General features: G+C 70.1%; 46 protein-coding genes. 19 read left to right on the top strand and 27 right to left on the bottom strand.

Features of this window, described 5'->3' with window-relative positions; genetic code table 11:
- Nucleotides 1–146: 146 nt before the first annotated feature.
- Both ACIF83_RS45390 and ACIF83_RS45385 read right to left on the bottom strand, forming a co-directional pair.
- Nucleotides 147–626 (bottom strand): MarR family winged helix-turn-helix transcriptional regulator, encoded by a 480-nt coding sequence (locus ACIF83_RS45390; protein WP_393467145.1) that lies wholly within the window; start codon nucleotides 624–626, stop codon nucleotides 147–149.
- A 54-nt stretch (nucleotides 627–680) separates the two neighbouring features.
- Complete coding sequence (locus tag ACIF83_RS45385) at nucleotides 681–1,151, bottom strand: hypothetical protein (RefSeq protein WP_393467143.1); 471 nt, start codon at nucleotides 1,149–1,151, stop codon at nucleotides 681–683.
- A 111-nt stretch (nucleotides 1,152–1,262) separates the two neighbouring features.
- Between ACIF83_RS45385 and ACIF83_RS45380 the strand changes: the two genes are divergently transcribed.
- From ACIF83_RS45380 to ACIF83_RS45370, 3 genes are read left to right on the top strand one after another with little or no spacing between them, the layout of a single operon-like run.
- Nucleotides 1,263–1,601, top strand: coding sequence for a YnfA family protein (locus tag ACIF83_RS45380; RefSeq protein WP_393467140.1), 339 nt, complete (start codon nucleotides 1,263–1,265; stop codon nucleotides 1,599–1,601).
- Nucleotides 1,602–1,654: 53 nt separating this feature from the next.
- Nucleotides 1,655–2,428, top strand: a complete 774-nt coding sequence (locus tag ACIF83_RS45375; protein ID WP_393467138.1) for an SDR family NAD(P)-dependent oxidoreductase — start codon at nucleotides 1,655–1,657, stop codon at nucleotides 2,426–2,428.
- A complete protein-coding gene (locus ACIF83_RS45370) occupies nucleotides 2,332–2,574 on the top strand; it encodes a hypothetical protein (RefSeq protein ID WP_393469716.1) in 243 nt (80 codons plus the stop codon). The genes ACIF83_RS45375 and ACIF83_RS45370 overlap by 97 nt, the downstream gene beginning before the upstream one ends.
- Nucleotides 2,575–2,590: 16 nt before the next feature.
- Here the strand turns inward: ACIF83_RS45370 and ACIF83_RS45365 are convergent, their stop codons facing one another.
- Nucleotides 2,591–3,784: an RtcB family protein gene (locus ACIF83_RS45365; protein WP_393467133.1), complete on the bottom strand. Its 1,194-nt coding sequence runs from the start codon at nucleotides 3,782–3,784 to the stop codon at nucleotides 2,591–2,593.
- A 215-nt stretch (nucleotides 3,785–3,999) separates the two neighbouring features.
- On the opposite strand from ACIF83_RS45365, the gene ACIF83_RS45360 reads away from it, so the two are divergent.
- From ACIF83_RS45360 to ACIF83_RS45350, 3 genes are all read left to right on the top strand, one after another.
- A complete protein-coding gene (locus ACIF83_RS45360; RefSeq protein ID WP_399736476.1) occupies nucleotides 4,000–4,839 on the top strand; it encodes a DUF3558 domain-containing protein in 840 nt (279 codons plus the stop codon).
- A gap of 126 nt (nucleotides 4,840–4,965) precedes the next feature.
- Nucleotides 4,966–5,847 (top strand): DUF3558 family protein, encoded by an 882-nt coding sequence (locus tag ACIF83_RS45355; protein WP_399736473.1) that lies wholly within the window; start codon nucleotides 4,966–4,968, stop codon nucleotides 5,845–5,847.
- Nucleotides 5,848–5,947: 100 nt separating this feature from the next.
- Nucleotides 5,948–7,276, top strand: a complete 1,329-nt coding sequence (locus tag ACIF83_RS45350; protein ID WP_399736470.1) for a DUF2637 domain-containing protein — start codon at nucleotides 5,948–5,950, stop codon at nucleotides 7,274–7,276.
- Between the two features lie 78 nt (nucleotides 7,277–7,354).
- Here ACIF83_RS45350 and ACIF83_RS45345 read toward each other — a convergent pair whose 3' ends face one another.
- Nucleotides 7,355–8,365 carry a trypsin-like serine peptidase gene (locus ACIF83_RS45345; protein WP_399736467.1) on the bottom strand — a complete coding sequence of 337 codons (1,011 nt, stop codon included), beginning with the start codon at nucleotides 8,363–8,365 and terminating at the stop codon, nucleotides 7,355–7,357.
- 417 nt (nucleotides 8,366–8,782) lie between these two features.
- Here ACIF83_RS45345 and ACIF83_RS45340 point away from each other — a divergent pair, with 417 nt between their 5' ends.
- From ACIF83_RS45340 to ACIF83_RS45325, 4 genes are all read left to right on the top strand, one after another.
- Nucleotides 8,783–10,063, top strand: a complete 1,281-nt coding sequence (locus ACIF83_RS45340; protein WP_393467120.1) for a hypothetical protein — start codon at nucleotides 8,783–8,785, stop codon at nucleotides 10,061–10,063.
- Between the two features lie 179 nt (nucleotides 10,064–10,242).
- Complete coding sequence (locus ACIF83_RS45335) at nucleotides 10,243–10,764, top strand: SigE family RNA polymerase sigma factor (RefSeq protein ID WP_393467118.1); 522 nt, start codon at nucleotides 10,243–10,245, stop codon at nucleotides 10,762–10,764.
- Complete coding sequence (locus ACIF83_RS45330) at nucleotides 10,761–11,453, top strand: hypothetical protein (protein WP_399736463.1); 693 nt, start codon at nucleotides 10,761–10,763, stop codon at nucleotides 11,451–11,453. Before ACIF83_RS45335 ends, ACIF83_RS45330 begins: the two co-directional genes overlap by 4 nt.
- A 62-nt stretch (nucleotides 11,454–11,515) precedes the next feature.
- On the top strand, nucleotides 11,516–12,142 hold the full coding sequence (locus tag ACIF83_RS45325) for a hypothetical protein (RefSeq protein WP_399736460.1): 627 nt from the start codon (nucleotides 11,516–11,518) through the stop codon (nucleotides 12,140–12,142).
- Between the two features lie 54 nt (nucleotides 12,143–12,196).
- On the opposite strand, the gene lysS is transcribed toward ACIF83_RS45325, so the two are convergent.
- Nucleotides 12,197–13,936 (bottom strand): lysine--tRNA ligase, encoded by a 1,740-nt coding sequence (lysS, locus tag ACIF83_RS45320; protein ID WP_393467111.1) that lies wholly within the window; start codon nucleotides 13,934–13,936, stop codon nucleotides 12,197–12,199.
- A 128-nt stretch (nucleotides 13,937–14,064) separates the two neighbouring features.
- Between lysS and argS the strand changes: the two genes are divergently transcribed.
- Nucleotides 14,065–15,828, top strand: coding sequence for an arginine--tRNA ligase (gene argS / locus ACIF83_RS45315; protein WP_399736457.1), 1,764 nt, complete (start codon nucleotides 14,065–14,067; stop codon nucleotides 15,826–15,828).
- A gap of 47 nt (nucleotides 15,829–15,875) precedes the next feature.
- Here argS and ACIF83_RS45310 read toward each other — a convergent pair whose 3' ends face one another.
- The 3 genes from ACIF83_RS45310 to ACIF83_RS45300 all read right to left on the bottom strand — a co-directional run bounded on the left by ACIF83_RS45310 (nucleotide 15,876) and on the right by ACIF83_RS45300 (nucleotide 20,812).
- Nucleotides 15,876–17,342, bottom strand: coding sequence for a protein kinase (locus ACIF83_RS45310; RefSeq protein WP_399736454.1), 1,467 nt, complete (start codon nucleotides 17,340–17,342; stop codon nucleotides 15,876–15,878).
- 56 nt (nucleotides 17,343–17,398) lie between these two features.
- Nucleotides 17,399–19,294 carry a P-loop ATPase, Sll1717 family gene (locus ACIF83_RS45305; protein WP_399736451.1) on the bottom strand — a complete coding sequence of 632 codons (1,896 nt, stop codon included), beginning with the start codon at nucleotides 19,292–19,294 and terminating at the stop codon, nucleotides 17,399–17,401.
- A gap of 156 nt (nucleotides 19,295–19,450) precedes the next feature.
- Nucleotides 19,451–20,812 (bottom strand): helix-turn-helix domain-containing protein, encoded by a 1,362-nt coding sequence (locus ACIF83_RS45300; protein WP_399736448.1) that lies wholly within the window; start codon nucleotides 20,810–20,812, stop codon nucleotides 19,451–19,453.
- Nucleotides 20,813–21,006: 194 nt separating this feature from the next.
- Between ACIF83_RS45300 and ACIF83_RS45295 the strand changes: the two genes are divergently transcribed.
- The 3 genes from ACIF83_RS45295 (at nucleotide 21,007) to ACIF83_RS45285 (ending at nucleotide 22,815) form a co-directional block, all read left to right on the top strand.
- Complete coding sequence (locus ACIF83_RS45295) at nucleotides 21,007–21,681, top strand: hypothetical protein (RefSeq protein ID WP_393467097.1); 675 nt, start codon at nucleotides 21,007–21,009, stop codon at nucleotides 21,679–21,681.
- 100 nt (nucleotides 21,682–21,781) lie between these two features.
- Nucleotides 21,782–21,970: a DUF397 domain-containing protein gene (locus tag ACIF83_RS45290; protein ID WP_399736443.1), complete on the top strand. Its 189-nt coding sequence runs from the start codon at nucleotides 21,782–21,784 to the stop codon at nucleotides 21,968–21,970.
- A gap of 32 nt (nucleotides 21,971–22,002) precedes the next feature.
- Complete coding sequence (locus ACIF83_RS45285) at nucleotides 22,003–22,815, top strand: DUF4253 domain-containing protein (protein WP_399736441.1); 813 nt, start codon at nucleotides 22,003–22,005, stop codon at nucleotides 22,813–22,815.
- Between the two features lie 16 nt (nucleotides 22,816–22,831).
- On the opposite strand, the gene ACIF83_RS45280 is transcribed toward ACIF83_RS45285, so the two are convergent.
- Together ACIF83_RS45280 and ACIF83_RS45275 are read right to left on the bottom strand one after the other, a co-directional pair.
- Nucleotides 22,832–24,034, bottom strand: a complete 1,203-nt coding sequence (locus ACIF83_RS45280) for a PLP-dependent aminotransferase family protein (protein ID WP_399736438.1) — start codon at nucleotides 24,032–24,034, stop codon at nucleotides 22,832–22,834.
- A gap of 113 nt (nucleotides 24,035–24,147) precedes the next feature.
- Nucleotides 24,148–25,506 carry a helix-turn-helix domain-containing protein gene (locus ACIF83_RS45275; RefSeq protein ID WP_399736435.1) on the bottom strand — a complete coding sequence of 453 codons (1,359 nt, stop codon included), beginning with the start codon at nucleotides 25,504–25,506 and terminating at the stop codon, nucleotides 24,148–24,150.
- Nucleotides 25,507–25,689: 183 nt separating this feature from the next.
- On the opposite strand from ACIF83_RS45275, the gene ACIF83_RS45270 reads away from it, so the two are divergent.
- Complete coding sequence (locus ACIF83_RS45270; RefSeq protein WP_399736432.1) at nucleotides 25,690–26,439, top strand: DUF4232 domain-containing protein; 750 nt, start codon at nucleotides 25,690–25,692, stop codon at nucleotides 26,437–26,439.
- A gap of 79 nt (nucleotides 26,440–26,518) precedes the next feature.
- On the opposite strand, the gene ACIF83_RS45265 is transcribed toward ACIF83_RS45270, so the two are convergent.
- From ACIF83_RS45265 to ACIF83_RS45255, 3 genes are all read right to left on the bottom strand, one after another.
- Nucleotides 26,519–26,872, bottom strand: coding sequence for a DUF805 domain-containing protein (locus ACIF83_RS45265; RefSeq protein WP_393467079.1), 354 nt, complete (start codon nucleotides 26,870–26,872; stop codon nucleotides 26,519–26,521).
- A gap of 264 nt (nucleotides 26,873–27,136) precedes the next feature.
- Nucleotides 27,137–28,129, bottom strand: a complete 993-nt coding sequence (hemB, locus tag ACIF83_RS45260; RefSeq protein WP_393467076.1) for a porphobilinogen synthase — start codon at nucleotides 28,127–28,129, stop codon at nucleotides 27,137–27,139.
- Between the two features lie 66 nt (nucleotides 28,130–28,195).
- Entirely contained in the window at nucleotides 28,196–29,317 is a 1,122-nt protein-coding gene (locus tag ACIF83_RS45255) for an endonuclease/exonuclease/phosphatase family protein (protein ID WP_399736428.1), read from the bottom strand.
- A 290-nt stretch (nucleotides 29,318–29,607) separates the two neighbouring features.
- Here ACIF83_RS45255 and ACIF83_RS45250 point away from each other — a divergent pair, with 290 nt between their 5' ends.
- A complete protein-coding gene (locus ACIF83_RS45250) occupies nucleotides 29,608–30,600 on the top strand; it encodes a phospholipase D-like domain-containing protein (protein ID WP_399736425.1) in 993 nt (330 codons plus the stop codon).
- 55 nt (nucleotides 30,601–30,655) lie between these two features.
- On the opposite strand, the gene ACIF83_RS45245 is transcribed toward ACIF83_RS45250, so the two are convergent.
- The 5 genes from ACIF83_RS45245 to ACIF83_RS45225 all read right to left on the bottom strand — a co-directional run bounded on the left by ACIF83_RS45245 (nucleotide 30,656) and on the right by ACIF83_RS45225 (nucleotide 36,352).
- Nucleotides 30,656–32,365, bottom strand: a complete 1,710-nt coding sequence (locus tag ACIF83_RS45245; protein WP_393467067.1) for a uroporphyrinogen-III synthase — start codon at nucleotides 32,363–32,365, stop codon at nucleotides 30,656–30,658.
- Complete coding sequence (gene hemC / locus ACIF83_RS45240) at nucleotides 32,362–33,357, bottom strand: hydroxymethylbilane synthase (protein WP_399736422.1); 996 nt, start codon at nucleotides 33,355–33,357, stop codon at nucleotides 32,362–32,364. The genes ACIF83_RS45245 and hemC overlap by 4 nt, the downstream gene beginning before the upstream one ends.
- Complete coding sequence (locus ACIF83_RS45235; protein ID WP_399736420.1) at nucleotides 33,354–35,054, bottom strand: glutamyl-tRNA reductase; 1,701 nt, start codon at nucleotides 35,052–35,054, stop codon at nucleotides 33,354–33,356. Before ACIF83_RS45235 ends, hemC begins: the two co-directional genes overlap by 4 nt.
- Entirely contained in the window at nucleotides 35,051–35,824 is a 774-nt protein-coding gene (locus ACIF83_RS45230) for a redox-sensing transcriptional repressor Rex (protein WP_393467058.1), read from the bottom strand. Before ACIF83_RS45230 ends, ACIF83_RS45235 begins: the two co-directional genes overlap by 4 nt.
- Nucleotides 35,825–36,070: 246 nt before the next feature.
- Nucleotides 36,071–36,352 (bottom strand): glutaredoxin family protein, encoded by a 282-nt coding sequence (locus ACIF83_RS45225; protein WP_393467055.1) that lies wholly within the window; start codon nucleotides 36,350–36,352, stop codon nucleotides 36,071–36,073.
- A 94-nt stretch (nucleotides 36,353–36,446) separates the two neighbouring features.
- Here ACIF83_RS45225 and ACIF83_RS45220 point away from each other — a divergent pair, with 94 nt between their 5' ends.
- From ACIF83_RS45220 to ACIF83_RS45210, 3 genes are all read left to right on the top strand, one after another.
- The gene (locus ACIF83_RS45220) at nucleotides 36,447–37,376 is read left to right on the top strand and encodes an HAD family hydrolase (RefSeq protein WP_399736415.1); all 930 of its coding nucleotides are present in this window, start codon (nucleotides 36,447–36,449) and stop codon (nucleotides 37,374–37,376) included.
- Between the two features lie 465 nt (nucleotides 37,377–37,841).
- Complete coding sequence (locus ACIF83_RS45215) at nucleotides 37,842–38,624, top strand: ECF subfamily RNA polymerase sigma factor, BldN family (protein ID WP_145884938.1); 783 nt, start codon at nucleotides 37,842–37,844, stop codon at nucleotides 38,622–38,624.
- A gap of 246 nt (nucleotides 38,625–38,870) precedes the next feature.
- On the top strand, nucleotides 38,871–40,100 hold the full coding sequence (locus ACIF83_RS45210; RefSeq protein WP_393467049.1) for a DUF5667 domain-containing protein: 1,230 nt from the start codon (nucleotides 38,871–38,873) through the stop codon (nucleotides 40,098–40,100).
- A gap of 65 nt (nucleotides 40,101–40,165) precedes the next feature.
- Here the strand turns inward: ACIF83_RS45210 and ACIF83_RS45205 are convergent, their stop codons facing one another.
- From ACIF83_RS45205 to ACIF83_RS45165, 9 genes are all read right to left on the bottom strand, one after another.
- Nucleotides 40,166–41,221 carry a lysophospholipid acyltransferase family protein gene (locus ACIF83_RS45205; RefSeq protein WP_393467046.1) on the bottom strand — a complete coding sequence of 352 codons (1,056 nt, stop codon included), beginning with the start codon at nucleotides 41,219–41,221 and terminating at the stop codon, nucleotides 40,166–40,168.
- Nucleotides 41,222–41,235: 14 nt separating this feature from the next.
- Nucleotides 41,236–42,297 (bottom strand): NAD-dependent epimerase/dehydratase family protein, encoded by a 1,062-nt coding sequence (locus ACIF83_RS45200; protein WP_393467043.1) that lies wholly within the window; start codon nucleotides 42,295–42,297, stop codon nucleotides 41,236–41,238.
- A 206-nt stretch (nucleotides 42,298–42,503) separates the two neighbouring features.
- The gene (locus ACIF83_RS45195; RefSeq protein WP_003948845.1) at nucleotides 42,504–42,602 is read right to left on the bottom strand and encodes a 30S ribosomal protein bS22; all 99 of its coding nucleotides are present in this window, start codon (nucleotides 42,600–42,602) and stop codon (nucleotides 42,504–42,506) included.
- Nucleotides 42,603–42,734: 132 nt separating this feature from the next.
- A complete protein-coding gene (locus tag ACIF83_RS45190; protein ID WP_159045100.1) occupies nucleotides 42,735–42,947 on the bottom strand; it encodes a helix-turn-helix domain-containing protein in 213 nt (70 codons plus the stop codon).
- Between the two features lie 129 nt (nucleotides 42,948–43,076).
- Nucleotides 43,077–43,892, bottom strand: a complete 816-nt coding sequence (locus tag ACIF83_RS45185; RefSeq protein WP_393467041.1) for a phosphatase — start codon at nucleotides 43,890–43,892, stop codon at nucleotides 43,077–43,079.
- 154 nt (nucleotides 43,893–44,046) lie between these two features.
- The gene (locus ACIF83_RS45180; protein ID WP_393467039.1) at nucleotides 44,047–45,219 is read right to left on the bottom strand and encodes an acetoin utilization protein AcuC; all 1,173 of its coding nucleotides are present in this window, start codon (nucleotides 45,217–45,219) and stop codon (nucleotides 44,047–44,049) included.
- Entirely contained in the window at nucleotides 45,170–46,378 is a 1,209-nt protein-coding gene (locus ACIF83_RS45175) for an MFS transporter (protein ID WP_393467036.1), read from the bottom strand. Before ACIF83_RS45175 ends, ACIF83_RS45180 begins: the two co-directional genes overlap by 50 nt.
- 83 nt (nucleotides 46,379–46,461) lie before the next feature.
- On the bottom strand, nucleotides 46,462–47,193 hold the full coding sequence (locus tag ACIF83_RS45170; RefSeq protein WP_399736406.1) for a VC0807 family protein: 732 nt from the start codon (nucleotides 47,191–47,193) through the stop codon (nucleotides 46,462–46,464).
- Between the two features lie 93 nt (nucleotides 47,194–47,286).
- The gene (locus ACIF83_RS45165) at nucleotides 47,287–47,931 is read right to left on the bottom strand and encodes an HAD family hydrolase (RefSeq protein ID WP_393467032.1); all 645 of its coding nucleotides are present in this window, start codon (nucleotides 47,929–47,931) and stop codon (nucleotides 47,287–47,289) included.
- Between the last annotated feature and the right edge of the window lie 110 nt (nucleotides 47,932–48,041).

Raw genomic sequence — 48,041 nt, 5'->3', positions numbered from 1 at the left:
CCTGCACACCTACAACCACCACCGCTGCCACACCGCACTCGGCGGCCACCCACCGATCAGCCGCGTGAACAACGCTTCAGGTCAATACACCTAGGTCCTGTCGTCGAACTCCCGTCGCGCGCCAGACGGGAGTTCGACGACAGGGCCTAGCCGCGCCCCTCCCGCAGCCGGGCGATCTGCTCCCCGCTGAACTCCACCGTGCGCTCCATGTGCCGGACGATCACGGCCAGCTCGGCGTCGTCCAGCTCGTCGAAGATCCGCGACCAGTCACCGGCCAGCGAGTCCCACATGCGCCCGAACTCGGCGATCTTCTCCGGCACGGTCGCCACCAGCACCCGCCGCCGGTCCGTGTCGTCCCGCTGCCGTACGACGTACCCCGCCCGCTCCAGCCGGTCCACCAGCCGGGTCGCCGACCCGGTCGTCAGCCCCGTCAGCTCCGCGACCCGGCCCGTGGTGACCGGCTCCGCCTCCAGCGTGAGCAGGTTCAGGCACTGCAGGTCGGTGGGGTGCAGCCCGATCCGGTCGGCGACGGCCTGGTTGAACAGGGCGTACGACGCCATGTACCGCCGGGACACCACGGACAGCTCCGCCAGCAGCCTGGACCGCCCGGTCCCGTTCCCGGCCATGCCGCACTCCCCTTCGTCTGCGTGGTGCAGAGATCGTACGACGGTCCGGACACCTCAGAAGGCGTACGCGTCCCCGGTATCGAGGACGAGGACCTTCAGCTGGTCGTTCGAGCGGTCCCGGTCGACCGCACCGCCGTTCCACGCGGTGTCCACCTCCAGCGTGAACTCCGACGGCGCCCCCGCGAGCTGCACGGCCACCCTGAGCTGCTCCCCGGTCTCGCCCTCGGCCAGCTCACCGGTGTCGCACACCACCGTCCGCGCGTCCGTCCGCGCGCACCCGTCCGGCAGCAGCTGCCGCTCGGCGAGCGGCACCGACCAGCGCAGCTGCACACTCGCACCCGACACGGCCGAGGGCCCGTCGTTGTGCGGACTGACCCGGACCTCCACCCGGTCCCCGTTCATGACGGCGCTCCCGTGGAAGGACAGATCGGCCTCGGGCTCGGTCGCGGCCCCGGCCGGCCCGGCCATACCCGCTGCCACCATCACGGCACCGCACGTACCCAGCACCCATGCCCTCATCCGCATGCCACCTCGCCTCCGACCTCGTCCGGTGTGCCGTACGGATGTATGCCACGCGAGCCGGTCGTCAGGCGCCCTCCATCAGGTGACACCGCACCCACGTGCGAAGCTGCCCTCATGTCGATCCTCCGCTCCGCCGCGCTCTTCGTCGTCGCCGCGCTGTTCGAGATCGGCGGCGCCTGGCTGGTCTGGCAGGGTGTGCGCGAACACCGCGGCTGGCTGTGGATGACCGGTGGGGTCCTCGCGCTGGGCGCCTACGGTTTCGTCGCCACCTTCCAGCCGGACGCGCATTTCGGCCGCATCCTGGCCGCGTACGGCGGGATCTTCGTGGCCGGCTCGATCCTGTGGGGCGTGGTCGCCGACGGCTTCCGGCCCGACCGCTGGGACATCACCGGAGCCCTCGTCTGCCTCGTCGGCATGGCCGTGATCATGTGGGCCCCGAGGAACGGCGTCTGAGGCTCGAATACGCTGGACGGAGCGCCGACCCTTCTCTCTTCCAGGAGCAGCCCATGGCCCCCGCCCCGTCCGCAGCCTCCCGCATCGCCGTCGTCACGGGTGCGAGCAGCGGCATCGGCGCCGCCACGGCCCGGCAGCTCGCCGAGGCGGGCTACCGCGTCGTCCTCACGGCCCGCCGCGTGGACCGCATCGAGGCGCTGGCGAAAGAGATCAACGCGGCCGGTCACTCGGCCACGGCGTACCAGCTGGACGTGACGGACCGCGCGGCGGTCGACGAGTTCGCCACGGCCTTCCAGACGATCGGTGTGCTGGTCAACAACGCCGGTGGGGCCCTGGGCGCGGACCCGGTGGCCACCGGCGACCCGGCCGACTGGCGCACGATGTACGAGACGAACGTCCTCGGCACCCTGAACCTCACACAGGCCCTGCTCCCCAAGCTGGAGGCGAGCGGCGACGGCGTGGTGGTCGTGGTGTCCTCCACGGCGGGCCACGGCACCTACGAGGGCGGCGGAGGCTACGTGGCCGCCAAGCACGGCGCGCACGTCCTCGCCGAGACCCTGCGCCTGGAGATCGTCGGCCTGCCGGTCCGGGTGATCGAGATCGCCCCCGGCATGGTCAAGACGGACGAGTTCGCGCTGACCCGCTTCGGCGGCGACACGGAGAAGGCGGCCAAGGTCTACCAGGGCGTGGCCGAGCCCCTCACCGCCGACGACGTGGCCGAGACGATCACCTGGGCGGTCACCCGCCCCAGCCACGTCAACGTGGACCTCCTGGTCCTGCGCCCCCGCGCCCAGGCCTCCAACACCAAGGTGCACCGGGAGCAGTGATGTCGGACGAAGACTCGCTCGAGAAGCGCCGCCTGGCCCAGGAGACGAAGAACGAACGGCAGGTCTGGTACTTCCTGGCCTACTTCCTCTTCGGCATCCACTTCGTGGCATTCGTGATGATCTACGCCGTGCGCCACGCGAAGTGACGCACGGCAGCCGTCCTCAGCCCTTCACGCAGACGACCTGCTTCAGCTTCGCCACGACCTCCACGAGGTCCCGCTGCTGGTCGATGACCTGGTCGATCGACTTGTAGGCGCCCGGGATCTCGTCCACGACGCCGGAGTCCTTACGGCACTCCACGCCCCGGGTCTGATCCTCCAGGTCCTTGGTCGAGAAGCGCCGCTTGGCCGCGTTGCGGCTCATCCGCCGACCCGCGCCGTGCGAGGCGGAGTTGAAGGCCTTCTCGTTACCGAGGCCCTTGACGATGTAGGAGCCCGTGCCCATCGAGCCCGGGATGATCCCGTAGTCGCCGGAGCCGGCCCGGATCGCGCCCTTGCGGGTGACCAGCAGGTCCATGCCCTCGTACCGCTCCTCCGCCACATAGTTGTGGTGGCAGGAGATCTCCTGCTCGAAGGTCGGCTTGGCCTTCTTGAACTCCTTGCGGATCACGTCCTTCAGGAGCGCCATCATGAGCATGCGGTTGTACTTGGCGTACTCCTGCGCCCAGAACAGGTCGTGCCGGTAGGCCGCCATCTGCGGGGTGTCCGCGACGAAGACGGCGAGGTCGCGGTCGACCAGGCCCTGGTTGTGCGGGAGCCTCTGGGCGACGCCGATGTGGTGCTCGGCGAGTTCCTTGCCGATGTTCCGGGAACCGGAGTGCAGCATCAGCCATACGGCGCCGGTGGTGTCCGTGCAGACCTCGATGAAGTGGTTGCCCGAACCCAGGGTGCCCATCTGCTTGGTGGCCCGCTCCTCACGGAAGTGCACCGCCTCGGCGACGCCGTAAAAGCGCTTCCAGAAGTCGTCCCACCCGGACGTCGCCAGCCCGTGGAACTGCCCCGGGTCCGCGGCGTCGTCATGCATCCCCCGCCCCACCGGAATCGCCTGCTCGATCTTCGACCGCAGCCGCGACAGATCCCCCGGCAGGTCGTTGACGGTCAGCGACGTCTTCACCGCCGACATCCCGCAGCCGATGTCCACACCCACCGCGGCAGGGCACACCGCGCCCTGCATGGCGATGACCGACCCGACCGTCGCACCCTTTCCGAAGTGCACGTCCGGCATCACGGCCAGGCCCTTGATCCAGGGCAGGGTGGCGACGTTCTGGAGCTGGCGCAGGGCCACGTCCTCCACCGTCGCGGGGTCCGTCCACATCCGGATCGGTACCTTCGCACCCGGCATCTCCACGTACGACATGACGTTCCTCATTCCCCCGACGAAACAACAAATGGCTTAAAAGCATCAAAACGCAAAAGCGGCGCCAAGGTCTATGAAAAAGGACATGGGACCGGCGTCCACGGCAGTGCGTGCGATACACATTGTGTCCAGGGAGCGCCCCGCGGCGGCAAGCCATTAACCAGCGGGGACACTGGATCACCGAGCGAGTGCACACCGTCGAGAGGAGACCGACCGTGCAGCGGAAGGCGTACGTAACCGGCACAGCCGCCCTCCTCGCGGCGTTGCTGGCCGGCTGCACGAGCGGCTCCGGCGGCGACAGCCCGACGGACAACGCCAACCCCGGCGACGCCGGTACGGCGACGGTCGCGGCCCAGCCCGGCAAGTACCGCACCCTCCCCGAGCCGTGCGGCGTGATCGACCACGACACCCTCGACTCGCTGCTGCCCGGCATCAAGCAGCTCACCGACCCCGAGCAGCGCGACAGGGCGTACCAGGGCGACGCCACGCTCACCTACAACACCGACCGCAAGGTCGGCTGCCACTGGAAGGTCGAGTCCGCCGACGCCACCGACCGTCTCTCCGTCGACTTCGAGCGCGTGGTGTCGTACGACAACGCGGTCAGCGACGACGACCAGGCGCAGAAGCTGTTCCAGGAGAAGGAGACGGCCGCCGACCTGCCCGAGCCGAGCTCCCCCACCCCCACCTCCTCCGCCGGCACGGCCACCGCCACCGCCACCGCCACGGATGCGGCCACGCCCACTCCCACGGCCACCGCGAGCGACGACGCGTCCCCCTCCGCCACGGAGACCTCCCCGGACGCCACTCCGACCGATCTCCAGCCCCGCGTGCTGACCGATCTCGGCGACGAGGCGTACCTGGACGACCAGCTGGGCAGCTCCGGTTCGACCGCCGAACCCCGGACGGTGACTGTGGTGTTCCGCACGTCCAACGTCGTCGTCACCATCGAGTACGAGGAGCAGCCGACGGCCACCGGAACGGTCCCGGACAGCAAGGAAATGCAGGACAGGGCCCGTGATCTGGCCTCCCAACTGGCCGACGCGCTCAACAGCTGACCCCCGCCGAGGCCCCTCCCGCCGCCACCCGCAAAGCGCGCGAACGGAAACCGCACAGCTCCTTCACCGCGTACGGTGGCCCCGCAGGAACCCGCACGAACACCGAGCGTCACGAGTGAAGGAACCATGCAGCGAGCAGCCCAGCGAGACGACCGCGCCCGAGACCAGCGAGCCAAGCGCCTGCGCCGCGCTCTTGTCTGCGCGGCAGCCGTTCCCGCGGTCCTGATCACCGCCGCCTGCTCCTCGGACAGCGGCGACTCCAAGGACAAGGGCGGCGCCGACGCCCAGCAGACCGCGAGCAGCGGCTCCACGCAGCAGCCCTCGGCGAGTGCCTCGCCGACCGTGCAGGCGGCCGCGTACCAGAAGCTTCCCGAGCCGTGCGCGGTGCTGTCGAAGAACACCTTGGGCGATCTGGTGCCGAAGGGGGCCAAGTCGGGCAAGGAGGGCACCTCCGACGACACCGCCACCCGCTCCTCCTGCTCCTGGAGCAGCCTGGACAACAACGGCACCAAGGGCTCCCAGTTCCGCTGGCTCAACGTCTCCCTGCTGCGCTTCGACTCGGACGCGAGCCGCGGCTCCGGCGACAAGCAGGCGCACACGTACTACGCCCAGCAGGTCAGCGACGCGCAGAGCGTCTCCGGCGCGAAGAACGCCAAGTCGGAGCCGGTCGCGGGGGCGGGCACCGAAGCGACGGCGGTGCGCTACGACCTGAAGAAGAAGGAGGGCGCCTTCAAGCAGCAGACGGTGGTCGCCCGGGTCGAGAACGTGGTCATCACGCTCGACTACAACGGCGCCGGTCTCGCGGGTGAGAAGACGCCGGACGCGAACGAGCTGACCAAGGCGGCGGAGAAGGCCGTCAAGGAGGCGATCGCGGCGGTCTCGGCCGCCAACGGTGAAGGTTCCAAGGGCAGTTCCTCCACGAAGCCCTCTTCCTCGCCCTCCAAGTCGGCGTCCAAGTCATCCTCCTCCAGCGCATCTCCGTCCAAGTCGGCCACCGCGAAGAACTGACCGGTCTCACGTTCGTCGCACACGTATGCCACTCTGTTGCGCGCAACAACACGCAAGGGGAGGGGAGTAACGAGTGGCCGCGCCAATGCAGCTGACTCGGATGCACCGCATACTCATCGGCGTGGTCGTTTCCGGTGCGTTGATCATCGCCGGCATCGGCTTCGCCGGTTCGTACGCGGCCGTCCGTGAGCTGGCCATCAAAAAGGGCTTCGGGAACTTCTCCTACGTCTTCCCGGTCGGTATCGACGCGGGCATCTGTGTCCTCCTCGCCCTTGACCTGCTGCTGACCTGGATCCGCATCCCGTTCCCGCTGCTGCGCCAGACGGCCTGGCTGCTGACGGCGGCGACCATCGCCTTCAACGGCGCCGCCGCCTGGCCGGACCCGCTGGGCGTGGGCATGCACGCGGTGATCCCGATCCTGTTCGTGGTCGCCGTCGAGGCGGCCCGGCACGCGATCGGCCGCATCGCCGACATCACGGCCGACAAGCACATGGAGGGTGTCCGCCTCACCCGCTGGCTCCTCTCCCCGGTCCCGACCTTCCTCCTCTGGCGCCGCATGAAGCTGTGGGAGCTGCGCTCCTACGACCAGGTCATCAAGCTGGAGCAGGAACGCCTCGTCTACCAGGCGAGGCTGCACGCCCGCTTCGGCCGGGCATGGCGCCGCAAGGCCCCGGTGGAGTCCCTGATGCCCCTGCGCCTGGCCCGCTACGGCGTACCCCTGGCGGAAACGGCCCCGGCGGGCCTCGCGGCGGCGGGCATCGAGCCGGCGCTGCTGCCTCCGGCCCCGCAACCCCAGCTGGCCGCGGCCGGTGCGCAGCCGGCGGGCAACCTGCAGCCCGCGCCCGACGCCGTGGCTGCGGTCGGTCGTGCCGCTGGGGCGGCGCAGGCGGGCGACGGGGGTACCTCCCAGGCCGTTCAGGCACTGGGGGAAGCGCCTGTCGGCGAGCAGCGCCCTCTGCTCCCCCACCAGCGCACCGCGGAACCGGAGAACGTCCCGGACGAAGAGAGCCCCTGGTTCCAGACCCCGCGCGAGGTCGACTACCACGGCGGCTACGACCCCGCCTACAACCCGCCCCCGGACCCCCAGTACGTTCCCGAGGAACAGTACGAGGAGTGGTACGAGGAGCAGCCCCAGGAGCAGTTCCAGCAGCCCAACCCGTCGGAGGAGACCGGCAGCTTCCCCATCCCGGTGGGCCCGAACCGCACCCGCGAACTGGGCGAGGGCGGCGGCCCGCCGGAACCCGACGAGGAGGCCTTCTACCAGGTCTTCCGCCAGTCGATAGACGGCAGCTACCCCACCGCCGGCCAGTTCCGCGGCGACGTGGAGGCGACGTTCGGCATCGCCATGCCTCAGCGCGATGCCGAACGGATGGTCAACCGCTTCACCAACCGCCACACGGCGGAACTGCAGGACGACCACATCGCGTGACGCGTACGAGGAGGGGGCACCCGGTGTGATCAGAATCGATCCGCCGCAGTCCCCTCCCCGTCCGAGCTTGCCGCGGCATCACTGCGACAGCACTCCGGGCCGGGCGGGCGGGGTGCCGGCCACGGCCGCGTCGTACAGACGCCGGATGTCGGATCCGAAGTACGGGCTGTAGGAGATGTCGGCGGTAGGCCCACCCGTCTTCCAGCCGCCTACGCTCCCGACCACATCGCCCCTCCCGGTGTGCGTGTTGAAGTTCGCCAGGAACGGGCCGCCACTGGTGCCCGACCGGTAGTCGTCGCAGGCGATCCGCAGGTACGAGCCGGGCGTGCCGTCGGTCGGCGTGAACTTCCTCGTGGAGTTGGTGCAGGTCAGAGGTTGCGGGTCCGTGCCCGGATAGCCGATCAGCCTGACTCGGGGAAACGCGTAACCGCGCCCGGTGACAAGGGCGTTGCCGCCCACGACGTCCTGCACCCGCTTGCCGTCGCTGCGCGCTCCGAGCCGTGCGAACGCCACGTCCCACGGCGCGCCCTTCGTGTGCCCGCGGTCGTAGTAGCGCTTGTCGATCCAGACCTGGCTGCGCCCTCTGGAGTCGGTGTCGACCGGGAAGATCCCATGCGGTCGCGGCCTGGCCGCAGTCCACTGCGGCACGAACGCCAAGGAACCGGTCCCGGCCCTGGCGTCCAGGCAATGGCCCGCGGTCAGCACGATGTTGTGGTGCGCGCTGTTGATCACACTCGCGGTGCAGAAGTAGGAGCCGCTGCCCCTCTGCACATACATCCGCCCGATCATCGGCAGCCCACCGAAGTGCGAGCTCCCCGGGCCGACCCCGGCGCGCTGTGACTGGGACCTTCCCGTGTTCGGCGACGTGGCATCCGCCGACGCCGGGCGCCCGTCGTCCGGAAGCGGCTTCGCCTCGGCCATGCGCTTGTCGGTCCAGAACCGCTGCGCCGCCGCGGCGGTCCAGCGGGGCGCCGCCGCCTGCGCGGAAGGCGACGGGTCCGCGGCACTGGCCGTGCCTACGACACCCGACGTCGAGACCAGGAAGGCGATCGCTCCGGCGGCTCCGCGTAAAACTATATGGCTCTTCATTCGGTGCACTCCCTCAGTGGGCGATCGGACAGGAGGAGCCGACGATAGGGGGCCGCCACCCAAGAGTCGAACCATTTACCTTTACTGTCCCTTCACCTCGAAGCGGAATTCTTCACCAGAAGGTTTCAATATAAATCTTTTCACCGAAGAGGAATCCGATCCCCCACTTCGACGACTTCGACCCGGCGCCCCAATGGCGCTCTGACCTGCCATAAAGGGGATCGACAGCGTACATTCGGCTGAAATTTTATGAATCACCTATTCCGCTTTTCATCCCCTTAGTGCATCCGGATCCACGAAATCCACACGCGGAGGCCGGCTCGAAGTATTTACCTTGACGCACGATCGGATCTGGGTTTCGATGACGACCGACCGCATGGTCACACGGGGAAATTCAGTCTTATCAGGGGGATTCTCATGCACGCTTCGCGTACCAAATTCCTGGCGCTGGCCACCGCGTCGGCGTTAGGTGCTCTGCTCGCCGTCACCGTGACGCCGGCGGCCGAGGCCAACGACGGACAGCGAGCCACCACCACCGACGCCGCGCTCCTCGCGCACGCCAAGAAGGTCGCACCACTGAACGCCGTCGCCAACGCCCTCGGCGAGCAGGGCCGTGGGGCGTTCGCCGACACCTACAGCGACCTGCACGTCGACGAGAACGGCGGCTCCGTCACCCTCCTCGCCACCGACAGCACCCGGGCCGCGAAGCTGATCGCCGCCGCCAAGCACGCCCACCCGGCGATCAACACCGCGCTGATACGCGTACAGCACGCCGATTTCAGCAGGAAGGTGCTGGACCGGGAGATCGACAAGATATTCCCGCTGGGCGCCGTCAAGGACGCCTCGAAGGCGGTGTACTACGGCGCGCTGCCCAAGGCCGACGGCTCCGGCATCACCGTCGAGGTCAAGCCGAGCGCACTGCGGCAAGTCAGGGCTGCTCAGGGCGCCCGGCTGGACGGCATCCCCGTCACCTACGTGCCCGGCAAGGTCAAGACGGCGGCCTCCTGGCGCTGGAACGACACCCGTCCGCAGATCGGCGGCGACGTCCTCATCGGCAACTCCCGCAAGTCCGGCTATGTCTCGCAGTGCACCGCCGGCATCGCCGCCGAGAACTCGCACGGACGCGACTACCTCATCACCGCCGCCCACTGCTTCCCCAACGGCTCGGGTGTCTACGGCGAGGGCGGCCGGACCCCCGGCCACTGGACCTACTCCAAGGGCAAGTACTTCGGCAAGGTCACCAGCACCAAGGACGGGTGGGACGCCCAGGCCATCGACAGCGGCCTGTACAACGGCAAGGGCTTCAACTCGGACGAGGCCGACAAGCCCTCCGGCAAGTGGTACGCCGTCAACAACTACGCCTACTCCTACAACGGACAGAACGTCTGCCAGGACGGCGCCCGCTCGTACTACAACGGCAAGGGTGTCCCCTGCAACATCGAGACCGTCAGTGACGACTACCGGTACTCCATCAAGTGGGAGGACGGTTCCACCCACAACGTGCGGGGTGTCCACGGCCACGGGTCCTACACCTGCACCCAGGGCGACTCCGGTGGCCTCGTCTTCACGATCAACGACAGCCGCCGCCGCCAGGCGCGCGGAATCGTCTCCGCCAACAACGGTACGCAGGAGCTGTACTGGACGGAGGCCCCTGACATCCTCCGCAACTTCGGCCTGAAGCTGAACCCTCACCAGTAACCCGGCACCGCCGCGAGGGGCACCACGGAGCTACCACCCGGAGCCCGTGGTGCCCCTCGCGCGTGCGTACGGCTTCCCGTGCGGACCGCCCACGACCGCCCGGTCGAATTCATCGGCCGCAAGGCCCCAACCGGACGGGGGAGTTGTTCGTGATACCGGGTGAGGGGATCGGAGGGAATGTGGCCGAATGGTCGAGCCTGCTGTCCGAGCTGGCGCAGGAGCGCGGCGCGGAGCTGAACCGGTACGGCTTCCTGCTGTGCGGCGATCGCGCGGAGGCCGCCGACCTGGTTCAGGAGGCACTGGTACGGGTCTTCTCCCGGCCCCGCCGTGCGTGGGAACTGGGGGAGGCGGAGGCATACGTGCGTCGCACGATGCTCAACCGCTACCTGGACCTGCACCGGCGCCGAACCCGTTGGATCCGCGCCCTTCCACGGCTCGTGTCGTCGGAGCCGGTCGCCGACCACAGCACGGACGTCCTGCACCGGGTCGACCTCATGGATGCCATGCACGGACTGTCGCCGAGGCAGCGGGCGTGCGTGGTGCTCCGTTACTACGAGGACATGTCCACCGCGGGCATCGCGGCGCAGCTCGGCTGCGGTGAGGGGACGGTCAAGCGTCATCTGAGCGACGCGCTGGCCAGGCTGGGCGCCCAGTTGCGGCCACCCACCCAGCACGTCGCGGAGGAAAGGCTGGAGACATGAAGCCCGAGGACGTGCGCGAACAGTTGCTGGCCGCAGCGCAGCACACACCGATGCCGGAGATCGACACCGAGCGGGTCCGGACCCGGGTGCGCCGGCGCAGAGCCGCCCGGTACACCGCCGTGGCCGGGGCGGGCTTGGCCGTGGCCGCCGCGGTGGTGCTGAACACGCTGCCGTCCGCCTCGACACCGGAGATCAAGGCACCGGCGGACGCGGTACACCGGCAGCCCCCGGCGACGAGCGGCGAAGCTCCAGGGCTCCCTCATTACACCTGCGGCGCGAGAGTCCCGGCGAGTTCCGACCGGGGAGCCGTGACCGTGCGCGTCTCCAGTGTGCGCAAGGCTCCGGACGGATCCCCGCGGGTCAGCTACACGGTGACCGCGACCGCCCCCGCTGTCCTGTCCGGTGAGCCGCGGATCCTCGTCCTGAAGGACGGCCGGGTCGTGGCCGGTCAGGATCCCTCCGGACCGGCATCCGAGAACACCGCGCACCAGGCGACCATCACCCCCGACCGTCCGCACCGCGCCCGGCTCGCGCCCGTGCCGGGCCGTCCCTGCGCGGGAGCCAACTGGAGCTCGGTGTGGAGGGGCGGCTACGAAGTGGCCGTCGTCCTCGCCGCCCAGCGCGCCGGGACCCCCGGCGCCCAGGCCCCCGATGCATCGATCGTCGCCCGTGCCCCCCTGGCCGGATGAATGCTCCTCACCACTCTCGACACCTCACCACCTCACGACCTCACGACCTCACGGAGGAACCCATGCGCCGCGCCCTGCTGCCCGCCGTCCCCGTCCTGCTGCTCGCCCTCGCCGGATGCGGGGGGAATTCCGACGCGGTGACCGGTCATCCGGCCCACCCCGCCCCGACCACCACGACCCCGCCGCTGAAACAACAGGACCGCTCCCTGCCCTGCGACAGCACCATCGCACCTCCAGTCCGCGTCAGCGGCCCCGCTGAATCCATGCAGCTGAACGTCACGTCCCTGCGGCGCCAAGGCTCCACGCTGCGGACCACCTACAAGATCACCTCCCACGACCGGACAGAGGCACTCAGCCTGCCGATCGTCGATGTCCCGCCCACGGCCCTCCTGCTCAAGCACGGCGTCATCGCCGGCCGTCAGAAGCCCGCCGCCGACACTGGTCCGGTCAACGGGTCGGCCCTCCTGTACCCCGTCGGTAAGCGCCCCTACGTCAAGACCCTGGCGCTCGACAGCCTCTGCCCCGGCACCACATGGTCCGACGTGGACAGGCACCCCGGCGACTACCAGGTCGTCGTCGTCATGTCGGTCCAGACGGATGGACCGCCCTCCGACAAGCAGCCGGCAGACGGTGTACAGAAGTTGCCGCTCCTCGAAGCCACCCGCGACATCTCCACGAAGAGCCAGTGAACACAGGAGGGGGCGCCCGGTGACACCGGGCGCCCCCTCCTCCTATGACGCGGTCTACTCCCCGAGCAGGGCCCGCACCCGCTCCTGCCCCACCGCCAGCAGCAGCGTGGGCAGCCGAGGCCCGGTGTCCCGGCCCACCAGCAGGTGGTAGAGCAGCGCGAAGAACGACCGCTGAGCCGTCTTGATCTCCGCCGGCAGCTCCTTGGGCGTGGCGTCGGCCGAGAACCCGGCCTGCACCTTGGGCACGCCGTACACCAGGTGGGTCAGCCCGTCGAGCGACCAGTGCTCGGCGAGCCCGTCGAGCAGCAGCCGTACCGACTGCTGGGACGCCTCGTCGAGGGACTTCAGCAGCTCGGCGTCCGGCTCGTCCCGGACGATCGTGCGCTGGTCGGCGGGGACGTGGGTGTTGATCCACGCCTCGGCCCTGTCGTACCGCGGCCGCGCCTCGTCCAGCGAGGACAGCGGCTGCTCCGGGTCCAGCTCGGAGAGGATCCGCAGCGCCTGGTCCTCGTGCCCGGCGGTGATGTCGGCGACGGAGGCGAGCGTGCGGTACGGCAGCGGACGCGGCGTCTTCACCAGCTCACCGGCGGCCGTACCCACGGCCCGCGTGTACGCGGCGACATCGGCCGGCAGCGCGGACCCGTCCGCGACCTTGCCCGCCAGCTTGTCCCACTCGTCGTAGAGCCGCTGGATCTCCTGGTCGAAGGCGATCTTGAAGGACTGGTTGGGCCGGCGGCGGGCGTACAGCCAGCGCAGGAGCTGCGGCTCCATGATCTTCAGAGCGTCCGCGGGGGTGGGCACGCCACCCCGCGAGGACGACATCTTCGCCATGCCGGAGATGCCGACGAACGCGTACATCGGACCGATGGGCTGCTTGCCGCCGAAGATCCCGACGATCTGGCCGCCCACCTGGAACGAGGACCCCGGAGACGAGTGGTCGACACCGCTCGGCTCGAAGACGACACCCTCGAAGGCCCACCGCATCGGCCAGTCGACCTTCCAGACCAGCTTGCCGCGGTTGAACTCGCTCAGCCGGACGGTCTCGGAGAACCCGCAGGCCGTGCAGGTGTACGCCAGCTCGGTGCTCTCGTCGTCGTACGAGGTGACGGTCGTCAGGTCCTTCTCGCAGTTGCCGCAGTACGGCTTGTACGGGAAGTACCCGGCGGAGCCGGAGCTGCCGTCGTCCTCGGACGCGGCGCCCGAGCCCTCCTCGGCCTCCAGCTCGGCCTCGTCGACGGCCTTCTGCTGCTTCTTGGCAGGAGCCTTCTTCGTCCGGTACTGGGCGAGGATCGCGTCGATGTCGCCGCGGTGCTTCATGGCGTGCAGGATCTGCTCGCGGTAGACACCGGAGGTGTACTGCGCGGTCTGGCTGATGCCGTCGAACTCGACGCCCAGCTCGGCGAGCGACTCGATCATCGCGGCCTTGAAGTGCTCGGCCCAGTTCGGGTGGGCGGAGCCCTTCGGGGCCGGGACGGAGGTCAGCGGCTTGCCGATGTGCTCGGCCCACGACTCGTCGACCCCCGCGACGCCCGCCGGCACCTTCCGGTACCGGTCGTAGTCGTCCCAGGAGATCAGGTGGCGGACCTGGTGCCCGCGGCGGCGGACCTCGTCGGCGACCAGGTGCGGGGTCATGACCTCGCGCAGGTTGCCCAGGTGGATCGGACCGGACGGGGAGAGACCGGACGCGACGACCACAGGTTTGCCCGGGGCCCGACGCTCCGACTCCTCGATGACCTCATCCGCGAAACGGGAGACCCAGTCGGTGGTCTCGGTGCTCTGAGCCACGATCGGCACGTCCTTCTTTCTGAACGGGGTGACACCCCATTCTCACAGACGGGCTTGCGTCGGCGAAAACGGCTTTACCTCCCATGGGATACTGGCTGGGTCTATCCATCCCCACGAGGAGAACGGCACCCATTCCTATGGCCTCGGTCACGTCCCTCAGCGATTCCGTCCAGCAGCAGCTCGCGTCCGCCCTCTCGGCTTCCCTGCCGGAGGCCGCCGGCGCGGACCCGCTGCTGCGACGTAGCGACCGGGCCGACTTCCAGGCCAACGGGATCCTGGCGCTCGCCAAGAAGGCGAAGGCGAACCCGCGGGAGCTGGCCACGCAGGTCGTCTCCCAGGTTGTCGCCGGTGACGTGATCAAGGAGATCGAGGTCTCCGGCCCCGGCTTCCTGAACATCACGATCACGGACCGGGCGATCACCGAGAACCTGGCCGCGCGGTACACGGACGAGACGGGCCGCCTCGGCGTGCCGCTCGCCGCGCAGCCGGGCACGACGGTGATCGACTACGCGCAGCCGAACGTGGCGAAGGAGATGCACGTCGGCCACCTGCGGTCGGCGGTCATCGGCGACTCGGTCGTCCAGCTCCTGGAGTTCACCGGCGAGAACGTGGTCCGGCGGCACCACATCGGCGACTGGGGCACCCAGTTCGGCATGCTCATCCAGTACCTGGACGAGCACCCGCACGAGCTGGACCACAAGAGCGCCGAGGTGACCGGCGAGGAGGCGATGTCGAACCTCGACCGCCTCTACAAGGCCGCGCGGAAGAAGTTCGACGCCGACGAGGAGTTCAAGACCCGTGCCCGGCGCCGGGTGGTGGACCTCCAGGCGGGCGACCCGAAGACCCTCGCCATGTGGCAGAAGTTCGTGGACGAGTCGAAGATCTACTTCTTCTCCGTCTTCGAGAAGCTGGACATGGAGATCCAGGACCCCGACATCGTCGGCGAGTCCGGCTACAACGACATGCTGGCCGAGACCTGCAGCCTGCTCGAAGAGTCCGGCGTGGCGGTCCGCTCCGAGGGCGCCCTCTGTGTCTTCTTCGACGACATCAAGGGCCCGGACGGCAACCTGGTCCCGCTGATCGTCCAGAAGTCCGACGGCGGCTACGGCTACGCGGCCACCGACCTCTCGGCGATCCGCGACCGCGTCTTCAACCTCAAGGCGAACACCCTCCTGTACGTGGTGGACGCCCGCCAGGCCCTGCACTTCAGGATGGTCTTCGAGACCGCCCGCCGGGCCGGCTGGCTCAACGACGACGTCACGGCGTTCCAGCTGGCCTTCGGTACGGTCCTCGGCAAGGACGGCAAGCCGTTCAAGACGCGTGAGGGCGAGACGGTCCGCCTGGTCGACCTCCTCGACGAGGCGATCGACCGCGCCTCGGCCGTGGTCCGGGAGAAGGCCCAGGACCTGTCCGAGGAGGAGATCGCCGAGCGGGGCGCCCAGGTGGGCATCGGCGCGGTGAAGTACGCGGACCTGTCGACCTCGGCCAACCGGGACTACAAGTTCGACCTGGACCAGATGGTCTCGCTGAACGGCGACACGTCCGTCTACCTCCAGTACGCGTACGCCCGTATCCAGTCCATCCTCCGCAAGGCCGGCGAGGTCCGCCCGGCGGCCCACCCGGAGCTGGCTCTGGCCGACGCCGAGCGCGCCCTCGGCCTGCACGCCGACTCCTTCGCGGAGACGGTGGCCGAGGCCGCGAAGGAGTACGCCCCGCACAAGCTGGCCGCGTACCTGTACCAGCTGGCGTCCCTGTACACGACCTTCTACGACAAGTGCCCGGTCCTGAAGGCCGAGACGCCGGAGCAGGTGGAGAACCGCCTCTTCCTGTGCGACGTCACGGCCCGCACGCTGCAGCAGGGCATGGCGCTGCTGGGGATCAGGACGCCTGAGAAGCTCTGACCGGTTCGTGAGCCCGCCTCCGGGGTCGGCACCCCCGGAGGTGGCCTCTACGCGATGTGCTCGTCCTGCAGTTCCGCCGTGTGGCGGTTGATGAAGCGGTTGACCATGCGAGCGGCCTGGTCAGGCGGGAGCGTGATGCCGTACGTCGCCTTCACACCGTCCCTGAACCGGTCGAAGGTGGGGTAGCTGCCGTCAATCGACTGCCTGAAGACCAGGTAGTAGTCCTCCTCGGACCGCTGGGGCTCCTCCGTGGACAGCAACACGGCGAACCTCTCGATCTCGGCGTCGATGTCCTCGCGGCGCCGGGCGAGAATTTCCAGCTCGCGCCTGCGTTCCTCGACCGTGCGTTTGGCCTCGCGCATCACCTGGGCCCTGAGCTCCTCGCCCGCCCGGATAAGCGTGGCCTTCTTCTCCTCGGCCTCACTGAGCAGCGCCTCGGCCTTCTTGACGGCGTTGATGCGCACCTTGCTGGCCTCGCGAAAGGCCTCCGAGACCTGGTTCTTTGCCTCCGCCTGCGCCTTGGCGAGCAGTTCCTCGGCCTCCTCCCTGTTCCGCTCCGCCCGCTGGAAGAGTTCCCACGCCCGCTTCAGAATCCGCCCCGACACCGAGTGGCTGTGCCCCAGTTGTGTGATGGCCAGGATGTTTCCGCCGGGCTCTGTAGCCGCGTGGTCGGCGAGGAGGGTGCTCAGGGTCTCGTAGACGGCCGCTGCGTCCGCCGGGCGGTCATCCGGGCGTTTGGCGAGGAGGTTCAGGATGAGGTCGTTCAGGGGGGCCGGGAGGCCGCCCTCGACCCGCGACGCAGGTGGCTCCGGGGCGACCTCGATCTGCTTGCGGAGCACCGCCCACTGGGTGCTCCCCGTGAACGGCGGCCGACCCGTCACCACGTGATACAGGAAACACCCCAGCGAATACAGGTCACTGCGGTGGTCGATCGTCTTGTCGCCCTCGACCTGTTCCGGGGACATGTACGACGGTGAGCCCACCGGTGTGCCTGTGACGGTCAGGTCGCGTGCCCCGATGGTCTCTCCCATGAATTTCGCGACCCCGAAGTCGAGAACCTTCACCACGCCGTCCGGCGTGAGCAGCGCGTTGGCAGGCTTGATGTCCCGGTGGACCACGCCGTGGCGGTGCGCGGCATGCAGCGCCTCCGCTATCTGCGCGGCCCAGCCCACGGCGAGCGGCCAGTCCGGCGTCGATTTCTTGAGCCGCTGGTGGAGGGGCACTCCCTCCACCAGCTCCATGACGAGGAACAGGGTGGGACGCCCGTCGACCGACGCCTCGCCCCAGTCGTGCATGGTCACGATGTTCCGGTGGGTCAGCCGCCCGGCCAGCTGCACCTCACGCTGGAACCGGGCCTGCGTCTCCGCTTCGTCCATCCCGTGCTGCGGATGCACGACTTTCACCGCGACATCCCGCCGCATCCGCTCGTCCTCGGCGGCCCACACCCGGCCCATCCCGCCGGACCCCAGCAGCCCGGTGATCCGGAACCGCCCGGCAAGCACCTCGTTCAGCACCGGTTCTCTCTCCCGACGGCAATCTGTCCCGGAACTCCCTTATGAGTATCCCGCCTTCAGTAGCCCAACGAGTCCCCCGAGCTTCCGTACGACCCGCCCGCGGACCTCCGCAGCCGCCGCTCCTCCTCCTCGACGCGGCGGACGACGTCGCCGATGCCGGTGGCCTCCTCCAGTCCGCCGGCGCCGAGTTGGGCGGCCAGGGTGGTGAAGTAGTAGGCAGTGGTGCGGAGATACTCGTCCACGTCGATGCCCATGGAGGCGGCGGATCTCGGAGGTATGCGGCTGACGCCGTCCAGGATGCGGTTGACCTGGCTCGTGATCTCGTCCCGCACGTCCGGTGTGAGCGCCACCGCCCGCCCGACCTGGGCGACGATCGAGTGGCAGGAGCGCGCGAGCTGCATGAGCAGCCGGTCGTCGCGGTTGAGGGAGGACGTCCCGGACGCACCGGGGCTGAAGTTGCCCGACGCGATCCGCGCCTCCACGCGCTGCGGCTCGAAGCACCGCAGGTCGATGGCGCGGGTCGCGCCGAGCGCCGCCCGGAAGCAGGGGTGGACCTGGAACTCGGTCTCGTGCGGCTGGACCGGCAGACCGTCGTCCCCGGCGTACACCACACCGCTGCCACGCCGCACCCCGAGGAAGCCGACGCCGTACAGCACGTCGACGACTCCGGAGAGCGTGAGCACGTCGGCGTACGCGGGGAACTCGTGGTGGAGCGTGGGGGCAGCGGCCTCGAAGCGGTGGGCGAGGCCGGCGCGGGTGACGACGTACCCCGTGTTCTGGAAGAGCGGGAAGAGGTTGCGCAGGAAGGGATGCGCGACCAGGTACTCCGAGGCCAGGTCCTTGAGCTTCCACTCGGAGAACTGCCGGCCGGCCTGCTCCACGTCCGCCTCGGTGATCCGGTCCCGCTCCTGCCCAAGCCAGGCCTTCTCCACACAAGCGTTGAGGAACTGGATGGCATCGCGGGGGCGTGGCAGGCACCGCCCGAAAAGGTATGCCGTGATCTCCTCCCCGCCCACCGTCTGCGGGAACAGCTCCTTCCACAGTTGCTCCCCGCTCAGCCCCGGCCCGGCGGAGGCCTGTGCCCGGGCCAGCGCGAGATCCCGCAGCGCCTGTTCCGTCCAGGCGATCCTCAGTTCGTCGCCGTGGAACTTGTCGCCTTCCCCGAAGGAAAGGGAGTCATAGATGTCCGCACGCAGGAACAGCAGGAACCGCACGGAACGCCCGTAGAGGCTCGCCGCGTACTTCGCCGCGAGCAGCAGCCCGATCACCATGGAGTTGCTGTCCGGCTCGGCCGACCACACCTGTTCCAGCTGGTCGACCATGAGCAACAGTGGAGGGTGTACGACACCGTCGCACCCCAGGTCGGCGAAAGCCCGCGCGACCCCTTGCTCGACGACCTCCAACTGCCGTGCGGCCCGGGCCCCTTCGGACGGCGACTGGGCGAGATTCACACTCGCCTTGGCCCCGAACGCCTCCAGGGACAGAGAACCCTGCAATCCGCGCGCGCCCTGCGCCAGGCGCTCCACCAGTCGGCCGCCGCCGTCCGGTCCCTCGCCGTTCTGCTTGAGGAACCGCCCGAGGGCTTTCACCGAGTCGGGTTTCTTGCCGTGTGCGTCCTTGGCGTGCGTCACCAGGTGCCGGGCCGCGTGTACGGCGAACACGTACCGCCAGATCAGCGCCTTGGCCGAGTCACCCGGCAGCCCCTGCAACTCGAACCGCCGGATCTCCTCGCCCGCGGCCTCGTCGGGAGTGACGAGCACCTTGCCGCCGCCGTGCCCGGCGTTCGACATCAACCACATGCAGATGGCGCTCTTCCCGGACCCCTTGCGGCCGATGATCAGCATCTTGCGCCCACTGAGCGCAGCCCTGTAGGCGGGGTTCGGCAGAAACCCGCCGCGCAGCAACAGCCCTTCGGTCACATCCCGTTCGGCGTCCTCGCGTCCGAAGTGCACGCGCGCGAGTAACGGTTCGTTGTCCACCCGGTCCCCCCAAGGCGTCGTTCCTCAGGGACACCGTACCGAGCCAGGCCCGGCCGGCAGAGGGCGAACCCACACCGCACGAGTTCTCAGCACAGGCGGGCAACAGGCTCTGGTGAGACGCCTGCCCCGCTAGCCCGCGTCAGGCTCGCTGTAGGGCTCCCACTGGCCGACGCCGACGGCGTTGTACCAGTAGGCCTTGTCGCCGCGCATGCCCACCGTGCGGAACGGTTTTCCGTGGTCGTCGATCCGGGCCGTGCCCTGCTGGTCTCCGCTGCTCCAGGTCAGTTCGAGGTACCAGCCGACGTCCTGGGCGGCGGTGCTCGCGTCGATGTTCAGCACTTCCGGGTCGTCGACGGACACCTTGTACGGGAAGTTCGTCGCGCGCGTCTCGATGTTGCCCTCGTGGCCGGGTACCGGCTTCGCGTTCGGCGCCGGTGCGTCGAGGTCGACGGCGAACGAGGCGGGCGCCAGGTCTCCGCCGCAGCCGCTGCCCATCATGTAGGCGTTCCCCTTCGGTGCCGCGCGGGTGCTGGTGGTGCGGACGCGGAGCGCGTGCAGCACGACGGGCCGGCTGCTGCTGCCCTGCACGGTGACCTGGAGCCGCAGGTGCCCGGCCGGTGCGGCGCCCTGGGAGGCCGCCCAGCCATCGGTGGCCTGACCGGCCGGCGGCGGAGCCACCCGGTCCGGCGGGCGCTGGAGGAGGAACCACTGGTCGCAGGGGCTGTCCCAGTTGTTCGTCAGGACGTTCACGTGGAACGGCGGTGCGGTGTCGCCGGCTGTGCCGCCGCTCTCCGAAGGCTTGCCGGCTTCCGTCGGCGTCCCGGGCGAGCGACTGGCATCGGCTGATGAGGACGGCGATGTGGTGGACGCCGGGGCGAACGTCCCGGCCGTTGCACGGTCGGACGCGGTCGCCGCGTCACGTGCGGCACCGGACTGCCCGGCCGCACGCGCCGCGGTCCTCTCCCCGCTGTCGGAGGCCGATCCGAACTGCATGGCCGCAGCGGCCACGGCAGCCGTGACGGCGACTGCGCTCACGACGGCAGCGGCCACGACGGCGGACCGCCGCCTGCGGGGCCGTACGGCCGGGGCTGCGGTCGATGGCGGTTCGGCCGACGCCTCCGATGTGGCCGGTACGTCGGCGACTACGGCGACGTCGGAGGCACCGGCCGGTTCGACTTCGGCGGAGTCCTCGGCGTGATCAGCGACCACCTCGGCCTCGTGAGTGCCGGGCGTCTCGGTCGCCCGTCGGCGAGCGGCGTCCGCCAGGATCCAGTGGCGGTGCAGCTCCACCAACTCGTCCCGAGTGGCCCCGCACACGCGGGCGAGCCGCTCCAGCGGGGCGTAGTCGTTCGGCACCGTCGTGCCGTTGCAGTAGCGGTGCACCGTGGACGTGCTGATGTGGAGTCGCTTGCCGAGCGCGCCGTAGCTGCGGCCGGAACGCTCCTTCAGCGCGAGCAGCAGCTTCGCCAGTTCCTGGGACTCGTCCGCCATCGTCTCTCCCCAACGTCCCAGAACGGCGTTCCAGGCCCCGACGTATCCCCAGTTCAGACGGCGTGGAACCGTTTCAGGGTTCCCAACTCCCCGTGGAATCTAGCGGGTGAGACGGATCGCACCGCACGGTTCAGGTCACCGGCCGGTTCACCCGATCCGGCCCCGACCGAACCAACCAACGGGAGAAGCACCACATGTCCGTCCAGCGCTTCCTGGTCTCCGCGGCCACCCTGGCCCTCGGCTCCTTCGCCCTCGTCGCCTGCGACCCCGGCTCCGCCACGGGTTCCGCCCCCACCGGCACGGCCGCGACCGCGTCGGCTCCGGCGCACGCCACCGCCTCGTCCACCGCCGAGCCGTCCCGCGCCGCCACCGGAACAGCGGCGGAGGGCAACGGCTCGGCCAAGTCCACGGCCACGCCCACGGCCGCCAAGCAGACCGGCACGCACAGCTCGGGCACGGCGTCCGGTGGCGGCGGCACCCGAGCCGGGATGTGCCGTGCCGGCCAGCTGACGGTCACCGCCGCCCCGGTCTCACGGCCCTTGAACCACCTGCTGATCACCGCCAAGAACACCAGCGGCGCCCGCTGCGACCTCGGCATCATCGGCCTCGTCACCTTCGACGGCCACGTCCGGGCAACCACCCCCGGTGGCATCGGCGGCGGTCCCAACATCCTGCGTCCCGGACAGTCGAACTACGAGGGCGTCGCACTCGACCAGCAGGACGCCCCGGGGCAGGGCAGCGACACCTCGTACCTGACCGTGAAGCTGGACAGCGGCGACACCCTCCGCATCCCGGTGAAGGCACACGTTCACGCCCCGCGGATCTCGGTCTGGCAGCCTTCCGCGGCCGACGCGCTGTCCGCCGCGTAAGGACACGGCCGCGTCCGGGTGCCGGCCGTGTCACGGTCGGCACCCAGGGCGTCCGCCCGCCTGCCCTGCTCGATCGACTCGATCGTCTGCTAGGAGAGCAATGAGCAGCACAGCACCCCAGTGGTTCAAGTCGAGCTACAGCGGCAACGAAGGCGCCGCCTGCCTCGAAGCAGCCGTCTCCTCCACCACCATCCACATCCGCGACTCGAAGCAGAACCCCTCCGATGCCCCAACCCTCCGGATCGCCCCGGCCACTTGGGCTTCCTTCACGGAGTTCGCCTCGCGCTAGCGTTGTCAGTGCCGCCCCTTACAGTCACTGACATGGCGACTCTTCCCAACCCGCTGCCCAAGTTGACGACGGACCCGAGTGGTCGGTCCCTCGGGCTCCAGCTGCCGCCCGGCAGGCTGATCGACGCGACGGACGAAGGCCCCTGGCACGAGCCGCTGTTGTGGCATGCGAAGAAGGCGGCCGCGCCCGGCACCTGGAAGGCGTTGGGCGCACCGGCCGCGCGTGCCGGGCTCCTTCCCGTGCTGGTGGATGTGCAGGACGGGCAGGGCGGGCCGGTGAACTGGGGGTTGGCGCCGGACGAGGTGTCGTACCCGGGCGATCACGACGCCGAGGACGTCCTCGCGGAGTACTGGGAGGACTGCGAGGAGGAACTGGCGGAGGAGGCCGAGCCGTTCGGGATCGAGTGGCCCGGTCTTGCGCCCGCCCTCTCCCCCACCGCTGATCCGGACACCCGTGCCGCCCAGGTCGCGGACTCGTTGACGGACGGCACCCGGGCGTGGCTGAAGGACCCGCACCTCGCCCTCGTTCCCGCCCGGCGGTCCGCGGACGTCCCGGCGGCGATCGGCTGGTCGGGACCGCTGAACTACGAGGACGACGTGGCCCGGCTGTGCACCGTCCTCCGTTCCTGGGAGGACCGCTTCGGCATACGGGTGGTGGCGCTCACCTTCGACACGCTGACCGTGTCGGTCGCCGCGCCGCCGACCACCCTGGCCGAGGCCGAGGCGGTGGCGGCGGAACACTTCGCGTTCTGCCCGGACAACATCACGCAGAACGGCCCGGACGCCCTGCGCGCGTACGCCAAGGGGCTGATCGGTGAGCCGGCCTGGTCCTTCTGGTGGGACTGACGTCCTCCTGCGGCACTCAGCCCCGCAGCCCCCTGCCCAGCCGCCTCAGGCCCTCCGCGATCTCCTCCGGTGTCTGCGTGACGAAGCACAGGCGGAGGGTGGAGGGGTCGGGGGCGGTGGCGTAGAAGGGGGCGCCGGGGACGTAGGCCACGTCCTGCTTGACCACGTCCGGGAGAAGGGCCGTGGTGTCGTACGACTCCGGGAGGCGGACCCACAGGAACATGCCGCCCTCGGGCCGGCTCCAGGTGGAGCCCTCGGGGAGGGCGTCGGGGAGGCCGGCCAGCATGGCGTCCCGGCGTTCGCCGTAGACGGCGCGGACGCGGGCCACGTGGGCCTCCAGGACGTGCAGGTAGCGGGCCGCGGCCAGCTGGTTGAGGGTCGCCGTGTGCACGTCCGCCGCCTGCTTGGCCACCGTGCACGCGCGCCGGAGTTCCGCGGGGGCGCGGAGCCAGCCGAGGCGCAGGCCGGGGGCCATGACCTTGGAGAAGGAGCCGAGCAGGACGACACGGTCCTCGGCGCCGGGGCAGGCGGCGATCCAGGGCGGGCGGGTTCCGTCGTAGCGGAGTTCGCCGTAGGGGTCGTCCTCGATGATCCACAGCCCCTGGCGGGCCGCCACGGCGGCGACGGCCTCGCGGCGCGGGGTCGGCATCGTACGGCCGGTGGGGTTCTGGAAGGTGGGGACCAGGTAGAGCAGCTTCGGGCGCTCGCGCCGCACCGCCTCCTCCAGCGCCGCCGGATCGACCCCGTCCTCGTCCCCGGGCACGGCCACCACCCGTGCCCCCGCCAGCCCGAAGACCTGAAGTGCCGCCAGATAACAGGGGCTTTCGACCAGCACCGTGTCGCCGGGCTCGATCAGCGCCGTCGCCAGCAGGGACAGGGCCTGCTGGGAGCCGGTGGTGATGAGCAGGTCGTCGGGGGCGGTGGGCAGGCCGAACGCCGTTATACGGTCCGCCAGACCGGACCGGAGGGCCGGCTCGCCCTCCGTGGTGGCGTACTGGAGCGCCTGCGCGGGCGTCTCCGCCAGCACGTCCCGGAACGCCGCCGCTATGCCGTCACGGTCGAACACTTCCGGGGCCGGGAGACCGCCCGCGAAGTTGATCACCTCGGGGCGGGCGGTGACGGCCAGGATGTCCCGGATGGGCGAACCGGCCACGCTGCGGGCTCGGGCCGCAAGCGGCGGAACGGGGGCGCGGGGCGGTGCGGGTTCGGCGACGGGCATGGTCGGCTCTCCTTCGGCTCCGGGAACTGCCTCTCCGCGCGCAGCCTAGGGACTACATGCCCTCTACACCCGTAATTCCGCGATCCGGACATCCGGCAACACCGATCGCCGGCCTAGAACTTGGTGGTGCCCTCCTTGACCCACCCCGAGCCGCCCAGCGGGAACTCGTAGGCGGGACGCCCGCTGTTGCCGCTCGTGCGGAACAGCCGGCCGTGGTTGTCGATCTGCAGCACGCCGTGGCGGGAGCCGCTGGACCAGGCCAGCGCCAGGGACCAGCTCACGTCGTACGCCGAGGCCTCGGCCGTGACGTGGAACACCTCGGGGTCCGACTCGCTGACCTTGAACGGGAAGTCCCGGTGTCCTGCCTCGGGCTGGACGGTGGGGCGTGCGGAGTCGAGCGCGGCGGTGAAGGAGCGGGTCGGGACGTTTCCGCCGCAGCCGACGCCCGGGTAGGCCATGACGTAGTCGTTCCATGCGAGCGGTGTGCGCTTGGTGATCGTATGAACCGTCAGGCTCTTCACCACCACGGTCTCCTTGCCGGTGCCCTGCACGGTGAGCGTGACCTCCTGCTTCCCCGAGGAGACGGCACCGTGTGCGGCCACCCAGGCGGTCGCGGCCTCCTCGGTCGGCGGCGGGGCCACCTCCGTCGGAGGCCGGTTGATCAAGTAGCGCCCGTCGCAGGGGCTGTCCCAGGTGTACGCGCTGGTCGCCACCGTCAGCGGAGCGGCGTCGGAGGCACCGTCGCCGGACTCGGCCTCGTCCTTGCCGTCCGTCTTCGGTTCGCCCTCGGCCGACGCGGAGGGTGACCCGGAAGGTGACGCGGAGACGGAGGCGGAGGCGGACGGCGAGGTGCGGGTGTGCGGTGCCGTCGAGGTGTGCCCGTCCGCCGCGTGACCCGGCGTCGAGGCCGCAGCGAGGGGACTGCCGTCCCCGGCGTCCGAACCGCCCGGGGTCAGGTTCACGGTCAGCATGACGGCACCGAGCACAGCCGCGACGGCGATCCCGGCGACGACGACGGTACGGGCACGACGACGAGTGGTCGGGGCAGGCGCGTCCGGAGACTCGGCAACCGGCTCGGTCGGCCGCTCCGGCCTGGTCGGCCGCTCCGGCTCAGCCAGCGACTCCGGCTCAGCCAGCGACTCCGGCTCAGTCGGCGACTCCGACCCGGGCCCGGGCATGTTCCCCGCCGGCTCCGACTCGGGCGCCTCCGCCTTGCCCCGGCCCCGCATCGCGTCCGCCACCACCCACCGCCGGTGCAGCTCGACCAGTTCGTCCGGCGAGGCCTTGCAGAGGCGGGCCAGGCGTTCCACGGGGGCGTAGTCGGTCGGTACGGCGTCCCCGTTGCAGTACCGGTGGAGCGTCGACGTACTCATGTGGAGCCGTTTGGCCAGGACTCCGTAGCTGAGCCCCGACCGGTCCTTCAACTCTCTTAACAGCTCGGCGAAAGCGGCGCCAGAAGTGCTGTCCGGCACTGTTCCTCCCTCTCCCCGTGTCCCGTTCCCACGTTCCAGGGAAGGGGTATCTCCGCAGCTCAGAGCCTATGTGGGCATTCCAGCGTCCCTGATCCTCCGCCGGTTGTGGCAGGCGGGACGGACCGCCCCACAAGCTGTGGCCATCCAAGCACGCCACCACTCGGACGAGAGAAGAGACCAGCCATGCGCACCCGCCGTACCCACCTGCTCGCGGTCACCGGAGTCGCCCTCGCCGCGCTCGCCCTCACGGCGTGCGGCGGCGGCACGGGGACGAGGGACGAAGGTGCCGCGAAGACCTCATCGACGGCGACCACGGGCGGCAAGGGCACCGCCGTGCCGGCCTCCGGCAAGTCGACGGGTTCGGGCTCCACTTCGGGCTCGCCCGGCTCCGCCAAGGGCTCCTCGACGTCGTCGGGCTCGGGATCCGCCGGTTCCTCGGGCTCGTCGTCCTCGGGCTCGTCGTCCTCCGGCTCGGGCGGCTCCTCGGACCCGACCGACCCGAAGAACCGCGTCCTGTGCAACGGTTCCAACACCAAGGTCACCGCGCAGCCGGTGTCCCGACCGCTCAACCACATGCTCATCACGGTTAAGAACACCGGCTCGAAGTACTGCGACCTGACCTACTTCCCGGTCCTGCGCTTCGACGAGATGCAGTGGGTGCCCCAGGCCGACGAGCAGACCCACCCGCAGGCCGTGACGACCCTCGCGCCCGGCGAGTCCGGGTACGCGGCCGTCCTGCTCTCCGCCGCCGACGGAAGCGGTGAGGGCGGCATGACGGGCCACAAGCTGACCGTCGGCTTCCAGGGGAAGACCCCCAACAGCAGCGGTGGCGCCTCCGCGACTCCGGCGCTGCCGGCGAAGGGCGTGTACTACGACAGCTCGCTGAAGGTCACGTACTGGCAGCAGAACCTGGACGACATCGCCGGCTGGTGAACCGTCGAGGCCGCCCGGGCAACGGCCCGGGCGGCCTCGGTGTGCGGACGCCGGACGACGGACGGCGACTCGCAGGGCGTTACGCGAACGCCGGGGCTTCCTTCGGGTTCGGGCCGTACTTGTTCGCGCCCGCCTGGCTGTCCGAGCAGTAGAAGACCAGCAGGACGATGGAGCCGATCAGCGGGATCATCCCGATGAAGATCCACCAGCCGGAGCGGCCCGTGTCGTGCAGCCGACGCACCGTCACGCCCAGGGCCGGCAGCAGGAAGACCACGGCGATGCCCACGATGTAGGGCGCGTGGGCCACGGCGCCGACGGTGGCCAGCGCGACGTAGATGATCCACGCGAACAGCATGAACAGCCAGTACTCCTTGCGGCGCGCACGCCCGCCGAATACCGCGTACTTCTTCAGCGCCTCGATGAACCAGCTCATGGCAACCCCCCAGGGATCGACGTTCGGACCCTCCGGAACGGATCAGGCCAGGCGCAGAGATTAGGGGTTTGGCGCGTGCGCGTCATTCGCGTCGGGGTGCGTCCGGAACATCACATTCGGGACAGGTCGGCCCATGATCGCCGACCGTTCCCCGCACGGCCGCCGGACATTACCGAAACCGAGTTCGTTCCGTTTCCGAACAGCGGCCGCACCGAGACTGGCCCGCCGCCCTTTCGGAACCGGAACGATCTCGAACCGTGTCCGTCAGCGCAGCTTCTGCGCCACTTCGGTCGCCCAGTAGGTGAGGATGTTCCGCGCTCCGGCCCGCTTGATGCCGGTCAGGGTCTCGAAGATGGCCCGGTCGCGGTCCACCCAGCCCTTCTCGGCGGCGGCCTCGACCATCGAGTACTCGCCGGAGATCTGGTAGGCGGCGACCGGGACGTCCACGCTGTCGGCGACCCGCGCCAGGATGTCGAGGTAGGGACCGGCCGGCTTGACCATCACCATGTCGGCGCCCTCGGCCAGGTCCAGCTCCAGCTCCCGCAGGGACTCGCGCCAGTTGGCGGGGTCCTGCTGGTACGTCTTGCGGTCGCCCTGCAGCGAGGAGGCGACCGCCTCGCGGAAGGGGCCGTAGAAGGCGGAGGAGTACTTGGCGGTGTAGGCGAGGATCGCGACGTCCTCGCGGCCGATCTGGTCCAGGGCGTCGCGGACGACCCCGATCTGACCGTCCATCATTCCGCTGGGGCCGACCACATGGGCGCCGGCGTCGGCCTGCACCTGGGCCATCTCGGCGTACCGCTCCAGGGTGGCGTCGTTGTCGACCCGCCCCTGCGCGTCGAGGACACCGCAGTGCCCGTGGTCGGTGGTCTCGTCCAGGCACAGGTCGGACATGACGAGCAGGTCGTCGCCGACCTCGGCGCGCACATCGCGGAGGGCGACCTGGAGGATCCCGTCCGGATCGGTCCCCGGAGTCCCGAACGCGTCCTTCTTGCTCTCCTCCGGCACGCCGAACAGCATGATCCCGGAGATCCCGGCCTCCACCGCCTCGACGGCCGCCTTCTTCAGGCTGTCGCGGGTGTGCTGGACGACGCCGGGCATGGCCGCGATCGGCACGGGCTCGCTGACGCCCTCACGGACGAAGGCAGGGAGGATGAAATCGGCCGGGTGCAGCCGGGTCTCGGCGACCATACGGCGCATGACGGGGGTGGTGCGCAGCCGCCGGGGACGCGTACCGGGGAAGGATCCGTACTTCGTCATGGCTCCTACGCTACGCCCGCCCCAGGTGGGCCTTTGCCGACGCGGCGTCGGCGGCGGCGCCCGCCCTCAACGCAGCTGCAGCACGCCCCGGACGCCGGCGTGGTCGGACGGCCACAGACCTGAAGGAGTGCGGTCGGCCGCTGCCTCACCGGACCGGTCCGCCGCGAGCGCCCTGAACGGGCCGCGGAAGAACACGTAGTCGAGGCGCAGGGTCAGCTCACCGGACCGCAGGTCGGGGGTCCGGCAGCAGGTGGGACCGAGGGCGCCGGGGTGCCGGGCGTTCCACACGTCGGTGAAGGCGGCGCCGCCGCGGGCGACCGGGTCGGTGAGGCGGTGATAAGTGGCGCTGTCGGGAGTCGTGTTGAGGTCACCCAGCAGCACGCTCGGCCGCGCGCGGTCCGCCAGCGGGCCGGCGAGGAGTTCTTCGGCCTGCGCCTGCCGGACAGCCGCGTCGAGATTCTCCAGGTGCGTGCTGACCACACGGAAGGTCCGGCCGTGCAGAGTGACGTCGGCGTCGACCCAGCCGCGCAGGAGAGGCACGGAGCCGAGCACCTGGCTGTTGAGCACCAGGTTCCGCCGGAACCGCTCGCCTCGCGTGCCACCGACGGAGAAGACGTTCGCGGGCAGATCGGTGCGGACCAGCAACGCGTCACGGTCCGTGAGACGGATGTCGCGCACCTGGCCGTCGACGGTCCCGGGCGCCTCGTAGTCGCCGTCGCTCACCACGACCGCGGCGCGATAGTGCAGGCCCCGGTCGGCCAGCTTGCCGAGCAGGGTCGCGAGGAAGTCGTACTCGACGTGCGTGGCGGGAGCGGATTCGTGGGGCCCGCTGCGCCACAGAGCCGCCTCCTGCAGGCCCACCACGTGGGGATCGAGGCCCGCGATCTCGTCGGCCAGGGCCTCGGCCCGCTCGGGGAAGTCGGTGCGCCGCACGTTCTCGAACGCCGCGCCGACCGCGCCGAGAAGGTGGGCCTGGTCCGCCTGGAACACCGGCGCGAGGTCCGCTCCCCAGTAGAGATTGCGGGTCATGGCCCTGAGCGTGGCGGGCGGCTGGGCGGCGGAGACCGCGTTCGGTGCCCCCGGTCCCGCGAGGGCGAACACGGACAGGACCGCGGCGAGGGCGGCGAACAGGGGCCGGTGCCGGAACCGGCGGGGCGGCAGCGTGCCACCCGAGAACGTGCGGAACATGACGAGCGGGCCCTTCGGACGGCGCAGCCCGGGAGGTGCCAGGGCGCAGGAGCATCACAACCTGTCCTCAGGTGATCACGGCACGCCGTCCACGACCACCGGGGATGGCCCGTCCGGTACGCCGGGCGCGCAGGCGCCGTGACCGCGTCCGCCGACGGCGGCATACAGATTCTTTGCGGTCTCCTGGCCGTCTCTGGAGCCACACGCCTTCCCAGCGTTCTACGCGCGTGGTGGCATGCACGCGCCACTCCCCCCACCGTGAGTTCCCTCTCCCCAACCAGGAGTCACGCATGCAGTGGAAGGTCCTCGGCCGTGCGGGCGTCGCCCTCGCGGCCGGCGCCGCCGTCGTCGCCACCGCCGTCCCCGCGAACGCCGCGAGCTACTCCGCGTTCGCCTTCTCCCGGAGCGGCAGCCAGCCCACCATCTACGACTTCGTCAACTCGGCCACGAGCACGCTCGACATGACCATGTACGAGCTGGAGGACACGACGGCCGTCAACGACCTCATAGCACTGGAGAACAAGGGCGTCACGGTCCGGGTCGTCCTGGACCGCCGGCACCAGAGCGCCAACAACGCGGCGTACACGTCCCTGAAGAACGCCGGCATAGGGGTCGTCTGGTCCCCCTCCGCCTTCGTCTACACCCACCAGAAGACGATCACGGTGGACGGCACCAAGTCCCTGATCATGACCGGGAACCTGACGTCCCAGTACTACACGACCAGCCGTGACTACGGCGTCTTCGACGACGACACGAGGGACGTGGCGTCGATAGAGAAGGTCTTCGACGCGGACTACGCGGGAACGTCGATCACCCCCACGGACGGCGACCACCTGCTCTGGTCCCCCACCGACTCCCGCAGCCGGCTGGTGTCGCTGATCAACGCCGCCACCAAGACCCTCGACATCGAGGAACTCGAACTGAGCGACAGCTCGGTGGTCAACGCCATCGTCGCCCGGGCCAAGGCGGGTGTGGCGGTACGCGTGGTCCTGGAGAACCCCTCCAGCTACGCCGACGAGGTCTCCGCCATCAAGTCCGCGGGCGGCAAGGTCGTCGGCTACTCCGACCCCAACGGCTTCTACATCCACGCCAAGGCGATGGTCGTCGACTACGGCCTCTCCACCCAGGAAGTGGAAGCAGGCTCCATGAACATCAGCAGCAACTCCCTGAGCAACAACAGGGAGCTCGGCATCATCCTCACCGGCACAGGCGTGGCCCAGCCGGTGGCCTCCACGATCGAGACGACGTTCAACAGCGACTACGCGGGTGGGACGGCGGCGTAGCGCCGAGAGCCGAGAAGCGCGCGGCCTGTGGCAGGCCGCGCGCTTCTCAGGTACCTCAGGTCGTCGTACGGCGCCTACGAGCCCCGGGCCGCCGCTCGCTCGGCCGGGTCACCGGATCCCCCGCCTCCAGGGCGGCAGCCCTCCGCTTCAGGCCGAAGTCCGCCAGCGCCTCCGCCAGCTTCAGCACGGACGGCTCCGGTGCCATGACATCGACCCGCAGTCCGTGCTCCTCAGCGGTCTTCGCCGTAGCCGGACCGATGCACGCGATCACGGTCACGTTGTGCGGCTTGCCCGCGATACCCACCAGGTTCCGGACAGTCGAGGACGACGTGAAGAGAACGGCGTCGAAGCCACCCCCCTTGATCGCCTCCCGCGTCTCCGCCGGCGGCGGCGAGGCCCGCACGGTCCGGTAGGCCGTGACGTCGTCGACCTCCCAGCCCAGCTCGATGAGCCCGGCGACCAGGGTCTCGGTGGCGATGTCGGCACGGGGCAGGAAGACGCGGTCGATCGGGTCGAAGACCGGGTCGTACGGCGGCCAGTCCTCCAGCAGACCCGCGGCCGACTGCTCACCCGAAGGCACCAGATCCGGCTTCACACCGAAGTCGACCAGCGCCTTGGCCGTCTGCTCACCCACCGCGGCCACCTTGATGCCCGCGAAGGCCCGGGCATCGAGCCCGTACTCCTCGAACTTCTCCCGCACGGCCTTGACCGCGTTCACCGAGGTGAAGGCGATCCACTCGTACCGCCCGGTGACGAGCCCCTTCACGGCCCGCTCCATCTGCTGGGGCGTCCGCGGCGGCTCGACGGCGATCGTCGGCACCTCGTGCGGCACGGCGCCGTAGGACCGCAGCTGGTCGGAGAGCGACGCCGCCTGCTCCTTCGTGCGCGGCACGAGCACCTTCCAGCCGAACAGCGGCTTGGACTCGAACCACGACAGCTGGTCGCGCTGGGCGGCGGCGGAACGCTCGCCGACCACGGCTATCACCGGCCGGCCGCCGTCCGGCGAGGGCAGCACCTTCGCCTGCTTCAGCGTCTGCGCGATGGTGCCGAGCGTCGCCGTCCAGGTCCGCTGGCGGGTCGTCGTACCGGCGATCGTGACCGACATCGGGGTGTCCGGCTTGCGGCCCGCCGACACCAGCTCGCCGGCGGCCGCAGCCACCGCGTCCAGCGTCACCGACACGACCACCGTGCCGTCGGAGGCGCCCACTTCCGTCCAGCACCGGTCGGAGGCGGTACGGGCGTCCACGAACCGGACGTCCGCGCCCTGCGCGTCCCGCAGCGGCACACCGGCGTACGCGGGCACGCCGACCGCGGCCGCCACACCCGGTACGACCTCGAAGGGCACACCGGCGGCGGCGCAGGCGAGCATTTCCTCGGCCGCGTACGTATCAAGTCCCGGGTCCCCGGACACCGCACGGACGACCCGCCTGCCGCTCCGCGCGGCCTCCATGACAAGATGAGCGGCATCCCGGGCAGGAGACGGGACCGCAGCGGTTGTTGACGCGCCGTCAACGACCGTGAGTTGCGGCGTGCCCGCGCCCGGCGGCGACATCGAGGAGGAATCCCCGTCCGTTCGCACCACGGAGACGCCCTGCCGGGCGTGCGTCCGGATCACGTCGAGCACCTCGTGCTCGGCGATCAGGACGTCCGCGTTCGACAGTGCCTCCACTGCGCGCAGAGTCAGCAGTCCCGGATCCCCGGGTCCGGCACCGAGGAAGGTGACGTGCCCGTGTTCCGGACCGGCGGGAAGGGTGGTGGGGCTCACTGTGCTCGCTCCCCCATCAGACCGGCCGCGCCCTGGGCGAGCATCTCGGTGGCGAGTTCGCGACCGAGTGCCATCGCCTGGTCATCCGTCTGGGGCACGGGACCGGTGGTGGACAGCTGCACCATGCGGGTGCCGTCGGTCGTGCCGACGACGCCGCGCAGGCGCATTTCCTTGACAATCTGCCCGTCGGCCTGGAGGTCCCCCCGCTCGAGCGGAGCCGAGAGTGGGGGAAGGTCGGCCAGCGCGCCCACAGGGGCGCTGCAGCCGGCCTCCAGGGCGGCGAGCAGTGACCGTTCGGCGGTCACGGCGACCCGTGTGAACGGGTCGTCGAGTTCGCCGAGCGCCGCGATCAGGTCCGCGTTGTCCGCGGCACACTCGATCGCCAGGGCCCCCTGGCCGGGGGCGGGCAAAACCGTGTCGACCGACAGGAAGTCGGTGACCTCGTCGATCCGGCCGATCCGGTTCAGTCCGGCGGCGGCCAGTACGACGGCGTCCAGCTCGCCGTCGCGGACGTATCCGATCCGCGTGTCGACGTTGCCGCGGATCGCGACCGTCTCGATGTCCAGGCCGTGGGCGCGCGCGTACGCGTTCAGCTGCGCCATACGGCGGGGGGAGCCGGTACCGATGCGGGCGCCCCGCGGGAGGTCCGTGAACTTCAGCGCGTCCCGGGCGATGATCACGTCCCGCGGGTCCTCGCGCTCGGGGATCGCGGCCAGGACCAGCTCGTCGGGCTGCGTGGTCGGCAGGTCCTTGAGCGAATGAACCGCGAAGTCCACCTCGCCCTTCAGCAGCGCGTCGCGCAGCGCCGTGACGAACACACCGGTGCCGCCGATCTGCGCGAGCGCCTCGCGGGTGACGTCGCCGTACGTGGTGATCTCGACCAGCTCGACGGGCCGGCCGGTCACCCGGCTCACGGCCTCCGCCACCTGCCCGGACTGGGCCATGGCGAGCTTGCTCCGCCTCGTCCCCAGTCTCAGTGCCTTCTCAGTCATGCCGGTCGGTCCTTCTTGTCTGTGCTGTCCTCGGCCCGGGAGACGGCGGCCACCGTCTCGGGGTCGAGGTCGAACAAGGTGCGCAGCGCGTCCGCGTACCCGGCGCCGCCGGGCTCGGCCGCGAGCTGCTTGACCCGTACGGTCGGCGCGTGCAGCAGCTTGTCGACGACCCGGTGCACGGCCTGCCGGATCTCGCCGCGCTGGCGTTCGTCCAGGTCGGGCAGGCGGCCGTCGAGCCGCGCGATCTCACCGGCGACGACGTCGGCGGCCATGGTGCGCAGCGCGACGACGGTCGGCGTGATGTGCGCCGCCCGCTGTGCCGCGCCGAAGGCCGCGACCTCGTCGGAGACGATACGCCGGACCTGGTCCACGTCGGCCGCCATCGGAGCGTCCGCGGAGGCCTCGGCGAGGGACTCGATGTCCACCAGCCGCACCCCGGCCAGCCGGTGCACGGCCGCGTCGATGTCGCGGGGCATGGCGAGGTCGAGGAGGAACACGGCCGGGGCCGGGCGCGGGATCACGGCGGCCGGTTCCGGCTTGCGGCGCTCGGGGATGCGGCCGACGGTCGCGGCCGTCGCGGCGAGCGCGGTGATCAGCTCGGCGTCGGCCTCGGGGCCGCGCCGGGCAGCCTCTCGCCGGTCCACCGTGCCGTTGTCGACCCAGGCCGCGTGCTGCTCCAGGGTGGCCGCGTCCATGCCCGCCACGGCGGCCTCGCCGAGCACGGAGAAGCCGGTGGCGCCCTGCACGGCGGCCAGGTCAAGCGGGCAGTTCTCCTCGGTGCCGACGCCGGTGGCCGGCAGCGCGGCCCTCACGGTCGTACGAGCGCCGTCGGCGAGGTCGGCCGCGGGCTGCCCGGTGCGGCCCTCGACCGCCTGCGCGACCGCCTCGGCCGTCAGGACCAGGCCCGTGGCGCCGGTGCAGGAGACGACGACGTCGGCACGTGTCAGCTCGCCCGGCACGGCGTCCATCCGTACCGCGCGGGCCGTCACCGCCGTGTCGTCGGCCTCGGTGAGGATCTGTGCGAGGCGCTCGGCGCGCTCGAGGGTGCGGTTGGCGACGACGACCTCGGCCACCCCGGCACGCGCGAGCGTGGCGGCGGCCAGGGACGACATCGACCCGGCACCTATGACCAGGGCCCGGCGGCCCGCGGCCCATTCCCGGACGTCCCCGCCCGCGGCCAGTTGCTCCAGGCCGAAGGTGACCAGCGACTGGCCGGCCCGGTCGATGCCGGTCTCGGAGTGGGCCCGCTTGCCGACCCGCAGGGACTGCTGGAACAGGTCGTTCAGCAGCTTGCCGGCGGTGTGCAGCTCCTGGGCGCGGGCCAGGGAGTCCTTGATCTGCCCGAGGATCTGCCCCTCGCCGACGACCATCGAGTCCAGACCGCAGGCCACCGAGAACTGATGGTGGACGGCCCGGTCCTCGTAGTGCACGTAGAGATACGGCGTCAGCTCCTCGAGGCCGACCCCGCTGTGCTGGGCGAGCAGCGTGGACAGCTCGGCGACACCGGCGTGGAACTTGTCCACGTCGGCGTACAGCTCGATGCGGTTGCAGGTGGCGAGCACCGCGGCCTCGGTGGCCGGCTCGGCGGCGACCGTGTCCTGGAGCAGCTTGACCTGGGCGTCCGTGCTCAGCGCGGCCCGCTCCAGCACGCTGACCGGGGCGCTGCGGTGGCTCAGGCCCACGACGAGGAGACTCATGCCGGCATCACGGCGGGTACGTCCCCGTCGGGTCCCTGGTCGGCGGAGTCGTCGGCGGCTGCGCCGTGGGGAGCGGCCGCGGGCAGCGGGCCGCCCTCGGCGGTCTCCTCGCCGGCCTTGCGCTGCTCGTGGAAGGCGAGGATCTGCAGCTCGATGGAGAGGTCGACCTTGCGCACGTCGACGCCCTCCGGGACGGACAGCACGGTCGGCGCGAAGTTCAGGATGGAGGTCACCCCGGCGGCCACGAGCCGGTCGCAGACCGGCTGGGCGGCACCGGCCGGGGTGGCGATGACACCGATGGAGACCCCGTTGTCCTTGATGATCTTCTCGAGGTCGTCGGTGTGCTGGACGGGGATGCCCGCGACCGGCTTTCCGGCCATCGCCGGGTCGGCGTCGATCAGCGCGGCGACCCGGAAGCCACGGGAGGCGAAGCCGCCGTAGTTGGCCAGGGCGGCGCCGAGGTTACCGATACCGACGATGACAACCGGCCAGTCCTGGGTCAGGCCGAGTTCGCGGGAGATCTGGTAGACGAGATACTCCACGTCGTAGCCGACACCGCGCGTTCCGTAGGAGCCCAGGTACGAGAAGTCCTTGCGCAGCTTGGCGGAGTTGACCCCCGCCGCCGCGGCCAGTTCCTCGGAGGAGACCGTGGGTACCGAGCGCTCCGACAGTGCGGTCAGGGCGCGGAGGTACAGCGGAAGCCGAGCGACGGTGGCCTCGGGAATCCCTCGGCTACGGGTCGCCGGTCGGTGTGTTCGGCCAGTTGCCACGGTGCTCCTGCGGGTTGAGCGGGGCTGCAGGCGGTCATACGTCCCCAGACCGCCCCGTCGACAGCAGGCTATGTCTTTGTGAACGCGTGCACAAAGATGGTGTCCGATTTGCCCGGCCAACGTGACCGGGGTCACGCGCGTCATCCCTGGGCCCTTCCTGGGGGCAAAACCGACACACTCCTCGTGAATCCCGCCCCCGAGACCAAACCGCCGTCGATCCTAAGGGACGTTCGGCGCAGTCTTGTACTACTCGGTCAGTTCCTTGCGGAGACGACCTTCGTCCACCCGCCAGAAGGTGTGCTGCCGACCGTCGACGAGGACGACGGGGATCTGCTCCCAGTACTGGTCGTGGAGCTGCTGGTCCCGGGTGATGTCCTTCTGTTCCCAGGGGACGCCGAGTTCGCCGCAGACCTTCTCGATCACCGCCTGTGCGTCGTCGCACAGGTGGCAGCCGGGCTTGCGGATGAGCGTGACCAATCGCTCCTGCGGGGCGGCCTTACGCCGGAAGAGGGGACTCATGTCGGCCATTCTCGCGCTTCTTTAACGACGCGGACGCGGAGAGTTCACACCCTTCCAACCTCTCGACTCCGGAACCACCGAACAAACTGGCTATGCTCACGCCATGGCCGCTCTCGGATGGCTCACTCCCCGTAGGCGCTCCGCCACGGCGCGGAGCGTGTTGGCAGGCGAGGCCTCGGCGGAGGCCGCCCGCAAGTCCTCGCTGGAAGCGCAGGAGGCCACACAGGCCGCCGAGCGGGAACCGGAGTTCCCGGTGATCGGCGACGACCGGGCCGCCGCCTTCTTCGACCTCGACAACACGGTGATGCAGGGCGCCGCGCTGTTCCACTTCGGACGGGGTCTGTACAAGCGGAAGTTCTTCGAGACCCGCGACCTGGCCAAGTTCGCCTGGCAGCAGGCCTGGTTCCGGCTGGCCGGCGTCGAGGACCCCGAGCACATGCAGGACGCCCGCGACTCCGCTCTCTCCATCGTCAAGGGCCACCGCGTCGCCGAACTGGAGACGATCGGCGAGGAGATCTACGACGAGTACATGGCCGACCGCATCTGGCCGGGCACCCGGGCCCTCGCCCAGGCCCACCTGGACGCGGGCCAGAAGGTGTGGCTGGTCACGGCGGCCCCCGTCGAGATCGCCCAGGTCATCGCCCGCCGCCTCGGCCTGACGGGCGCGCTCGGCACGGTGGCGGAGTCGGTCGACGGCGTCTACACGGGCAAACTGGTGGGCGAACCGCTGCACGGCCCGGCCAAGGCGGAAGCCGTACGGGCGCTGGCCACGGCGGAGGGCCTCCACCTGTCCCGCTGCGCCGCCTACAGCGACAGCCACAACGACATCCCCATGCTGTCCCTGGTCGGCCACCCCTACGCGATCAACCCCGACACCAAACTTCGTAAACACGCCCGCGAAAAGGACTGGCGCCTGCGCGACTACCGCACGGGCCGCAAGGCGGCGAAGGTCGGCATTCCGGCGGCAGCGGGCGTCGGAGCGGTTGCCGGTGGCACCGCAGCAGCGATCGCGCTGAGCCGGCGTCGCCGATAGTTCCGCGCATGATCAGCGGGTGCTCGCCGTAGAGCCGCGGGCCGTCTCCCTGCTGCCGACCCGTCGTGGCCGGTCGCGCCCACGCGGCGGAGCCGCACGTCGATACAGCCCCGCGCCCCTTCGGGGCACCCCTCGCCGCGCCCGGCCGCAACGCCGGGCCACTTGTCATGTGCCCATGGGGGCCGAATCGTGTCGTCTGCCGCCGGATTATGCCCGCCTTTCCCCAACACGCCCCCCACTTCGCCGAAACCCATCCTTTTCCGATCAACAACCGATCACCCTGGGGTACTTGAAGGGGCATCAATCGGTTACAGAAGCGACGCAATCGACGATTTGAGCAACTCGGTGTAGCAGTGCCTGCACGAAGCGTTATTCTCCTCAGACGCAAACCGGTACCTCTCCGTCGCTACGACGGGTGAACGGTCCCGTACTGCACGTGATGGAAGCTCTGCCTCTGGGAGTCCCGTGTACCCACACGTCGGGGTTGACGCCTCGGGCCTGGCTACGCTGCGCGCATCAGTCGCGGCGGTCAAAGAGACGCTGCGCGGCCTGGTCCCCACCGCGTACGCCGTCCCCGCCTTCGCCACCGCCGCAGCACCCGTGGGCCCGTGCTACGCACTGGCCGAAGGCAGCGCAGCGGTCGGCAGACGCGGCCGCACGTCCGGCGCCACGACCGCCCGCCGGCCGGCCGCCGACAGCGACAGCGCCCGGATGATGGACCTCGTGGAGCGCGCCCAGTCCGGCGAGGCCGAGGCCTTCGGACGGCTCTACGACCAGTACAGCGACACGGTGTACCGGTACATCTACTACCGGGTGGGCGGCAAGGCGACCGCCGAGGACCTCACCAGTGAGACCTTTCTGCGGGCGCTCCGGAGGATCGGCACCTTCACCTGGCAGGGCCGCGACTTCGGCGCCTGGCTGGTGACGATCGCCCGGAACCTCGTGGCGGACCACTTCAAGTCCAGCCGGTTCCGCCTGGAGGTCACCACCGGCGAGATGCTCGACGCCAACGAGGTCGAGCGCTCCCCGGAGGACTCCGTCCTGGAGTCCCTCTCCAACGCCGCGCTCCTCGACGCCGTACGCCGGCTCAACCCCCAGCAGCAGGAGTGCGTGACGCTCCGCTTCCTCCAGGGCCTCTCGGTCGCCGAGACCGCCCGTGTGATGGGCAAGAACGAGGGCGCCATCAAGACCCTCCAGTACCGGGCCGTGCGCACCCTCGCCCGGCTCCTGCCGGACGACGCCCGCTGACGTCCGCCACTCAGGGCAACGGTGGGCGGCGTTCAACTCACTTTCCGTGAACGCCCGTTGCCAATCTGACCCGATCATCCGCCGTCCGTAACCCAAGTGCCGAGCCGCTCGTTGTGCGGGATACAGGCTCCCTGTGGTCACGTCCTGGCCGACCCTGATCGCTCGATCGTGTGGAAGTCGTCGTGGGCGTGCAACCCTCAGGACCCCCTGGGGAGTCGACGGTGATGACGAGAGGAGGTGCCGCCAGTGATCGCGAACGTATCGGCCCACCGGCGGGCGAACGCCTTCGCCCATGCCCTGGAGGAGCAGTCCGACCGGGACACGGCGGCCGAGCAGCCCGCAGCGGCGGCGGATCCGCCGCCGACCGCTGAGGAAGGGACCGCACAGGGCGAGTTGTTGGCCCTCGCGGCGGGCCTCGGCGCGTTGCCCAGGCCGCAGCTCGACCCCGAGGTCAAGGTCGTCCAGCGCGCCCAGCTGGTGGCCGCGATGGAGGCCATGCTCCAAGAGGGGACCGGGGCGGCGGGTGCGGCGGTGCCCGAGCAGCGCAGCCGCGGCCGGGGGGCGCACCGGGCGAGCCCGCTGGGCAAGCTGCGCCCGCGTTCGAGGCTGACCAAGGGGCTCGCCGCGGGCGGGCTCAGCGTCGGCGTGGCCGCCGGAGCCTTCGGCGGGGTCGCCGCCGCGAGTTCCGATGCGCTGCCCGGCGACTCGCTGTACGGCCTCAAGCGCGGCATCGAGGACATCAAACTCAACTACCTGAGCGACGGAGACGACGAGCGCGGCCAGACCTACCTCGACCAGGCCTCCACCCGGCTGAGCGAGGCCCGTCGGCTGATGGAGCGTGGCCGCAGCGGTCACCTCGACCACGAGTCCATCGGCGAGATCCGCCGCACCCTGTCCGGCATGCAGCACGACGTGACCGAAGGCCACCGCCTGCTGCACGCCGCCTATGAGCGCGACCCCGGCTCCCTGGGCCCCATCCAGGCCCTGGACACCTTCTCCCGGTCGCACCGCGAGGCCTGGAGCCTGCTCAGCGACAAGCTGCCCGTGCAGCTGGGAGACGTGAAACAGCAGGTGTCGTCGGTGTTCGACGCCATAGACGAAGAGGTCGCCCCGCTGCAGTCCCTGCTCCCGCAGCCGCCCGCCCAGACCGGCGGGGGAACACGGCAGGGCTCCGGCTCGGCGTCCACCGGCACCTCCCGCACCCAACGCGCGACCGCACCCAGCTCCGGCGACACCCCCTCCTCCGGCAAGCACACGGGCGGCTCCGGCAGCCCCAGCGGCTCCGCCACGGGAGACAGCGGAGGCGGCCTGATCGGAGGCGACACGGGCGGCCTGCTCGACCCGCCGAAGATCGGCAACGACGGCGGCACCCCGTCCACCACCAAACCGCCGCTGACCGAGCCGGACGTCACCCTCCCGCCGCTCCTCCCGGGCCTGCTGCCCGGCCTGGGCATCGACGGCGAGGACGCGAACTAGCCCCACAGGAACACGGCAACGGGGGCGCCCCTTTCCGAGCAGGGGCGCCCCCGTTGCCGTACCTCTCAGAAGAACACCGACCGCCGCTGCACCAGCAACTTGTAGAGCGTGTGCTGGATCTGCTCCCTGACCTGGTCGGTCAGGTTGAACATCAGCATCGGGTCCTCGGCCGCCTCCGGCGGATAGCCGTCCGTCGCGATCGGCTCGCCGAACTGGATCGTCCACTTGGTCGGCAGCGGGATCGCCCCGAGCGGCCCCAGCCACGGGAACGTCGGCGTCAGCGGGAAGTACGGGAAGCCCAGCACTCGGGCGAGCGTCTTGGAGTTGCCGATCATCGGGTAGATCTCCTCGGCCCCGACGATCGAGCACGGGATGATCGGCGCGCCCTGCCGCAGCGCCGTGGAGACGAAACCGCCCCGGCCGAACCGCTGCAGCTTGTACCGCTCGCCGAACGGCTTCCCGATGCCCTTGAAGCCCTCCGGCATCACCCCGACCAGCTCCCCCTGCCCCAGCAGCCGTTCGGCGTCCTCGGCGCAGGCGAGGGTGTGCCCCAGCTTGCGGGCGAGTTCGTTGACCACCGGGAGGACGAAGACCAGGTCCGCCGCCAGGAGCCGTAGATGGCGGTCCGCCGGGTGGTTGTCGTGCACGGCGACCTGCATCATCAGACCGTCGAGCGGCAGCGTCCCGGAGTGGTTGGCGACGATCAGCGCCCCGCCCTCGGCCGGGATGTTCTCGATGCCCTTCACCTCGACCCGGAAGTACTTCTCGTACACCGGCCGCAGCAGCGACATCAGGACCTGGTCGGTCAGCTCCTCGTCGTAACCGAAGTCGTCGACCTCGTAGTCCCCGGTGAGCCGGCGACGCAGGAAGGCCAGGCCGCTCGCGATGCGGCGTTCGAGCCCACCGTCGTGCCCCGGCCCGGCAGGCGGCTGTTCCTCCCTGGTCACAGAGACATCATCCTGCTCAGCGGCCCTGGTGGGCAGGGGCTGGACCTCCCGGACCGGCGCGGGCTCGCCGGCCGCGCCGCGCCTGCTGCCCGCGCTCCGGCGCCGCGAGGGCCGCTGGGCGGCGCTCCCGCGGGACCGGTCGTCGTCGAACGGAATGACCTTGGCGTCCGCCATCGTTGCTGCGCTCCTCAGTTGGCGCTCTGCGTCGGAAGGTGCCCGCTGCCCTTCGCGGCAAGCGCGGCGATCCGGTCGACGGCCCCCGCGAGGGCCTCCGGCGGCAGCAGCCCGGGTCCCTGGCTGCGCGCGAAGTCCGCGAACGTCTCCGCCGTCGTGTACTTGGGCCGGAAGCCCAGCGTCTCGCGCATCTGGTCCGTGGCCACCACCCGGCCGTGGGTGAGCAACCGGATCTGCTCCGGCGAGAAGTCCGTCATGCCCAGCGTACGCACCAGGGAACCGGCCCAGGTGACCGCCGGCAGCAGCAGCGGCATGATGGGCCGTCCGAGCCGTCGCGAGCACTGCGAGAGCAGCAGTACGCCGTCGCCGGCGATGTTGAAGGTGCCGCTGTTCAGGGTGCCCCGGCGCGGCTCGTGGGAGGCGATCCGCAGCACCTCGATGACGTCGTCCTCGTGCACGAACTGCAGCCGCGGGTCGTAGCCGAACACGGTCGGCAGGACCGGCAGCGCGAAGTACGAGGCGAGCGGGGTGTCCGCGGTCGGCCCGAGGATGTTGGCGAAGCGCAGCACGCACACGGCGACGTCCGGCCGTCGCCGCGCGAACCCGCGCACATACCCCTCGACCTCCACCGCGTCCTTCGCGAACCCGCCGCTCGGCAGCGACTTGGGCGGCATCGTCTCGGTGAAAACGGCCGGATCTCGCGGGGCGGACCCGTACACGTTCGTACTGGACTTCACCACCAGCCGCTGCACGGTCGGCGACTTCTGACAGGCGCCCAGCAGCTGCATGGTGCCGATGACGTTGGTCTCCTTGACCGTGGCCCGGCTGCCGCCGCCCAGCGCGGTGCCGGTCACGTCCATGTGGACGACCGTGTCGGCGCCCGTCTCGGCGAGCACCCGGGCGATGGTGGGCTGCCTGATGTCAGCCTGGACGAAGTCGGCCCCACCCAGATGGTGCGCCGGCGGCACCGCGTCCACGGCGATCACCCGATCCACCTCGGGGTCCCGCTGGATCCGCCGCACGAACCGGCCGCCCAGCTGCCGGGCCACTCCGGTGACGAGCACGACCTTCCCCAAGATCAGCGCCTTCCTTCCCGCGTTACCCGTGTGCGGCCAACCTAGCGGGTCGATGTTGCGCTGTGATGACCACCCGATGCATGAGGTGACGGAAATTCCCTAATCGGAATATGCCGAGCACCCCTGCACCGAGTACCCCCGGACACGACTGTGGCCCCCCGCCCTTACGGACGGGAGGCCACAGGAACACGCTCTCGCGGCGCCGCTTACTTCTTGTTGCGGCGCTGAACGCGCGTGCGCTTGAGCAGCTTGCGGTGCTTCTTCTTGGCCATCCGCTTGCGCCGCTTCTTGATAACAGAGCCCACGACTACCCTCGCTCACTTCTCATCACTCGGTGTTTGGGCGCCATGGGCCCATACGACCTACGAGGGGCCAGCCTACCCGCCCGAGCGCTGAGGTCGTAATCGAGGAGTCTTCCGGGGTTACCGGAAGCGTCGTCAGACCGTCTCCACCCCCACATAACTCTCGCGAAGGTACTCGTGTACCGCTTGCTCCGGGACGCGGAAGGACCGCCCCACCCGGATCGCGGGCAGATGACCGCTGTGCACCAGCCGGTACACGGTCATCTTCGACACTCGCATCACCGAGGCGACCTCCGCCACGGTAAGGAACTGAACCTCGTTCAGAGGCCTCTCGCCAGCTGCAGCCATGACACACCTGAACCTTCCGCACTCGACGGCCACCGGCTTCCCCTTCCGGTGACTCTTCGTCGTTGCGTGCTCACTCCCCAATGTAGGGGCGGGTGATGCGAGTGGGGAAGAGGTGCACCCATCGGCGGCCTACTGTGACAGACACGCTCGATTGAGTACGTAGCGGGTAAGCGGCGAGTAGTAATCAGACCGCACAGCGTCATCAACCGGAACGGCGACGGACACGACCCCCTCCGCCTCCCCCACAAAGAGCGCAGGGTCATCCGTATCCGCGAGACCAATAGCCTCAAACCCCAGCTGACCTGCTCCGCAGACCCAGCCGTGGTCACCGATCACCAGCTCGGGCAGCGGCCCGCCGGCGTCGGCGGCGGCCGCCAGGGCGACCCGAACCGGCAGCGGTGAATGGCAGTGGACGCCCGGCTCACAACCGGGGCGCTCGCCCTCCGGTTCCCGCACCAAGGCAACACCTCGTACGTAGTCCAGGAGGTACGTGCGTAGACCGAACCGGGTCAATATGTCGACACAGTGACCCTGCGCCGGGGTGAGCACCTCACACCCCACCGCCGACAGAGCGTCCGCCAAGCCGCCGTAGAACCCGAGCAGCCGATGCGGATGCCCGGTCCCGAGCAGCACCGGCGCACCCCGCCCGGCCACGCTCCGGACCCGCTCGGCGAAGGCGTCCAACGCGGCGAGAGTCCGCTCCGGATCGATCACATCCGGTCCGGACGTATGCCGGGGATCGGCCGAGACCCCACACTTCTCGGCCATCAGAGCCAGCAAATCCCCCGGCCCCCAGACCCGTTCGGGATCGATCCCGATCAACACCCGCGGATCCCGGGCAGCGAAGAGCCGATAACTACGAAGACTGTCCTCCCGAGAGGTGCCCACCTCCCCGGCCATCCGGACAGCCAGCAGATGCGCGCGGAGGGCATCGGCGGTCAACACGGGTGCGATGGTGACTCATTGGGGGGTGAAGGCGGGACGGAAACGGGGGAACACCGCACGGTTGGCGTAACGGGATGCTTGTTCGGCGCCCTTTCGACTCACCGAGACGGGCGGGCGGGAAGCGGGGATCCAGGGGGCGGAGCGCCCTGGAGGCTCACGGCAGCAGCCCCCGCATCGGAAACACCGCCCGCCGAGTGGCCAGCACAGCCTGATCAAGCCGATCCGCAGGGTCGTACCCCGACTCCCAGGAAGCAAAGGACACCGGCCACCGCCCATCGGTCATCCGCTGCGGAGCCAACTGCCGAGTCCGAGCGAACACTTCCTGCCGCCACCCCTCAGGAATCACCGCCTCTGGAGCAACCTCCCGCCCAGCGGCAATCCCCACCAGGTGCGTCCAGGACCGCGGCACGACCTCCACCACCGCGTACCCTCCACCCCCCAGGGCGACCCACTTCCCGTCCGCGTACTCATGCGCCAGCTCATGACAGGCCACCTGCACGGCCCGCTGCGCATCCAGCGACACGGCAAGATGAGCCAGCGGATCCTCGAAGTGCGTGTCGGCCCCGTGCTGGGAAACGATCACCTGCGGCCGGAACTCCGCGAGCAGCTCCGGCACCACCGCGTGAAACGCCCGCACCCACCCCGCGTCCCCGGTCCCGGCCGGCAGCGCCACGTTCACGGCGGCACCCTCGCCCGCCCCGGCCCCGGTCTCCTCCGGCCACCCGGTCTGCGGGAACAACGTACGGGGATGCTCGTGCAGCGAGATCGTCAGAACCCGCGGATCCTCCCAGAACGCGGCCTGCACCCCGTCCCCGTGATGCACGTCGACATCGACATAGGCGACCCGCTCGGCCCCCAGCTCCAGCAACCGCGCGATCGCCAGCGACGCGTCGTTGTAGATACAGAACCCCGACGCACCGCCGGGCATCGCATGATGCAGCCCACCCGCGAAGTTCACGGCGTGCAGCGCGTCCCCCCGCCACACCGCCTCAGCGGCCCCCACCGACTGCCCCGCGATCAGCGCGGACACCTCGTGCATCCCGGCGAAGGCGGGATCGTCCATCGTCCCCAGCCCGTACGCCCCCTGCGCGGACCCCGGGTCCGCCGACGCGGCCTTCACGGCACGGATGTAGTCCTCCCGGTGGACCAGCCGCAGCGTCGACTCCCCGGCCGGTTTCGCCGCGACGACCTCCATCTCCCGGTCGAGCCCGAAGGCACCCACAAGTTTCCGGGTCAGCTCCAGCCGGACCGGATCCATCGGATGGTCCGGGCCGAAGTCATAGCCCGTTACTGCCTCGTCCCACATCAGCTGTGCGCGGCCGCTCATGCCCGCCACCGTATCGGTCCGGTTGAGCCGCGAACGACCTGGCGTACACCAACGTCACCAGCACCAACACCATCGGCACCAGCATGGCGCCCCGGTAGCTCCAGGCGTCCCCGAGCGCCCCCACGAGCGGCGAACCGATCAGGAACCCGACGTAGTTGAAGATGTTGAGCCGGGCGATCGCCGCATCCGAAGCCCCCGGGAACAACCGCCCCGCCGCCGCGAACGTCTGCGGCACCAGCACACACAGCCCCAGCCCCAGCAGGGTGAACCCGAGCATCCCGACCCACGCGTCCGGCGCCACGGACACCACCGCGAACCCCCCGGCCGCCACCAGCGCCCCGAGCCGTACGACCGCGGCCGCCCCGAACCGCCGTACCCCGAGGTCCCCGATGGCCCGCCCCGCCAGCGTGGTCACCATGTACACGTTGTACGGCACCGTCGCCAGCTGCTCCGAGCTCCCGAGCACGTCCTTCAGATACTTCGCGCTCCAGTTGGAGACCGTCGAGTCCCCGATGTAGGCGAAGGTCATCACCAGACACAGCGGCAGCAGCAGCTTGAAGACGACCGTGCCACCACCCTGTTCCTCCGCCACGGGCGCCGCATCCCCGTCGACGTACCACCGGCTCCCCACCAGCGTCGCCGGCAGCAGCACGGCCACCACCGGCAGATACGACACCCACAACGCGAGATGCCAGTGCGCACCGACCCACGCTAGCGAGGCCCCGACGATCCCGCCCAGGCTGTAGGCGGCGTGGAAGCTCAGCATGATGCTGCGCCCGTACGTGCGCTGCAGGCTCACCCCGAGCATGTTCATGGATGCGTCCAGCGCGCCCACGGCCAGCCCGAACGCGGCCAGGGCGAGCCCCACCTCGGCCATCACCCCGCCCGCCCCGACCCCGAGCAGCGCCAGCAGCACCACCGGCTGGGACCAGCGCAGCAGCCGGCTTGGCCGTATTCGCTTGACCAACTGCTCGGTCGTCACGCTGCCGACCCCGGCGAGGATCGGTACGGCGGCCAGGAAGACCGGCAGCAGCGCGTCGGAGATGCCGTACCGGTCCTGGATCGCCGGGATGCGCGTCACCAGCAGCGCGAACGTGGCGCCCTGCGCGAAGAAGCCGAACGCCAGCGAGGCCCTGCCGCGCCGCAGCACATCAGTCATGGCGGCGAGCGTAGGGCCCCGGGCTACCTGTGGGTAGATCCAGCCAAAGATGAATTTCCTTCAGCTTTCTTCCGAGCGGAGGGTCAGGCGGCGACGGCGGCCGCGGGCGCCTCGACCTGGCCGGCCTCGACTTCTGCGGCCAGCATCTTCTCCATCGGCTCGACGGCCAGGCCGCCGGAGATCACCATGGCGATCCCGATCGCTCCGACCATGATGACCGTGCCGAGCCACACCATGGTGTCCACGGGGATGGTGTACGCACCCACGACCCGCACGATGCACTCGGCCAGCAGCGCCAGGCCCCAGACGACGGAGAACGCCCGCTCCTTGCTCCGGAAGGCCGCGGACCCGGCCACCGCCCCGGACATCAGCCGCTCCCAGGCGGCTTCCTTGGCCGCGTCCCCCTTCACCAGGAAGGGCTTCATGCCGGCCGTCATCATCGGCTTCCCGAGCCGGACGGAGATGAGGATCCCGATGGCGACCGTGCTGCTGATCCCGCTGTCCTTGGCGAGCATCAGCCGCGGGTCGCCGGAGACGAAGCTCAGCAGCAGCGAGACGACGTTGACGACCAGGATGAGCCCGGCCAGGCCGTTCACCTTCCGCTCCTTCACCAGGCCCCAGAGGGTCCGCACCGCCGGCACCACGCTGCTCCAGGCGAGCGCCGCGAAGGTGCTCATCCCGAAGCCGTCCTTGAACAGGTAGTACGAGCCGAGCGGCACCGCCACGTCCAAGAGCAGCGGCTTGAAGTTGTCGAGCACGCTCGGGCTCTGCTTCCGGTCGTCGCCGCGGCCCTGGATCCCCGTGTTCTTCGTCATGCCCTCAGCTTCGCTGCCGGGAGGGGTCCGCCACTAGAAACGATCGTCCGGACGTCCGCATGACAAATGTCAGCACCGAGCCGATGGCTCGGGTCATACCAGCAGGTCAGCCAACTCCCCCATGCTGGAGAAGAGTTGGTTCGCTCCCGTGAGCCGTTCGGCCGGGGTCATCGCGGTGTACCCGTACACGTCCATCCCGGCCGCCACGGCCGCCTGCACGCCCAGCGGAGAGTCCTCCACGACCGCGCACCGATCCGGAGCGACACCCATCCGCTCGGCCGCGTACAGAAAGAGGTCGGGCGCCGGCTTGCCACGCCCCACATCCTGCGAACTGAAGATCCTCTCCTCCTCGAACCACCGGTCGAGTCCGGTGGTCCGGTGCCCCACCCGGATCCGCTCATGGCTCCCGGAGGAGGCGACGCAGTACGGCACCCCGTCCGCGACCAGCTTCTCCAGCACATCGTCGACGCCGGCCACAGGCTTCAACTCCCGCTCGAAAGCGGCGAACACCCGCGCATGGAAGACGTCGTCGAAGTCCTCGGGCAGCCGCTGACCGGTCCGCTCCAGGACCAGCTCGTGAATCCGGTGCATCGCCGACCCCATGTAGTCCCGGATGGAGTCCTCGTACGACGTCGGGTGCCCCAACTCGGTCAGATAGGCGGCCAGGTGCCGGTTGGAGATCGGCTCGCTGTCCACAAGGACACCGTCGTTGTCGAAGATGATCAGGTCATAGCGCATGCTTCGACCCTAAAGGACCTCGAACGCAGAAAACCCCCGCATCCGAAGATGCGGGGGTTTTCCCAAAATTTGTTCGGCGGCGTCCTACTCTCCCACAGGGTCCCCCCTGC

The sequence above is a fragment of the Streptomyces sp. NPDC085866 genome, from assembly GCF_044541035.1.
Taxonomy (GTDB): domain Bacteria; phylum Actinomycetota; class Actinomycetes; order Streptomycetales; family Streptomycetaceae; genus Streptomyces.
This window is presented reverse-complemented; position numbering and strand designations above follow the sequence as displayed.

Excerpts from the sequence above, each read along its gene's own strand:
- ACIF83_RS45390 (WP_393467145.1), bottom strand. The coding sequence starts at position 626 with ATGGCCGGGAACGGGACCGGGCGGTCCAGGCTGCTGGCGGAGCTGTCC.
- ACIF83_RS45385 (WP_393467143.1), bottom strand. The coding sequence starts at position 1,151 with ATGCGGATGAGGGCATGGGTGCTGGGTACGTGCGGTGCCGTGATGGTG.
- ACIF83_RS45380 (WP_393467140.1), top strand. The coding sequence starts at position 1,263 with ATGTCGATCCTCCGCTCCGCCGCGCTCTTCGTCGTCGCCGCGCTGTTC.
- ACIF83_RS45375 (WP_393467138.1), top strand. The coding sequence starts at position 1,655 with ATGGCCCCCGCCCCGTCCGCAGCCTCCCGCATCGCCGTCGTCACGGGT.
- ACIF83_RS45365 (WP_393467133.1), bottom strand. The coding sequence starts at position 3,784 with ATGTCGTACGTGGAGATGCCGGGTGCGAAGGTACCGATCCGGATGTGG.
- ACIF83_RS45355 (WP_399736473.1), top strand. The coding sequence starts at position 4,966 with ATGCAGCGAGCAGCCCAGCGAGACGACCGCGCCCGAGACCAGCGAGCC.
- ACIF83_RS45350 (WP_399736470.1), top strand. The coding sequence starts at position 5,948 with ATGCACCGCATACTCATCGGCGTGGTCGTTTCCGGTGCGTTGATCATC.
- ACIF83_RS45345 (WP_399736467.1), bottom strand. The coding sequence starts at position 8,365 with ATGAAGAGCCATATAGTTTTACGCGGAGCCGCCGGAGCGATCGCCTTC.
- ACIF83_RS45340 (WP_393467120.1), top strand. The coding sequence starts at position 8,783 with ATGCACGCTTCGCGTACCAAATTCCTGGCGCTGGCCACCGCGTCGGCG.
- ACIF83_RS45330 (WP_399736463.1), top strand. The coding sequence starts at position 10,761 with ATGAAGCCCGAGGACGTGCGCGAACAGTTGCTGGCCGCAGCGCAGCAC.
- ACIF83_RS45325 (WP_399736460.1), top strand. The coding sequence starts at position 11,516 with ATGCGCCGCGCCCTGCTGCCCGCCGTCCCCGTCCTGCTGCTCGCCCTC.
- argS (WP_399736457.1), top strand. The coding sequence starts at position 14,065 with ATGGCCTCGGTCACGTCCCTCAGCGATTCCGTCCAGCAGCAGCTCGCG.
- ACIF83_RS45300 (WP_399736448.1), bottom strand. The coding sequence starts at position 20,812 with ATGGCGGACGAGTCCCAGGAACTGGCGAAGCTGCTGCTCGCGCTGAAG.
- ACIF83_RS45295 (WP_393467097.1), top strand. The coding sequence starts at position 21,007 with ATGTCCGTCCAGCGCTTCCTGGTCTCCGCGGCCACCCTGGCCCTCGGC.
- ACIF83_RS45290 (WP_399736443.1), top strand. The coding sequence starts at position 21,782 with ATGAGCAGCACAGCACCCCAGTGGTTCAAGTCGAGCTACAGCGGCAAC.
- ACIF83_RS45285 (WP_399736441.1), top strand. The coding sequence starts at position 22,003 with ATGGCGACTCTTCCCAACCCGCTGCCCAAGTTGACGACGGACCCGAGT.
- ACIF83_RS45280 (WP_399736438.1), bottom strand. The coding sequence starts at position 24,034 with ATGCCCGTCGCCGAACCCGCACCGCCCCGCGCCCCCGTTCCGCCGCTT.
- ACIF83_RS45270 (WP_399736432.1), top strand. The coding sequence starts at position 25,690 with ATGCGCACCCGCCGTACCCACCTGCTCGCGGTCACCGGAGTCGCCCTC.
- ACIF83_RS45265 (WP_393467079.1), bottom strand. The coding sequence starts at position 26,872 with ATGAGCTGGTTCATCGAGGCGCTGAAGAAGTACGCGGTATTCGGCGGG.
- hemB (WP_393467076.1), bottom strand. The coding sequence starts at position 28,129 with ATGACGAAGTACGGATCCTTCCCCGGTACGCGTCCCCGGCGGCTGCGC.
- ACIF83_RS45255 (WP_399736428.1), bottom strand. The coding sequence starts at position 29,317 with ATGTTCCGCACGTTCTCGGGTGGCACGCTGCCGCCCCGCCGGTTCCGG.
- ACIF83_RS45250 (WP_399736425.1), top strand. The coding sequence starts at position 29,608 with ATGCAGTGGAAGGTCCTCGGCCGTGCGGGCGTCGCCCTCGCGGCCGGC.
- hemC (WP_399736422.1), bottom strand. The coding sequence starts at position 33,357 with ATGACTGAGAAGGCACTGAGACTGGGGACGAGGCGGAGCAAGCTCGCC.
- ACIF83_RS45235 (WP_399736420.1), bottom strand. The coding sequence starts at position 35,054 with ATGAGTCTCCTCGTCGTGGGCCTGAGCCACCGCAGCGCCCCGGTCAGC.
- ACIF83_RS45225 (WP_393467055.1), bottom strand. The coding sequence starts at position 36,352 with ATGGCCGACATGAGTCCCCTCTTCCGGCGTAAGGCCGCCCCGCAGGAG.
- ACIF83_RS45220 (WP_399736415.1), top strand. The coding sequence starts at position 36,447 with ATGGCCGCTCTCGGATGGCTCACTCCCCGTAGGCGCTCCGCCACGGCG.
- ACIF83_RS45205 (WP_393467046.1), bottom strand. The coding sequence starts at position 41,221 with ATGGCGGACGCCAAGGTCATTCCGTTCGACGACGACCGGTCCCGCGGG.
- ACIF83_RS45190 (WP_159045100.1), bottom strand. The coding sequence starts at position 42,947 with ATGGCTGCAGCTGGCGAGAGGCCTCTGAACGAGGTTCAGTTCCTTACC.
- ACIF83_RS45180 (WP_393467039.1), bottom strand. The coding sequence starts at position 45,219 with ATGAGCGGCCGCGCACAGCTGATGTGGGACGAGGCAGTAACGGGCTAT.
- ACIF83_RS45175 (WP_393467036.1), bottom strand. The coding sequence starts at position 46,378 with ATGACTGATGTGCTGCGGCGCGGCAGGGCCTCGCTGGCGTTCGGCTTC.
- ACIF83_RS45170 (WP_399736406.1), bottom strand. The coding sequence starts at position 47,193 with ATGACGAAGAACACGGGGATCCAGGGCCGCGGCGACGACCGGAAGCAG.
- ACIF83_RS45165 (WP_393467032.1), bottom strand. The coding sequence starts at position 47,931 with ATGCGCTATGACCTGATCATCTTCGACAACGACGGTGTCCTTGTGGAC.